Source organism: Sphingomonas sp. Leaf21, from assembly GCF_916858675.1.
GTDB lineage: Bacteria > Pseudomonadota > Alphaproteobacteria > Sphingomonadales > Sphingomonadaceae > Sphingomonas.
Window position 1 is genome coordinate 1 of sequence record NZ_CAKASM010000016.1, and the last position, 57,671, is coordinate 57,671.

Below are 57,671 nucleotides of genomic sequence, written 5' to 3' on the forward strand. Positions count from 1 at the left end.
CGAGGACGCGCCGATCTTCCAGGTCGCCGATATCGGCCTGGTCGGCGACCTGTTCACCGTCGTGCCGGAGCTGACCGGCAAGGTCTGAACCTGGGTTCCTCCCCGACACGGGGAGGGGCGTGTCAGGCGTACCGGCGATACGAACGTCCTAATCCATGTAAGTTATGCCACGGAAAATTCCGTGCCAGCTTGTCGGACATAGCCCGCTACGGTTAGCGTTACCGGATGACCGACAGGATTTTGGGAGATGGCGATCGTCGCATTCGGACGATCGCGGATCTGGCGCAGATGGCCGGGGTGTCGCCGGGCACGGTGTCGCGGGCGCTCGCGGGCAAGTCGCTCGTCAATGCCGAGACGCGCTCGCGGATCCAGGCGCTCGCCGATCTGCACGGTTTCCGACCCAACCAGATGGCCAGCCGCCTGCGGACGCGGCGTACCGGGGTGATCGGCATCGTCGTGCCGCTGGGGCATGACCGCCGCCAACATTTGTCCGACCCGTTCTTCATGACGATGCTGGGTCATCTCGCCGACGCGCTGACCGAGAATGGCTATGACGTGATGCTGTCGCGGGTCATTCCGGACGCCGCCGACTGGCTCGACCGGGTGGTCGACAGCGGCATGGTCGACGGCGTGCTGCTGATCGGCCAGTCCGACCAGTATGACGCGATCGAGCGGGTCGCTCGCCGCTATCGCCCGCTGGTGGCCTGGGGTGTCAATCTGCCCGATCAGGTTCATGCGGCGGTGGGCACCGACAATGCGCAGGGTGGCTATATCGCGGGGCAGCGGCTGATCGCGCGCGGATGCCGTCGAATCGCCTTTCTCGGTGATGTCGGCGCGCCGGAGATCCGCCAGCGCCACGACGGCGTCGCCCGCGCCATGGCGGAGGCCGGCCTGGACGGCGGTCCGGTCCAGCTGGCGACGCATCTGGCATCGGACGTCATGGAGCAGGAGATCGCGGCGCATATCGATGCGTTGATCGGGCAGGGGGGCGATGCTCTGCCGATCGACGGGATCGTCGCGGCGTCGGACATGATCGCGATGACGGCGGTGCGGGTGCTCGCGGACCGGGCGATCGCGGTCCCCGACACGTTGCCGGTCATCGGCTATGACGACCTGCCGCTCGCGGCGCAGGCGGTGCCGCGCATCACCACGATTCGACAGGATATCGCGGGCGGCGCGCAGGCGATGGTCGACGCTCTGTTCGCCCGGATCGCGGGCGAGGATGCGGGATCGGTGGTCCTGACCCCCGAACTGATCGCTCGCGAAACGGCGTAGGGGCGGGCGCCTCTTCCCTCTCCGCTCAGAAAGGGAAGAGGGGGCGGGAGAACCCAGCCCCTCAAATGATCGTCACGCTGTCGCCGTCAAAGGCCAGCCGGAACCAGGGCGCGGCGGTGCCGCCGAAACGCTCGCGGCGCAGCGCGGGATCGGCGCTCGCATCACGGCCGTCCAGCCCCCAATAGTCGACGAAGCTGATCACATCCCCCTCGCCGGTGACCCACCAGCAATAGGCCTGGGTCGGCTCGGCCACCGGATTGCCCGCGACCAGGCCGGTGCCGTTGACCGGACGCCAGGGTCCGGCGAACCGGTCCGCGACCATCGCATAGAGGCCCGTCGGTGCATCGATACCAGGGGCGAAGCGCTTTCCCTGCGTCGACCAGAAGCAATAATAGCGCCCGTCACGGACGATGACATGCGGACGCTCCAGTTCGCTGTTCACGCCCAGCGCCTCGATCAGCGGCGGCAGGATGGCCCAGCGCGCCCCGTCGCGTCGCGCGACACCGACGACGCCGTCGAACGGGACGTCCACCCAGCCCGCCGAGCCGACGAACAACAGATATTCCGCGCCGTCCGCCGGATCGCGGAAATAGCCCGGATCGCGGAAACCCTTGATGCCGCCATTTTCCGGCTCGGCCTGGTTCGCGACGATATAGTGATGCCCGTCCGCGACGACGTTCTCGACCGGCTCGCTCCAGCCCTCGGTTCGCGCTTCTTCGGCGAGGAAGCGGCCCCGTGTCTCGAACAGCCGCTGCTCGAACGTGCGGGGCTGGCCGCGCCGTCCCGAGGCGGTGAAATACATGGTCAGCGTGACGTCGTCCTCGCCGAGCACCGCGGAGCCCGACCATTCCCGGCTGCCCGGCGTAAAGCCATCGGCGAAGGTCACACCATGGTCGCGCCAGCCGTCCGCGCCGTGGCTCGTCAGCCGGATCCGCGCCGCGTCGTGCCGCATCTCTGGATCGTCGAAACGCGGCGTCGCCAGGAAGAACCACCAGCTTCGCCCGCCGAGAAGCGCGGTCCGGCCATCGGCATAGGCGATCTGCCACATGTCCCACAGGTCATGGTCGGGCAGTATCGGTACGACATCGGCGGCGGTGAAGACGGGCAGGCGTGCCCGATCCTGCGCCGCTATCCCGGCAAGGGCTTCGGCCGACCAATGGGCAGGGGCGGGGGTGTCGGTCATGATACCTCGGGAAGGGGAAAAGGGGATCAGGCTTGGGGCGCGGCGCCGAGCGGCAGCCCCTGGGGATTGCGTGCGCGCACCGAATAGACGGAGACGGCCGCCGCCAGCATCAGCACGCCGCACAAGGTCAGGACGTTGCGCGGATCGCCGCCCAGCCAGCTTTGGTAGAAGAGCGGCAGCGTCACGCCGAAGATCAGCATCGGGATGACGATCATCATGTTGAAGATGCCCATATAGACACCCGTCCGCTCGGGCGGGATCGAGCCCGCCAAGATGACGTAGGGGTTGCCCATCATGCTCGCCCAGCCGAGGCCGATGCCGATCGCGGGCAGGAACAGCATCGCCTTGCTGGTCATGTGCGGCATCACCATCATGCCGATGCCGGTGATGACCAGGCAGAGCGCGTGCAGCGGCGTGGCACCGATTCGCTTGGCCAGCGGCACCATCGCGAACGCCGCGACGAAGGCGACACCGTTGTAGAAGGCCGCGACCTCGCCATTGGTCAGCACCGCGGCATGAAAGCCCGAGGACGTCGCGTCGGCGGTGCCGTAGACCGACCGCCCGATCGCGTAGATGACATAGTTCCAATAGGCCATCATCGCGTACCACTGGAACAGGCTCATCAGCGCGAGCTTGCGCATCGGCAGCGGCATGGTGCGGATCGCATCGCCGATTTCCCTGAGCGTGGCGCCGATGCCCTTGGGGGCCGCGGCGATACGCGCGCGATCCTCGGGCGTCAGCGGCAGTTCGGGCACGCGCTTGATCGACCAGACGATGGTGGCGAAGGACAGCACCGCGCCGATCATGAAGACGATACGCGCCGTGTACGGGATATGGTGCCCGTCCACCCAGTCGGGGTTCATTCCCGCCCAGACCAGCAACGACGGCGTCAGAAAGGCGAGCATCTGCGCCAGTCCGGTAAAGGCGCTCTGCGTCAGGAAGCCGACATTATGCTGCGACCCGTCCAGCCGGTCGGACACATAGGCCCGGTAGGGCTCCATGGTGATGTTGTTGCCCGCGTCGAGGATCCACAGCAGCGACACCGCCATCAGCAGCGACGAACTGAGCGGCATGAAGAACAGGCCGAGCGCGCAAAGCACCGCGCCGACCAGGAAATAGGGCGTGCGCCGTCCCCAGCGGCTGTCCGTCCGGTCGCTCATCGCGCCGATCAGCGGCTGGATCAGCAGCCCGGTCATCGGTCCCGCCAATTGCAGCAACGGGATCTGCGCCTCGGACGCGCCGAGATAGCTGTAGATCGGCGCCATATTGCCCTGCTGCAACCCGAAGCTGAACTGCAGCCCCAGGAACCCCAGATTCATCTCCAGGATGCGCGGTAGCGACAGGCGCGGCTTGAACAGGGTCCTGGCTCCGGCGGCGGGGTTGGACGGGGTCATGCGGATCCTCTCGCGCGCGGGGTGTGGACCGTTTCTGGCGCCGGTTTACCGCGTCGGGGCCTATCATGGCGCGATCGGTAAGATATTGCAACAAACGATTGCAATGAATTTCCAAGAGCCATCGACCGCCCGGGTGTCCGCCAAACAGATTGTCATGGAGCGGCGGCGCGGCCGAAGCCGCGACCGTCACCGCCCGCCGGGCGGCAGGTTCGTCTCCAGATAGCGGGTCATCAGCGAATAGAGGTGGATGCTGGTGTTCTCACCCTCGTAGATGCCGTGGCTGCGGTCGGGATAGGCCATCATCGTGAACGGCTTGTTGAAGTGTATCAGCCGGTCGACCAGCTGGTCCTGGTTCTGATAGTGCACATTGTCGTCCAGCGTGCCGTGGATCAGCAGCAGGTTGCCCTTCAGCCGGTCGGCGAAGGTGATGGGCGAGCCGTTCCTGTACCCGTCCGCATTGTCCTGCGGCAGGCCCATATACCGCTCCTGATAGATGGTATCATAGAGCTTCATGTCGGTCGGCCCCGCGACCGCGATGCCGGTCTTGTAGAGGTCCGGATAGCGGAACATCGCATTCTGCGTCATCGCGCCGCCGCCGCTCCAGCCCCAGATGCCGATCCGGGCCGGGTCGATATAGGGGCGGGTGCTCAGCATCTTCCGCACGCCCGCCGCATAGTCGGCCGAGGCCAGGATGCCGACCTGGCGATAGATGCTCCTGCGCCAGTCGTGACCGCGCGGGGTGGCGGTGCCGCGCGGATCGAGGCTCGCGATCAGATAGCCCCTTTGCGCGAGCATCCGGTGCCACAGTCCCTGCGACCCTGCCCAGCGATCCGCGACCGTCTGGCCCCAGGGTTCGCCATACACGAAATAGAGGATGGGATAGCGCTTGGCCGGGTCGAAGCCCGGCGGCTTGATGAGCCAGCCGTCGAGTTGCGTGCCGCCGCCGATATCGACGCGGAAGAACTCGGTGGCGGGCAGGCCGGTATCCGTCACCACCTTGGCGAGCGGCGCATTCGCGGCAAGCGTGCGCAGCGACTGCTGGCGGGTCATGTCGAGCATGTCGGTCACCGGCGGCGCATCGAAGCGCGAGACGGTGTGCAGCGCCCAATGTTCGCCCGGCGCGATGTCGTAGCTGTGCGTGCCGGGCTGACCCGCCGGGGTCAGCCGCTCGACCCGGGGAGTGCCGGACAGGGTCGTCCGGTAGAGATAGCGCTGGGTCGGATTGTCGGGCGAGGCGGTGAACCAGGCATAGCCCGCCTTTTCGTCGACCTTGAGCAGATCGACCACGTCGAACTTGCCCGGCGTGCGCAGCGTCGCGCGGCCGGTCGCGCGGTCGATCGTGTAGAGATGGCGCCAGCCGTCCCGCTCGGACAGCCAGGTGAAGCTTCGCGCGCCCTTCAGCCATTCGGGCGCGGCATTGGCCTCGACCCAGGCGGCGTCCTTCTCGACCATGATCGGCTTGACCGCGCCGGTCGCCGGATCGCCGAGCAGGACGTTGTAGCTGTTCTGGAGCCGGTTCGATTGCTGGATGAACAGCGCGTCGGAGCCGCCGGCCCAGCTGATCTGCGGCACGTAGTTCTGGCGCGGGTCGCCCGTCAGCCCGAACCAGCGGGTCCGTCCGTCCGCCACGTCGATCGCGCCGACCGTCACCGCCGAGTTGGTCGTGCCCGCCTTGGGATATTGCAGCGGGATCACCTGCGAATATTGGCCGCCGGTATTCTTGACCATGTCGAAGGTGCCGACGCCCTTCGTATCGAAGCGGAGAAAGGCGATGCGCCGCGAGTCCGGGCTCCATTCGAACGCGCGGTGGACCGAGAATTCCTCTTCATAGACCCAGTCTGCCAGGCCGTTGACGACATAGTCGTCGCCGTCCCGGGTCAGCGCGACGGGGGTGCCACCCGCGATCGGCTCGACATAGATGTTGTTCGCCCGGACATAGGCGATGCGGCTGCTGTCGGGCGACACCGTGGCATAGAGCAGGGTAGAGGGCGCCGCATCCGGGCCGACCCTGTGCAACCGGCGACCCGCGACATCGTAGAGCCAATAGTCGGATAGCGCGTTGGTGCGACGGAACCGCTTGCCGTTGGTCTGGATCAGCAGCCATTGGCGGTCGGGGGACCATTCATAGCTGTCGATCTCCAGCGGGACGCTCGCTCCGGCGGGGATCAGGTCGGCGGCGGCGATCACCACCTGACGCTGTCCGTCGGCGATGCGGTAGCGGACGATGTCCTGTCCGCCCTTCGGCCCCGCCTCCAGCGCGAGATAGCTTTCGCCATCCGTATCCCAGCGGCTTTCCCGAACGGATTGCGTGCGGACCGCCGCCGGGCCGAAGATGCTTTCGACCGACAGGGGCGTGGCGGTGACGCCCGTCTGCGCCGCGAGCGGTGCGGCCATCGCGAGCGGGGAGAGGGAGACCAAAAGCCCGGAAATCCGCCTATAGGCTCGCATCGACGCAGTCACTCCATCGGGGTAGGTCGGTCAGCGTAACCGTGGCCGTCCAAATCGTATACCCAAATGTGCGTGTGGATCGTTGCCGATGCGACTAGGAGCTTGGGCGGGACGATGACGAAGGGATGCACGGACGGATGACGGCGGGGATCGATCATGTCGCGATCATCGGCGGCGGTTTTGCGGGGACGCTGCTGGCCATCAATCTGGTTCGCCACGGCGGGCCGCGCGCGACGCTGATCGAGCGGCGTGCGAACCAGCTCGCGAGGGGGGTGGCCTATAGCGCGGCACATGCCGAGCATCTGTTGAACGTGCGTGCGGGCAATATGAGCGCGCTGCGCGACGATCCCGACCATTTCGTCCGCTGGCTGGTCGCACGTGGCGCGGGGGATGCGAAGACCTTCGTACCGCGTCGCGTCTATGGCGATTATCTGCGCGACCTGTTGATGGAGACGATCGCGGCCGACCCCGCGCGACTGACGCTGGCGAGCGGCGAGGTGGTGGCGCTGGCGCGGGCAGGCCAGGGCTATCGGCTCGACCTGGGCGAAGGCGGCACGCTCGGTGCGGATGCGGTGGTGCTGGCGCTGGGCAATCTGCCGCCGCATACGCCGCCCGGCATCGATCCGACGGCATTGGCCGAAGGATGCTATCGCGAGGATCCCTGGGCGGGCGATATCGCCGAGGGGCTGGGCGAAGACGACCGGGTACTGCTGGTCGGCAGCGGGCTGACCGCGATCGACGCCGCGCTGCTGCTCGACGCCAGCGGTTTTGGTGGGCGGACGCTGGCATTGTCACGACGGGGGCTGATGCCCCGCCGACACGCCGACACGCCACCGGTCGCGCCGCTTCGCGAACGACCCGCGGCAAGCCTGTCGGCGCTGGTCCGGCATGTGCGCTGTACCGCCGGAGAGCAGGGCTGGCGCGGCGCGGTCGACAGCTTGCGTCCGGTGACACAGATGATGTGGGGCGCGGCGGACGGCACGACGCGTGCACGCTTCCTGCGCCATTTGCGGCCCTATTGGGACGTGCATCGCCACCGGCTGGCGCCATCGGTCGCGGACCGGGTGGACGCGCTGATCGACGCGGGGCGGCTGTCGATCGCGGGGGGCAAGCTGGTCAGGGTCGAGCCCGACGGGCAGGGGGCCGTGGTCCACTGGCGACCGCGCGGCTCCGATCGGGTCGAGGTCTTGCTGGTCGCGCGGATCGTCAATTGCACCGGGCCGCAAGGCGACCTGCTGCGTTCGCGCGAGCCGCTGATCCGGCAGTTGCTGGACGCGGGCATGATCCGGCCGGATGCGCTCCGCATCGGGCTGGAGGTCGATGCGCAGAGCCATGTCGTGGCCGCCGATGGCGGGACGGACGACCGGCTCTACTGCATCGGGCCGATGACGCGTGGCGGCCTGTGGGAGGTGGTGGCGGTGCCCGACCTGCGGCAGCAGAATTGGGAATTGGCGCGGCGCCTGGCACACGCGCAGTGGGTCGGGGGCGAAGGGCTGTAAATCCTCCCCGGCACGGGGAGGGGGACCGCCGCGAAGCGGAGGTGGAGGGGGCGTGCCGCGAAGGTTAACCCGCGTGAATCCCCCCTCTGTCAGTTCTGCGGCGTGCCATTTCCCCTTAATGGGGAGGAATTCAGGCAATCGCCCCGATCTTCCCCAACCAATCGGCATGGCTCGGCATCGATTGCGCCATCTGCCCGATCGCACCCGCCAGTCTGCCGATGAACGCGCGGCTCTGTGCTGGATCGCCATAAGCCAGAAGCGGGTCCAGCCCCTCGGGCATGTTGAACTGCCCGATGTGCACCGCCGCCCAGCTCGCCGGGCCGAACAGGTCCATATCGCGCGCCACCAGTCGCCCGGCGGCGCGAAAATGCGCGATCCTCATCGCCAGCGTGTCGGGGATCGGCATAGCCGCGCACTCGCGCCACAGCGGCGCATCGGTCCGCTCGGTCAGCTTGTAATGGAGGATCAGGAAGTCGCGGATCCGCTCATATTCGGTGATCGCAACCCGGTTATACTCATCGATCGCCTCCGGTTCGAAACGCCGCGTCGGGAAATAGGCAAGCAGCTTGGCGATCCCCGCCTGGATCAGGTGGATGCTGGTCGACTCCAGCGGCTCCATGAAGCCGCTCGACAGGCCGATGGCGATGACATTGCGGTTCCACATCAGCTTGCGCCGCCCGGTGGTGAAGCGGAGGAAACGCGGCTCGCCCAGCGCCTCGCCGTCCAGATTTGTCATGAGCGTCGCGGCGGCCTCGTCATCCGAGATGTGACGGCTGCAATAGACATAGCCGTTGCCGGTGCGATGCTGCAGCGGGATCCGCCATTGCCACCCCGCCGCGCGCGCGGTCGAGCGGGTATAGGGCGTCAGCCCGTCGCCGCCCGTCACGCACGGCGCCGCCACCGCCCGGTCGCATGGCAGCCAGTGGGTCCAGTCCTCATAGCCGGTCCCCAGCGCTTCCTCGATCAACAGCCCGCGAAACCCCGAGCAGTCGATGAACAGGTCGGCCTCCAGTATGTCGCCGCGCTCCAGCGTGACCGAGGCCACATGGCCGCGCGCGCCCTCCAGGTCATGCGCGGCGATCTTCCCTTCGACCCGCACCACCCCGCGCGCCTCGGCATAGCGGCGCAGGAACGCGGCATAGAGCCCGGCATCGAAATGATAGGCATAGTCGAAGGTGGAGGCGACGCTGCGTGGATCCGCCATCGGCGCGGCGAAGCGCCCGTGCCGCCCCGCGCCCCACGCCATCGACAGGTCGTCGAACGCGATGCCGCTGTCGTTCCCGCCCGCCGCCAGCCAATGCTGATGCACCGCGACCAGGTCGAAGGATTTGCCGTGCGTGCCGAAGGGGTGGAAATAGCGATGCCCCTCGCGCCCCCAGCCGACGAACTCGATCCCCAGTTTGAAGCTGCCCTTCGTCTCGCTCAGGAATTCCGCCTCGTCGATGCCCAGCGTCTGGTTGAACAGGCGGATCGGCGGAATGGTCGCCTCGCCGACCCCGACCGTGCCGATCGCATCCGACTCGACCAGCGTGATGGCGAGGCCGCGCGGCATCGCATGCGCCAGCGCGGCGGCGGTCATCCAACCGGCCGTGCCGCCGCCGACGATCAGCACGGAGCGGATGGCGTCGGGGCAGGGGGTGGTCATCGGCATCTCTCCTCATGGCGCACGACAGGGCCTGCCGGGTATCCGACCGGCCACGGCAATCCTATCCAAATGCCGGGGCGAGTGCCGCTGTGCTTTTTCGATCACAGAACCGTAAGTTTCTTTGCAAAGGTTTGCAATGCGCTGTTGCAAACGATTGCTGATGGGAATAGTCACATTTCATGACAGCCCGGAAACCGGGGCGAATCAGGAGAGGGTGTATGACGACGAGCGTTCTGCGGTCCTGCGGATCGATGGCAGCTTTGGCAGTGGCGATGGTGAGCGCTCCGGCGTTCGCGCAATCGGCGGCCACCCCGACCCCCGTCGCTCAGGAAGGCACCACGCCGGACGCGGGCGTGTCCAGCGACGACATCGTCGTCACCGCGAGCAGCGGCGAACGGTCGCGCTTCCGCAGCTCGATCTCGGTGTCGCAGGTCAGCCAGGAGGCGATCCAGAACTTCACCCCGCGTTCGACCGCCGAAATCCTGCGCAACATCCCCGGTCTGCAGCCCAGCGATACGGCGGGCCCCGGCGGTAACGCCAATATCGGCGTGCGCGGCATTCCCGTGTCGACCGGCGGTTCCGAATATGTCTCGCTGCAGGAAGATGGCCTGCCCGACGTGCTGTTCGGCGACATCAACTTCGGCAACAACGACTATTGGCTGCGCTTCGACCAGAACATCAAGACGGTCGAGGCGGTGCGCGGCGGGTCGGCCTCGACCTTCGCAAGCCAGGCGCCCGGCGCGGTCATCAACTTCATCAGCAAGACCGGCGAGACCAAGGGCGGCCAGATCGCCTATTCCAACGGCCTGGGCTTCCGCGAGCATCGCGTCGACTTCGACTATGGCGGGCCGATCGACGACACGACGCGCTTCCACATCGGCGGCTATGCGCGCGATGGCGGCGGCTACACCAACGAGAATTTCAACATCCTGCGCGGCTATCAGATCAAGGCGAACATCACCAAGGATCTGCCCGACAATCGCGGCTTCGTGCGGCTGTATTTCAAGCGGCTGGACGAACAGGCGCCGACCAACACCACCACGCCTTCGCTCGCCACGCTCGACGGCAACAAGGTGACGGGCTTCGCGCCGCTGCCGACCTTCGACGGGCGCTCGGGTTCGGCCTATACGATCTACAACCGCGCCTTCCAGTATCTGGACTATGACGGCGGCGGGGTGAAGTCGGCGGAGATGCAGGGCATCCACCCGCGCGTCACCGGGATCAGCGGCCAGATCCACTACGACTTCAACGACAATATCTCGCTGGACGACACCATGCGTTACCAGTGGATCAGCGGCAATTTCACCACCCAGTTCATCAACGTCCAGACGCTGAACGGCACCGGCGGTCTGATCGGTTCGACCGTCAACGGCCAGACGGTGGGTTCGGTCCGCTATGCCGCGGGCCCGAAGGCGGGCCAGTTGTTCACCGGTCCCTATGTGAACAACAATCCGAACATCAACACGCTGATGAAGAACATGGACAACTTCGCCAACAACCTGACGTTGAACGGCAAGTTCGACGTCGGGCCGGGCAAGGCGCGGTTGACCGCCGGTCTGTTCGTCATGCGGCAGAACATCGTCCAGGACTGGCACGTCAACCGCCAGTATAGCGAGCTGAACGGCGAGAATGCCGCGCCGCTCGACCTGTTCTCGACCACCGGCACGCAGCTCACGGCGGCGGGGCAGGCCGGGTTCAACGACAATTGGGGTAGCTGCTGCGCCCGCCGTGTCGACCTGACCTATACCGATGTCGCCCCCTTCCTGCAGGCGGGCTACGAAGTCGGTGGCCTGAACCTCGACGCTTCGGTGCGCTATGACAGCGTGCATGGCGAGGGCACCGCGCAGGGCGGCGTCGCGGGGCCGAACACCGTGGTCTCGGACGCCCTGGGCTCGGCCACGATCCCGTCGCTGGTGCTCAGCCAGTCGCCCGAGAAGATCAACTATACCGATGGCTATTTCAGCTGGTCGGTGGGCGCGCTCTATGCCTTCGACAACAGCACCAGCGTCTTCGCCCGCGCCAGCCGGGGTGGCCGCTTCAATGCCGACCGCCGCGTCCTGTCGGGCAATTTCAACGCGGACGGCTCGCTCAACGCGCAGGGCCAGGCGACTTCGGTCAACTATCTCAATCAGCAGGAAATCGGCTTGAAGCAGCGCGGCGGCATCTTCGGCGCCTCCTATTCGGTCGAGATCACCGGCTTCCATTCGACGCTGACCGAGAATAACTACGACTTCACCCGCATCAACCAGCCCGCGCCGAACAACAATCCGAACATCTCCAACGGCTATCGGTCCTATGGCGTCGAGTTCACCAGCCGCGTGACCTATGGCGACTTCCACCTGGCGGTCGATGCGACCTACGCCAATTCGAAGATCACCAGCAGCGCGACCCCGGCGCTGGTCGGCAACAAGCCCGGCGGCCTGCCCGACTTCCTGTTCGTCGTGTCGCCGTCCTACGATGCGGGACCGGTCGCCTTCGGCGTCAGCGTCAACGGCCAGACCAGCACCAAGTCGGACGACTTCAACCTCTACACGATCAAGGGTTCGACCTTCGTCAACGGCTTCGTCACGGTGCGCCCGATGGAGCATCTGGAGCTGGGCCTGAACGCCAACAACCTGTTCGACAAGCTGGGCTTCCGTGGCGGCGGCGGGCTGTTCCCGGTCCTGTCCTCGACCCAGGCCGTGTTCAACAACACCGCGCTCTACGGGCGCACGGTGACGGCCTCGATCCGCTACCGTTTCTGATCCTTCCTCCCCTTGGAGCGGGTGCCGCATGGCATCCGCTCCTTTTTTGGTTCAGAGGGCCGAGCATGACTGATCCGGCCGCACCCGCTCGTACCCTGAAGGACATCGCCCGGCTGGCGGGCGTGTCGCCCGGCACCGTCAGCCGCGCGCTGGCGGGGAAGAGCGTCGTCAATGCCGAGACGCGACAGCGGATCGAGGCGCTGGCCGCCCAGCATAATTTTCAGATCAACCAGATGGCGCGGCGGTTGCGCGCGCAACGGACCGGCGTGATCGGCGTCGCCATTCCGCTGGGCCATGAGCGGCGCCAGCGTCTGTCCGATCCCTTCTTCATGACCCTGCTCGGCCATCTCGCCGACGAACTGGCGGCGCGCGATCATGACGTGATGCTGTCGCGGATCATCCCCGACGACGACGAGTGGCTGTCGCGGATCACCCGCTCGGGCATGGTCGATGGCGTGCTGCTGATCGGCCAGTCGGACCAGTTGGCGGTGATCGAGGACGTGGCCGAAACCTATCTTCCGCTGGTCGTCTGGGGCAGCACGATCGCGGGTCAGCGGCACTGCGCGGTGGGCGTCGACAATCGGCGTGGCGGACAATTGGCTGGCGAGCATCTGATCGCCGCCGGGCGCCGTCGCATCGCCTTCATGGGCGAGATCCGGACGCTCGAACTGGCGCAGCGTCACGCCGGGCTGTGCGATTCGCTCCGGTCGGCGGGACTTCCGCCGCCGCACCAGCTCGACGTCGCCCTGGCGCCCGAGCTGATGCCCGATCAGATCGCTGACGCGCTCGGCCGATTGCGCGAGCGAGGGGAGGGGATCGACGGCATCGTCGCGGCGTCGGACATGATCGCGCTGGCGACGATGGCCGAACTGATGGCGCGCGGCGTGTCCGTACCGGGCGATGTCGCGGTCACCGGCTTCGACGACCTGCCGCTCGCCGAGCGGGCGATCCCGCGCCTGACCACGATCCGCCAGGATCTGGAGGCGGGAGCCAGGGCGATGGTCGAGGCGCTGTTCGCCCGTCTGGACGGACGGGCGGCCCCGGGGCTGGAAATGCCGCCGCACCTGATCGTGCGCGACTCCGCCTGACAAACATTCGGCGCGGTCTTAGAGAAGATCGACATTCAACTGTGCCTGTCCTTCCCTCGCCCCTCGTAGAAGGGAGAGGGGTGAAGCGCTCGCAGAGCGCGCGAGCCTTGAGGCTCGCTCAACCCCTCACCCAAGCTGCGCTAGCCAGCACGCTGGCAAGCTTCGCTAGCCCTCTCCCCTGTCCAGGGGAGAGGGGAGAATAAGCTGAATGTCGGTCGGCCCTAGTGACGATCGACCGCGCCGCAGATTTCAGGGAGTTGGTAGGGAAAGTCAGGCCAGCGTCAGGCCGACATCCACATTGCCGCGCGTGGCATTGGAGTACGGGCAGATCTGGTGTGCCGCCTCGACCAGCTTCTCCGCCTCGGCGCGAACAACTGCTCCGGATTGGTGCCGTCACCGCCCGCGCCGCCCAGCTCCTTGGGCGTGGCCAGCTTGACGTCGAGCGCGCCGTCCTGCGTCCGGGCATGGCCGTCGCGGCCGCCGGTCGCGCTGGCTTCGGTCTGGTACTTCACGTCGATCGTCAAAACTCGTCTCCGACAATGTTTATCGCGATATGTAAGTGGCGATCGTGGATGCCCTTGTCCAGCCCTGTTTTTATCGCGATATGATTTCCCGCGAAGATCGGGAGAATGCGGATGTCGGCGCCCTGGCCGCTGGACGATCAGTTATGTTTCGCGCTGTACGCCGCCAATATGGCGATGCAGCGCACCTATAAGCCGATGCTGGACCAGCTCGGCCTGACCTATCCCCAATATCTCGCGCTGCACGTGCTGTGGGAGGAGGATGGCCGGACGATCGGCGCCATCGCGCAGCGACTGGGCCTCGAGTCCAGCACGGTCACGCCGCTGATCAAGCGGCTCGAGGCGAGCGGGCAGGTGACCCGCGAACGCGATCCTCAGGATGAGCGGCAGGTGCGGGTTCGCCTGACCACCGCGGGCGCGGCGCTGCGTGAACAATGCGGGTGCATGGGCGAAGAGATCATCGCCCGGTCGGGCATGGCTATCGAAGAGCTGCAGGCACTGCGCGGGGAAGTCCGCGCGCTGCGCCAGGCGTTGGAGCAGAGTGAGGCCAAGGCCTAACGCTTTTCCGCCATCGAGAACACCACAGCCGGTGCATCGCGAAGCGCGAGATACCACATCCCGTCCTTCGGTTCGGGCACCGTCAGCCGCGCGCCGGTGAAGCCCGGCGGAACGCTGGTCGCGCCCGCCATGTCGGCGGTTGCGGCAACCCGGTCGATCAGGAACAGGTCGCGCCCGGTGATCGCGCAGCCGCCCGCCTCGCACTCGCCACCGTCGATGCGGGGCAGGCGGACCAGTGTCGCGAGCGGGGCCCAGTCGCCCTTGATCCCGCCCCGCACCAGCCGATAGCGCAGCGCGCCCGCCGCCGCCGGACCGAGGCTGGCGGGATCGAGCGTCGCGACCGCGATCTCCGGCGAGGACAGCCGCACGTCGCGCCCGCCGTCCAGCGTGACCGTGGCATTACCGTCCGCCGTCGCCACCTCGATCGCATCGTTGGGGGAAAGCCGTGTGCCCTCGGCGGCGCGGACCGAGAAGGTCAGGCGGTTATTGTCGGGCAGCACGGTCTCGTCCCGCGTCGCCAGCGCCACGCCGGTCGTGCCCGACTTGGGCGACAGGCTGCGCGCGATCAGCGTCGCCGAGGGGCGGGGCGGCGCGGCGGTGATCGGCACCGACAGGGTTCGCCCGTCGGTCAGGCGGATCTTCGCGCTGGTGCCATCGGGCGACCGGTCGTCGGCGGCGGTGGCGACCAGTCGATCGGTGTCGCCGTCGCGCGACAATGTACCGGGCGACAGGCGGACATCACCGATCTCGACGCTCGCGATCTCGTCCAGCCGCTGACCCGTCAGCGTGACGAAGCGGTCGCCCTTGGCCAGCGTCACCGTGTCGATGCGGCTCGCGGGCGAATAGGCGCGCAGCGTCGCGGTTCGCGGCGCGGCGTCGCCGATCTGCTGGATCTCCAGCGTGACATCGCCCGACCGCGCCGCCTTGAGCGGGAGGGTCGCGGTGATTCCGTCGGCGCCGCGGAGGGTGAAGGCGACCGGCTGCGGGGTGCCGTTGGCGGCGCGCATCGTCACATTGGTGACGCAGGCGGCGGCCGGGCCGGTCAGCGAGACGCTATTGTCCCGACCGACGACCAGGCTCTGTCCGGTATCGGTCGCGCGCCATTCGCCGCTGCCCGGGAATTGCAGGGTGAAGCTCGGCCCCTCGAAGCTGTCGAAGCCCCATTGCCCGTGCAGCTTCGCCGAGACATTGCCCGAAAACGCGCCGCCGGGCAGCGGTTCGGCCAGCACATAGCCGCCGCGATCGGCGCGGGCGCGCACTGGCAGGTCGATGCGCTTGCCGTCCTGCGTCGTGATCGACACCATCATGTTGCGCGCGAAAGCCGTCGAGTAGATCAGCGGCGCGCCCTCGACGGGCAGGACCAGCCCCGGCCGCGCCCCGCATAGCGGCGCGTCCGCCGTCACGCGCAGACGCGGCGGGCTGACCGCGTCGATCGCGGGCATCGCGGCGACCAGCACCGATTTGGGCTTGGCGAAGGATGGCGCGGCGTTGAGCAACAGCGACATGCGTTCGCCGTCGCGCGTCGCCAGGGTCGGCAGATAGCCGAATTGCGGATTGCCGAACGCGCCGAAGACGCGGGCGATGTCACGGATCACGCCGATATAGGGACTGTAATAGCCGAGCCCGGCCTCGCGCGTGTAGCTCAATTGCAGGGCCAGATCGGTCGGCGCGCCGATCAGCGTGTCGGTCATCGAGCTGCTATGGATATCCGCCAGCACCAGCGCGTCGCGATTTTCGAGCAGGCAGGCGGCCTGCAACTCGATCACGCGTGCCAGGCAATCGGGGTTGAGCTTGATCGCCAGGCTGTTCGACAGCGCGGGCGCCAGGGTGCGCAGGAATTCGGGATGGCTGTTCTCCTGCGCGCGGATCGCCGCGACGAAGGCGTTGAGCCGCGACCGGTCAAGCGAGGCCTGGTTCAGGTCCTGCACCGCGCGGACGAACTCGCCCGGCCGGTCGCGCACCGCATCGACGATGGTGCCCGACGCGCCGCCGGTCTCCGGCACCAGGAACAGCGCCATCTGGCGCGCGCCCTTGGGCACGGTCAGCGTCAGGCGGCGATCCTTGTCCTTGGCCTTCCACGTCTCCGCCGAGCGCACCCAGTCCTTGGGCGGCGGATTGGTCGCGCCGCTGAGAAACGCGGAAAAGAGGATGTAGCGCGCGCGCTGGTCGCTCGGCAGATCCGCCTCGATGGTCAGCTTGTCGCCGGTGGCGAGATTGGGAACCTCCGCGATCGGCAGCGTGCGATCCCCGCGCGTCACGGAGATGCGCAGCCCCGGCCCGGGCAGGTCGAACGGCGCGGGGTCGGCGGCGCATAGCGGGCTTTCGACCAGGGCGGCGGCGGCCAGTGCGAGCGCCAGCAACGGGCGCGGGTTACGACGGAGACGGGGGAAGGGGAGCATGGTGGGGGTTAAGGCCCAGCCAGCCGCAAGGATCAACCCTCTCGCGGCGAATGACATGCAGCCGTCACCTTGCATTCCTTCCCATCGACGATGGGGAGGGGGAGCAGCCAAGCTGGTGGAGGGGCAGGGCCGCGCCGTTGCCGCCCCTCCACCACCGCTTCGCGGCGGTCCCCCTCCCCAAGCGGCGCTTGGGGAGGAATGGGGTCGGCCCGTTTGTCGACGGTCATGCGATTGGCCGCCGACACGCGTCACCTTGCATTCCTCCCCATCGGAGATGGGGAGGGGGACCAGCGAAGCTGGTGGAGGGGCCGGGCCGCGCCGTTGCCGCCCCTCCACCACCGCTTCGCGGCGGTCCCCCTCCCCAAGCGGCGCTTGGGGAGGATTGGGGTCAGGCCAGCTTGTCGGCGGTGCGCAGGTCGAAATCGCTGGCGTCGTGGCGTTCGGGCAGTTGTTCGGACGGATCGCCCATCGTCCGGTTGACCATCCGGCCGCGCTTGACCGCCGGACGGGCCGCAAGCTCGCGCGCCCAACGGACGACATGGGTATAGTCCTGCACCTGCAGGAACTCGGCGGCGTTATAGAGGTCGCCCAGCACGAGTTGCCCGTACCACGACCAGATCGCCATGTCGGCGATGCTGTATTCGTCGCCCGCGACATAGGCATGGCGTTCCAGCTGGCGGTCGAGCACGTCGAGCTGGCGCTTCGCTTCCATCGCATAGCGGTTGATCGCATATTCGATCTTCACCGGCGCATAGGCATAGAAATGGCCGAAGCCACCGCCCAGGAACGGCGCGCTTCCCATCTGCCAGAACAACCAGGACATGACGCGCGCGCGGGCGGCCGGTTCGGTCGGCAGGAACGCGCCGAAGCTCTCCGCCAGATGCGTCATGATCGCGCCCGATTCGAAAATGGCGAGCGGCTCTGCCCCGCGACGGTCGACCAAAGCGGGGATCTTCGAATTGGGATTGATCTCCACGAAGCCGCTGCCGAACTGGTCGCCATCGCCGATCCGGATCAGCCATGCGTCATATTCGGCCTCGGCGTGACCCGCGGCGAGCAACTCCTCGAGCAGGATGGTGACCTTCACCCCATTGGGTGTACCCATCGAATAGAGCTGGAGCGGATGACGACCGACCGGCAGCGGCTTGTCATGGGTCGCGCCCGCGATCGGCCGATTGATCGCGGCGAAGCGGCCGCCGCTTTCCTTGTCCCAGGTCCAGATGGCGGGCGGGGTATAGGCGTCGTCACTCATGCGCTTGCGGCTCCATAAGGGGTTCGACGCGGCAAATGGGGCGGGGCGGGCACGAAAACAACCGCGCCCGTGCTTTTATTGCGGAGACGGAACGGGCAGGTCCCGCCGGACATAGAGCAGTTCGTGCCGCCCCTCTCGCGGGACCGCCATGACCAGGCGATAGTCGGTGGCCAGCCTATGGGCGATCAGCCCTTGCGTGGCGGCGTTCCAGGGCGAGAAGGGATCGTCGAGCGTCACGATCGCGGGCGGGCGATGCGCCACAATCCGCGCGACCTCCGCCCGTTCGTCGACCCCGATCGCTCCGCGCTCGGCCTCGTAGGATAGCGAGGAGGGAAAGGCGTAGGCGGTGGGAATGCACCCTTGCGACAGATGATAGAGGCTCGAGTCTCCTGCGAAGACATAGGGACATTGCTGGCCATCGACCGATGCCATGACGCGCGCCATGCGGCGAATGCCGTCCCCCTCGCTCGGGTCGTTGGTCGCGGCGTGGAAGACGAACAGGCCTGCCCCGATCAGGAAGACCGGCAGAATGATCCGGCGTCCCATGGCAAAGGCAGGCGCGGCGGCGAGGGCGAGCGGTGCGACCAGCGGCAGGGCATAATGGTCGAAGAAGGCCCCGATCATCGCGAAGGCAACGAGCGCGAAGGCGAGCCATAGGCGGGTCAACGTCATGGCGGGGCTCGACGGCCCCTTGCGCCACGCGATCCCGGCGCAGGCGATCAGCGGCAGCAACTGCCCGCCGATCCCAGCCAGCCGCCCGATGATCTTCGCCACCGGATAGCCCCGACGCAGCGTGATCGAGGTGAAGTTGGCGAACCAGAAGGCATCGAACGCCGCCGGTCCCTTCGACCAATATTGCAGCACGATCAACGCGGTCGGCAGCAGCCCCAGCGCCATCCAGAGCGATGCCGCCGCCGCCATGGCGACGATGCGGGCCCGCGCCCGCCACAAATACCACAGATGCGCGAGCCCAAAGAACGCCCCCTCGACCAGCGGGGTATATTTGATCTGGATCGCCACCCCCGCGAGCAGGCAGGCGACGGTGCCACTCGCCACGATCGCCCCGACCGCGCGCCGCTCGGCAAGGCGCGGCAATCGCAGCGTCAGCACCGCCGCCGCCGTCATCGCCAGATTGTAGAAGACCGGCGACTGGCCACTCCCCCCGCTGAGCAGAGGGAGCCAGAGGATATAGGCCGCGCCCGCCGCCAGTCCGGCTGGCCCGGCCAGTGCCATCCGCCGCGCCGCCCACCAGATGAGCCAGCCGGTTGCAGCCACAGACAGCGTCGCGACGAGCTGATAGGCGAGGAAACCGTCGCCGGGGAGCAGACGAAACCCGGCGAAGAGCAGGAAGAGCCCCGGCGGCTTGCGATCCCACAGGTCGATATAGAGCCGCGCGCCGTGGAGCAGCCGGTCGCCGACGAGCAGATAATATTGTTCGTCGACATGCGCGACCGGATTGCCATAGTCGCGCATTCGCACCAGCATCGCGAAGACCAGCAAGGCGAGCGCCGCACCGATCGGACGATCGAGGAAGGTTCGCGGGACGAATTGGCCGAAGCGTGGGCGGGGCGACGTCTGGTCCGTCATCTCGGTCCGTTCTGGAGGGGCGTGGCGGCCGGGTATGCCCGGTTTCGCGCCGCCCATGTCATTGCCGTGCGCTCGACCGCAAAGGAAATCGGCGCGGTTTGGCGCGTGTGAAAAATATTCTGGAAACCATGTCCGGTCGGGCCGCGATGGTGTCGTCAGCCTCATGAACATCATGTTTCGATGGGTGGGGTGGGTTAATGCTGCTCGATGCGGAAGGCGCGGCTTGGCGCAATGCCAGGGCCTGGGCCGATGCCGGCAAGACAGGATCGGCGTCGAGCTATGTCGCGCCGTGCTGGACGATCATCGTGCCGTTCTTCAACGAAGAAGCCGAATTGACCGCGACGCTGGAAAGCCTGGCGCGGCAGACGCGGCGCTTTCGACTGGTCCTGGTCGACAATGGCTCGCTCGACGCGAGTGTGCGGGTGGCGACCCGGGCGTGCGAACGGCTCGGGCTCGACCATCTCCTGCTGCATCAGGGGTTGCCGGGCAAGATCAACGCGTTGCAGCTTGGACTCGAGCATGTCCATACGCGCTTCGTCGCGACCTGCGACGCCGATACCCGCTATCCGATGACCTATCTTGCCGAAGCGCAGGCACTGCTCGAACAGCCGGGCTGCGTGGTCGCGGGTGCCTATTTCATCGCGCCGGGCGATGGCGAGGCGGAGCGTCGGCGCGAGTCCGCGGCCATCCGGCTGGCGGCACGACTGCTGCCCCGGCAATGCCATGCGGGCGGCGCGGGGCAGGCCTTCTGCACCAAGGCGTTGAAGGCGGCGGGCGGGTTCGATCCGCGCCGCTGGAACTACGTGCTGGAGGATCATGAGGTGATCCACCGCGTGCTCCGCCACGGGACGATGCGTTACGCCGATGGTTTCTGGTGCACGCCGTCGGATCGCGGGCGTGATCGGGAATCGATCCGTTGGACGCTCGCGGAACGCCTGTTGTACAGCGTGGCGGCGCCGTTCGCGGGCGACTGGTTCTTCTACCAATTTCTGGCGCGGCGGCTGAAGGCGCGGCGGCTGACCACCGAACGGATGCGCGAAAAGGCCTATCAGAATCTGGCGGGAGTGGTGCGTGAACCGGCTTATTCTGTGCGCTGACGATTTCGCCTTTTCCACCGACGACAGTCGGGTCATCGCCGAGCTGCTTCGGGCTGGCAAGTTGAACGCCACGAGTTGCATGACCTTGCGCCCCAATTGGGCGGAGGACAGCGCGATGCTGCGCGACCTGCCCGATACCGTGCAGATCGGGCTGCATCTCACCCTGACCGAGGAAGCGCCGATCCTGCCCAACGGTTTCACGCGCGACGGTGTGATGCCGGGGATCGATCCGCTGACCCGGCTCGCCGCGCGCGACCGGCTCGACGCGGCCGAGATCGTGCGCGAGGTGGAGGCGCAATTCGACCGGTTCGAAGCGGCGATGGGCCGTCCGCCCGCCTTTGTCGACGGGCATCAGCACGCGCATGCGCTGCCCGGCATTCGGTCGATCGTGCTGGCGATCACCCGCCACCGCGCCCCCGCCGCGTGGCTGCGGACCTGCGAGGATCGGGCGGTGGCGCTGCTCGCGCGCCCCTGGCGCGGCAAGGCGATCGGCAGCGCCTGGCACTCGCGTGGGCTCGCCGCATCGGCCAAGGCGTCGGGGCTTCGCTGCAATCGGGGATTCGCCGGGCATTATGGCTTCGACGGACGCTTCGCCCAGGCGCTGCCGCGCTTCCTCGATCGCGCGGGTCCCGATCATCTGGTGATGTGCCATCCCGGGGCGGGGACGCGAACCGGCGATGCGATCGCGGCGGCGCGGCGGGACGAGGCGGACGTCTTGCGCGCTGTTTCCATTTCCGACATGGCCGCGCGACGCGGGTTGGCCTTCGCCGCCTGACAAGAGGGCGGTGGTTTGGGCGATACGGGTCTGGAAGGCCAGTTCATGGAGGCGCGGCCGCTGCTGCGTCGCCTGTTGGCGGCCCGGCTCGGTTCGGCCGACGAGGCCGAAGATGCGCTGCAGGACCTTTGGCTCCGCGTATCGGGGATGCAGGGCGGCCATGTCGAGCAGCCGATCCCCTTCCTCTGTCGCATGGCGACCAATCTGGCGACCGACCGCCGTATCGCCGCCGCCCGGCGCGGCGCGCGCGAAGGGGCCTGGGAGGACGTGCAGCCGCAGTCGGAGGAATATGCCGATCCCGAACGCATCGTCGCTGGCCGCCACGAACTGGCACGGGCCCATGCCCGGATCGCCGAGATGCCCGAACGGATGCGCCGCGCCTTCACGCTGTTCCGCTTCGAGGAGATGCCGCAGCGGAGCATCGCGGAGGACATGGGCATCACGGTCAGCGCGGTCGAGAAGCTGCTGCGGCGGGCCTATCATTTTTTACAGGAAAATGATGGAGTAGGGGGTGCGGATCGAGCGGACCGGTATCGTCCTGGTCATGAAAGGAGCGCGGACAGGTGACGCGTGAGGAGCAGGCGATCGACTGGCACGTCCGGCAGCGCGAGATGAGCGCCGCCGAATGGGAGGCTTTTGCCAAGTGGCTGGAGGACAGCCCGGCCAATGCGCGCGCCTATGACGCGGTCGCAATGGCCGATGCGCTGCTGGTCGCCCCTCCCGTGATGGTCGAGCCCGTATCGGTCGCTGACGCCGCACCGGTGACCGAAGCACCGGTGACCGAGGCGGCCAACGACAACCGGGGGTGGGGGCGTTGGTGGCTGGTCGGCGGGGTCGCGGCGGCGGTGGCGGCGATATCGGCACCGACGCTGTTGCACCATGGCCCCGATATGCGGGTGGAGCAGACCCGTCCCGGCGAAACCCGCGAGATCGCGCTCGGCGACGGTACGCGGATCGATCTGGCGGGGGGCTCGCGGCTTCGTTACGACCGAAACGACCACCGCGTCGCCACGCTGGAAGACGGGCAGGCGCTGTTTCATGTCCGGCACGATGCGGCTGCGCCCTTCGAACTCCATTCGGGTTCGGTCGTCATCCGCGACATGGGCACCGTGTTCGACGTGCGTCGCTCCGGGGGGAATCTGGATGTCGCCGTGGCCGAGGGCGCGGTGACGCTGGTGTCTCCGGGGCAGGCGGTCGGCCTGACCGCCGGGCAGGGCGTCCGGCTGGACGAAGGGCAGCGCCGGCTGCGTCGCATCGCTGTCGATCCTGCCACGGTCGGCGGCTGGCGCGGCGGGCTGCTCGATTTCGAGAGCGAGACGGTCGGGGCGATTGCCGCACGATTGCAATCCGCCTATGGCGTGCGCGTCGCGGTGGAGGGGCCACTGGTCGACCGCAGCGTCACGGGTGTCGTGCGGTTGACGGGCGATGCCGGACAGGATGTGCCCCGCCTCGCGAAGCTGATCGGAGCGGAGTGGCGCCAGAGCGGTGGGGACTGGATTTTGCGGGCGTCGGACGGGGATCGTTGATCGCGGCCTTTTGGTCGCGCTCTGCCTCGTCATGCCTTTCGCGGCCCCGGCGCGCGCGGCGCCCGTCATGCCCGCACGCCGGATCATCCTCGCCCCGACGACGCTCGATTTCGCATTGCGGGAACTGGCGCGACAGGGCGGCATCACCGTCGTCGCGACCGACGATCGCCTGAGAACGGTCAAGACCCGCGCGCTGAGCACCGACCGTCCACCCGCTGAGGCGCTCAAGCGATTGCTGCGCGGCACCGGCTATAGCGCGGTCGCGATCGACGCCGACAGTTTCCGCGTCGTCGGGGCGCCGCTCCGCCGCAGATCGCCGCCACCCGCCCGGCCTGCCATGCCGCCGCCATCGGGCAATGCGCAGGACATCATCGTTACCGCCAGCAAGCAGGGCACCGAACTCGCCCGCTATCCGGGCAGCGTCTCCGTCATCGGGCGCGGCGTCACCATTCCCACGGGGTCTGTCGACCTGAGCGACGTCGCGAGCCAGACCCCGATCCTACAGACCACCGCGCTCGGCCCCGGCCGCAACAAGCTCTTCATTCGCGGCATCGCCGACAGCAGCTTCAACGGCGCGACCGAGTCCACCGCCAGCCTGTATCTGGACGAGGTGCAGATCGCCTTTGCCGGACCCGATCCGGGGTTGCGGCTCTATGATATCGGCGAAGTGGAGATCGCGGAGGGGCCGCAGGGGGCGCTCCACGGCTCGGGCGCGATCGGCGGCATCGTGCGGCTGACCTCCAATCCGGTGTCGCTCGACCGTGACGGCGGACGGCTGGAATGGGGCGGCGGGCTGACCGAGCATGGCGCGCCGAGCGGCGATGTCGCGGGTGTGGCCAACACGGTCCTGATCCCCGGCACGCTCGGCTTGCGCGTGGTCGGCTATCATGCGGTCGATGGCGGCTATATCGACAATGGCCGGACCGGGGCGACGGACATCAACCGCGTGCTGGCCAGCGGTGGTCGGGCCGCGCTGCGCTGGGAGGTGGGCGACGGATGGCGCGCCGAGCTGGGCGGCGGGATGCAGGCGATCGTCGCGCGCGACGCACAATATGTGCTGAGCGAGGACGTGCTGGTCACCCGCGCCGCGATCGCGCAGCCCTATTGGAGTGACATGACGTTCGGCCGCCTGGTGCTGACCCGGAACTGGGCGAGCGGCCTGGAATTCGTGTCGGCGACGGGACTGGTCCAGGGCGGATCGTTCGAGCAGTTCGATGCCAGCACCCTGGGCGGCAGCCAATCCTATCAGCTCGACGGATCGAAGACGCTGTTCACGCACGAAAGCCGATTGTCGCGACGCCTGGCCGGGGGCGGATCCTGGGTCGTCGGCATCAATCTGGTGTCGGACCAGTCGGTCATGGGGCGGTCGTTGACCGCGCGGGCGGGGGTTCGGCCGGTCATCGGCGTGACGAACCTGACGCGCAGCGGTGCCCTCTTCGCGGAGGCGACGCGTCCGCTGAGCGAGGCGCTGTCTGTGACGTTGGGCGGCCGGGTGACGGCCGCGCGGGTCGATGGCGAGCCGTCGATCACGCCGCGAAGCGGGCGCTACGTCCGGGGGCGGTCGACGACCCGTGTCGACCCGACCTTCGGCTTTTCCTGGCTGCTCGCGCCGGAATGGAGCCTGTTCGGACGCTATCAGTCGGGCTTCCGGACCGGCGGTCTCGCGGTCGCGGCAGGCGTGGGGCGGGTCGCCAATTTCGAGTCCGACTCGATCCAGATGGTCGAGCTTGGCCTGCGTCATCTGCGTCGCGGGACCACGGGCCTGTCCGCCTCGTTCAGCCTGTCGCATGCGCGCTGGACGGCGATCCAGGCCGATCTGCTCAATCGATCGGGGCAGCCGGTGACCGGCAACATCGGCGACGCGCGCGTCGACGCGCTGGAGGGATGGCTGGAATGGGTGCCGCAGCGGGACTGGCATCTGACGGCGGCCTTTTTCGTGACCGACAATGCGGTGACCGGCGCGACCGCAGCGCTCAGCCGCGCGCGCAACCGGCGCCTGCCCGAAACGCCCAGCGTCTCGGGTCGATTGGGCGTGGTCCGCGATTTTCGGGTGTCGCCCGAACTGACCGTGTCGGCGCGCGCCGACGCGTCCTTTGTCGGTCCATCGGTGCTGGGCGTGGGGGACATGCTCGACGCGCGACAGGGGGGATATGGCGTCGGCAATCTGTCGCTGACCGCGCGCAAGGGCCGCTATTCGCTGGCCGCGACGCTCGACAACGTGCTCGACGCGTATGGCAATCGCTTCGCCTATGGCAACCCGTTCCTGCTCGGACGGCGAAACGTCTCGACGCCGGTCAGGCCGAGGACGGTCGGCGTGCGGATGGGCGTCGACTTGTGATCGCCACGCGCGCATAGGCGACGAAGCCCGCCAGCACGTGACGCAGGCGAAAGGCGTGGAAATGGCGGATCGCCGGGACCGGCCCGGTGAAGCGCAGTCGCAGATTGCGGATGTCGTCGCGCAGCCACCGGCCGATCCGCCGGTCGCTCCACAGATGCTTGGCGTATAGCGCGCCGTCGCCAAAGCCATATCCCGCCAGCAGCGCGACGGCCTCCGGCTCATGGCGCCTGCCGTGATGATGATCGACGACGAAGCGGGGATCGTAGAGGACGGGAATGCCCGCCGCCTGCGCACGGAACAGGAAGTCGGTGTCCTCGGCGGCCCGAAACGGCGCGCCCGCGCCGAACCGTTCATCGAACGGCCCGACCATCGCGCGAACCTCGGCGCTGAAGGCGAGATTGGCGCCCATGACGAAGCCGCCGGGGAAGCCGTCCGGGTCCGCCGTCATCGGATGATCCTCCAGCTTGACGGTCACCGGCAGGTCCCCCGGATCGCCGAGCAGGATGCGGCCGCCGATGATGGCCGGGGCGGAGATCCCGGCAAAGGCCGCAGCCAGCGCCTGGAAATAGTCGGGATGCAGGACGCAGTCGTCGTCGGTCATCGCGATGATCCGACCACGCGCCGCCGCCAGCGCCATGTTGCGCGCCCGCGACAGGCCGGGATGCGGCTCGAACAGAAGACGGATGGTGAAGTTGCGATCGGTCGCCCAGCGGCGGATCATCCCGGCCGTACCGTCGGTCGATCCATTGTCGACCAGGATCAATTCCAGCCGATCGGCCCCGCCCCAGGCTACGCCCCGCGCGACCGACTCGAGCGTCGCGGAGAGGCTGTCGCGGCGGTTGCGCGTGCAGATCAGCAGGCTGATGTCGATCATCGCGCCATCATCGCCGCCGCCTCCGCCGGGCCATGCGCCTGCCGGACGAGCGGGCTGTCATGCGTCCAGCTCCCGATATAGGCGCCGACCTTGCCATAGTCATTGTCGAGCACGACGTGCGGCAGTCCCAGCAGCACCGACAGGATATGGCCGTGAAGCCTGTCGGTCACGACCCCCCGACCGCGCGACAGCAGGCGGAGGCCACGCTCGACGCGGATACGCGCCCGCGTCAGCGGATCGGTGGCGTTGACGGGCGGCTCGTCCAGCCAGTCGAGCTTCACGCTTCGCGGCAGGGTGGACAATGGCGCGTCGTCCCGCGCCACCCGCTCCGCATCGGTACGCATCAGCATCAGCCAGTCGCAATCGGGCTCGACCGGGCGCGTCAGCGGACCCAGGCCGAAGGCGGAGTCCGGCGCCAGCGCGACCGTACAGTCGAAATATCGGGTCGCGAGCGCCAGGCTCGGCGAGTCGCGGACATGGAGGTGGAAATCGGGATGCCCCGCCACGACCCGCGCGAAGCGGTCGCGCGCGCCTGGCTGGCGGAAGTGGATCGACTGGGGCAACTGGACGACGCGGCGATCGCGGAAGCGGGTCAGGATCGCCTCGCGAACATGCTGATGATGCGGCCAGATATCGCCCAGATTGCCGCCGCCGTGGATCAGGATCGGTCCGGTCGGACAGGCGCGGCGCAGCGCTTCGTCGTCGAAATCGTCCCAGCGGCAGACATAGGCCGGATCGCCCGCCCCCACGGCATGGAGGCAGGCCATCTCGCCCGCCCAGATCGCGCTGTCGCCGACATTGGGATGATCGGGAAAGTCGACCAGGGCATAGGGCTCGCCGGGTCGGACATGGCGGCGATACAGGTCGTGGAGGCGCGTTTGCTGGCGTTCGATGACGTCGTCGGTCATGCGGCGATGGCACTCGGCGTCGCGGCGCGGACCTGCGCGTAGAGCGCCTCGCATCGATCGAGCCACAGGTCGCGCGCGAAATGCGTCTCCACCCGCTGTCGCGCGACGCTGCGCGGGATTTCGATCGCCGCGCGGATCGCCTCTGCCAGCGCGACGCTGTCGCCCGCTGGCGCGATGCATCCGGCTTCGCCAACCACCTCGCGCGCCGCGCCCTGGTCGAAGGCGGCGATCGGCAGGCCGCACGCCATCGCCTCGATCGCGACCAGCCCGAACGGCTCGTCCCAGCACGGCGTGAACAGATAGACCGACGCGCGGCCCAATTCGGCCGCCAGGCCCGCGCCGTCGAGGTGTCCGCCATAGCGGATCGCGCCGCCCAGCCGGGGCTCCACCTCCGCCGCCCAATAGTCCGGATCCTCGATCGCGCCGAACAGGGTCAGCGGAACACCCGCGATCCGCGCCGCCTCGATCGCCAGATGCGTGCCCTTGTTGGGGGTCACGCGACCGCACCATATCGCCTCGCCATTGCCGGTCGGGGCGAAGGGCCAGGCGGCGGGGTCGATCGCATTGTGCAGCACCGACGCCTCGGGCGGCGCGCCCTCCGGCCACCAGGCGCGCATCTGGCTTTCGGACGTCACGGTCAGGCGATGGCGCGGCGCGGGACTCGTCCGAACGAAGTGATGCAGCGCGTCATAGGGCGGCACGTGCAGCGAGGTGACGGTCGGCGTCACGGCGGTGCGGCGCGGCTCCAGCGGAAAGCGGTGCAGGCTGTTGTTGTGCACCACATCGAATCCGCCGCGCGCGATACGGTCGCAGGCCTGGGCATAGCCCGCATCGACATGCGCGATCAGCTCGGGCTTGCCGCGATGCTCGGCCCAGGGGAACACCGCTTCGTAATGGACCGGCAGGACCGGATCGATGGTGAAGCGCGGATCGCTGTCGCCGCTGGCGAACAGCACCACCTCATGCCCGCGCGCCGCCAGCCCCTCGGCCAGATACCAGCCATGTGCCTCCATACCGCCCAGAAAGGGCTGGCGGATGGGCTGGCGGACATGCGCGAGCAGCGCGATTCTCATGCCGCGACCTGGGCGTTCGCGGTGCGCTCCTCCAGCAGGCGGATGACGCTGGCGGTATTGGCATAGGGTTGATGGCTCTGCTGTCCGGTCAGGGTCAGATCGTCGGCGTCGGGACGACGCAGGATGCGGATCGGGCGGCCGGGCGTGTCGTCGATGAGCCCCATCAGGCGAAAGGCGTGCAGCCAATGGCCCATGGTGCGATAGCCCCATTTCGCCTCGAACAGCTCGGCATTGCGCACCACGCTGTCGATATGATGGACCGGCGGCATGTGGTGCGGGTGATATTGGTGATAGGCGAGGCCGCCCTTGATCCAGGCGATCGGCACGCCCGCCCTGTCGACCAGCTTGCCGAAGTCGGTATCCTCGCCGCCATAGCCCGAATAGCGTTCGTCGAAGCCGCCCGTCGCCAGGAAGGTCGCGCGCCGCATCGCGAAGTTGAGCGACCAGAAGCAGCGATAGTCCGCGCACCGCTCGATCCCCTCGGGCGGTGGCCCGCGCCGATCGGAATGGCGCACGGCGCGCGCGGCGAAGTCGTCATAGCGCCATTCGCCCTCGGTCGCGCCGCCGGGCAGGTACATCACCTCGCCCATCAGCAGCCCGTCCATCTCGTCCAGACAGCGGTCGTAATCGGCGAGGAGCGTCGGCGTCGGGATACAGTCCATGTCGAGGAAGACCAGCTTGTCGCCGATCGCCGCCTTCGCCGCCGCATTGCGCGCCTGCGCCAGTGGCAGGCGTGGCCCCGAGATCCGCATCTGCCGGACCGGAAAGGGCGCGTCGGGCAGGTCGTAGGTCTCGTCCTGGATCACCGCGACGATCAGTTCGGCGGGGCGCAGCGTCTGACGGCTGAGCCCCAGCACGACGTTGCGCAGATGGTCGGGGCGGCCCCCGGCGAGAGTGACGACCGAGATCATGAATGCGCTCCGGCGGAATCGGGGGTGGGGGAACAATCGAGTTCGACCGGCCAGAGCCGCGCGGCCAGCGCCTCCAGCCAGTCGGCGGCGTCCTGTGCGGGACTGTCGGCGATCATCGCGCGCTGTGCGGCGGGGCGGTGCTGGTTGCGGGTTTCCGCCAGCGCGGCGGTCCAGCTCTGCGCCGAGGAGGGGAGGTGCGGCCGGACGCAGGCGACACCCGCCGCGGCCAGCGCCGCGGCCTTGCGATGCTGCTCGTCGAAATAGCGCCATTCGGGAATGGCGAGCCAGGGACGTGCGGCGGCCAGGATCTGCTGGCAGGTGGTGTTGCCGGTCGAGGCGATGACCAGGTCGGCGGCGGCGACATGATCGGCCGCATTGTCGACCCAGCCGCGATGCTCGATATTGGCGGGCTCGGTCGCGTGCCAGTCGCGCACCACCGGACCGATGGTGATCCACCGCGCGCCCGGACGGCTGCGCGCACCGACGCCGAGCGGTGCCTGGGCAAAGCCGCCGCCACCCCCGCCCGACAGCACGAGGATGACCTCTTCCTCTGCGCCGACGCCGATCCGCTGGCGCGCCAGTTCGCGCTCGGGCACGCGGGTATCGACGCCCAGGCCGCCCGCGAAGCAGGTCTTGGCGCGCATGGCACCATCCCATTCGGGTTGGGCCAATGCCGCGTCGAACGCGGCGAGCAGCCCGGCGGCGCCGTCATAGGCCGCGCGGTGTCCCGGATCGCTCCGGTCGCCATGTTGCAACACCTTCACATGCGGCACCGAACAGATGCGCGCGAGTTGCGCGATCTCCGCCGACACGTCGCAGATCATCAGCGCGGGATCGGCACGGTCGAACCACCCCGCGATCACCGCCATGGCATGGCGAATGCCCGGCCAGCCGAGCGGTGCGCAGTGCAGCGTGTCCGGCGTCGGTACGGCGTCAAGCCCGCGCGCCTCCAGTCCGGTCGGCTCGAACAGGGAGGGGATGACGACCAGTTCGACCTGCGGCGGCAGCGGCGGGAAGATATCGTCGCGTGCGCAGAATATCGTGACCGGCCGCTCGGGGGGCAGCGCGTTCAGGATCGCGGCGCAGCGTTCGGCATGGCCGCGCCCCTGATGATGGACGAAATAGCCGAAGGGCCGGATCATGCCGCGCTGGCCTGGATGGCGCTCCGCACCGGGATCGCGGGCCGGGCATCGGCCAGCCCAAGCCGCTCGAGCCCCTCCATCACGCCACGCGCATGACGGCCGGAAACCCGCATAAGCCCCTCTCGCGGGCCAAGCTCCGCCAGCTCGTCGCTGGCATTGCCGACGACGATGGCATGGCCACAGGCCTCCAGCATGTCGATGTCGTTGCCGCTGTCCCCGGCCGCGATGCACGCGCCGAGCGGCAGGTTGAGCCGCCGCGCATAGGCCGCCACCGCCGCCGCCTTGCCTCCCATCGGTGCCAGCACGTCGATCAGGCGGCCGTGCGAGAAGACGGTCTTGGCGGCCACGCCCTGTTCGGCCAGCGCGGCGCGCACCCGCATCGCGTCCTCGGCCGTCCCGAAAAAGCTGAGCTTGTGCGGCCCGGCGGTGTCACGCGGTTGCGGACGCAGGCGCAGCGGCTTCAGCGCGGCGACCACCGCCTTGCGATTCCATCCCTGATCCAGCCGTGCGGAAAAGTCGGGGCATTCGTGCCAGCCGCGCGGGCCCCTCAGCATGATGCGCGTGCCGACATCGGTGATGAAGGCGTCGGGCTCGGGCAGGCTCCACTGCGACAGGATCGCGCGCGCCATCGCAAAGGACCGGCCGGTCGCGACCACGAAGGGCAGGCCGCTCGCCCGTCGCCATTCGGCAAAGCCGTGCGCGCCGACCGCGCAACCGGTCAGCGTATGGTCGATATCGCTCGCCAGCAGTCCGGGCGCGCGTGGCAGCCGCGCGTAGAGCGCGACCGACTCCGCCGCGTACCGGCGCCAGTCATAGCGCGCCGCGCCCGACCGTCCGGCTTCGCTCATCCGGGCATGGCGTTCGGGGGTCGTCAGGATGGCCAGGCACGCCTCGGCGATCTCGCTTTCGTCGGTCGGTTCGACCAGCAGGCCATGGCCGAGCGCCGCGACGATCTCGCTGGGGCCGCCATGTCGCGTCGCGACGACCGGCACGCCCGCCGCCGCCGCCTCGATGAGCGTCAGGCCGAAGGGCTCGTGGAGCGCGGCGTTGACGAAGACGCCACCGTTCGCCGCGCGGTCGTAGAGCGCCGAGACGTCATGCCCGTCATGCTCGGGCGGCAGGGCGAAGCGGCCGCGAAGCGCGGGGCTTTCCGCCAGGGCCATGAGCTCGGCGAGAACCGTGCGTTCCTCGGGCGATCCGGGGCCGTCATGCTGCCCCGCCAGGATCACCAGATTGGCGGCCTCGCGCAGCGCCGAGGACGCGGCATAGGCGCGGGCGAGCGCACCGAGATTCTTCTTGGCGACGGGGCGGGCGATCGCCAGTACGATCGGCTTGGTCGGGTCTGCCAGCGTGGCATCGAGCCGTTCGGACAGTGACGGGCGGCTGACCGGGGTGGCGTCACGGCTCGGCACGCCCGGCGGAATGCAATGGATGCGGCCCGTCACCGGCGCGGCATAGGCATGGACCTGTCGCTCCGCCTCGTCACGGGTCGAGACGATGATCGCATCGGCACCCGCGATCGCGCTGCGCTCGGCGGCGATCCGGCCGTCCAGCGCGGGACAGTCGCCCTGATGCTTGCGCTTGTCGATACCCAGCGCATGCGGGGTGTAGACGAAGGGGACGGCAAAGCGCCGCCGCGCCTCGGCGGCGACGGCGGCGGCGTCGGAAAAATGGGCATGGATCACGTCGGGCAGGCGCGGCAGCCGTTCCAGATGCGCGCAAAAGGCCTCCGTGAAGGCCGAGAGGTCGTCCGCCAGCGCTTCCTTTTCGAGATAGCGCCGATCGCGCGTCGCGATCCGGTCGATCGTCAGCCTGGGCGACAATCGCTCGCTGATCAGGCCGTGTTCGGGGGCAAGGCCGTCGTCCTCGAACAGGCGGGTGACGACGGATACTTGATCGGTATCAATATTGGCGGCCTGGGCGAATGCTGCATCGAGAATATAGGCGATATGGCCGCCCGTATCGGCGGTAATGCCATAATGGACAGGCGGCGATTTGAGGCAGCCACCCAGTGCCAGATGCAGAATGAACAATCTCGCCCCTTTCGTTGTGGAGCAAGAACGTTAGTAATATTGATTAGCTCCCAAGGCTTTGGGCGAATTGTCGGGATATGCCCACAGACACGATTTTCGCGCTCGACTCTTGATCTTTGTCAAGATTTGGACGGGCCCAATCGGGCGGCGAACGTTACGCGGGTCCATCCCTCCCTCTCCCCTGCCGGGGGGAGAGGGATAAAGGGAAATGCGCCCGTCCTATCGCTTGGTGAACCCGCCAATCCCCGCGATGGCCAGCTTGGCGGCGGGCTTGGACATTTCCGCGAAGGTCAGCCGCAGATAGCGGACCGGGCGAACGCTGGTGAAGGGCAGGCGCTGGGTCGACAGCGCATAGGCGATGTTGGAGAACTCGCCCGCGCCCGCCGGGGTCCAGCTCTTTCCGTCGACGCTGGTCTCCGCGACATATCCGCGCGGCGGGGCGGCATCGATCATCACCTGGCGCGACGGCGTCAGGCTGAAGCCAGCCACGTCCTGGACCTGGCCCATGTCGACCGTGACGCTGGCGGGCTTGCCGGGCGTCGGCGCGGGCTGGACCCAGATGGTCTTGGCGTCGTTGTCGAGCAGCTTCTCGGCATCCGGTGCGCTGGCCGACACGATATGCCAGCCGCGCGTGTCCATGACCGTCGGGTCGCTCGACACGATGGCGGGGACGGGGACCGGGGCGACGCTGCGGAAGAGCGAGACCTCGCTGATCGCCGGACAGACGGGTGCGTCGACGATGCGCAGGCGGATGCGCCGCGCGGTGACGGGGGCCGGCAGGCGGATGATCCGCTGCGCGCTGATGCATTCATGCTCGGCGAGCTGCTGCCACTGGCCGTTCACCTCGGCATCGACCGCGAAGCGCGTGACCCGGACGCCGAGCGGCAGATATTCGCGGATGCGGATCAGGTCGAAGGCGCGCCCCGGCGGCAGGTCGAGCGTCAGGCTGGGCGTGGTCACACCGTCGGGCGCGGACCAGTAGGTGTCGCGCTGGCCGTCCAGCACCTTGGCAGGCTCGAACCCCTTGCCGCGCACATGGCTGGCGCTGGCGACCGATCCTTGCGCCAGGTCGGTCGCGAAGCTGGCGCGGATCGCGTCGCCGAAGCTCTTCAGGATCTTCACGTCCTGATCGGGAATGCGCCCGCGCCGGTCCGGCGGCAGGTTGAGGTTCATGTTGGTGCCGCGCGCGACCGAGGTGTCGAAATAGCCGACCAGATTTTCCGGGCTGCGGACCTTGGAGTCCTCGTCGGCATGATAGAACCAGCCGGGCCGGATCGACGTGTTGGTCTCGGCAGGCCACCACAGCGCCGCGCCACGCACGCCCGAATTGCCCTCCGACTGGACGTAAGGGTGGTCGGGCATGGTCGGCCAGCAGGGATCGCCCGCGATACCGTCCTCATTGCCCACCCAGCGGATATCCGCGCCGAGCGGATCGAAGGTGCAGGCCATGGGCTGATGCTGGTGGACCAGTGCGATGATCGAGGGCCAGTTATAGTATTTGGGCGCATCGATCTGCCGCGTCTCGCGCGCCCCGCCATAATAGCCGTCACCACCATTGGCGCCGTCGAACCAGAATTCGAATAGCTCGCCATAGCCGGTGCCCAGCTCGACCACCTGCTTGCGGAAATAGTCGACATAGGCGGGCCGCCCATATTGCGGGTGGTTGCGGTCCCAGGGCGAAAGATAGATGCCGAACGCCATACCGGCGCGCTTGCATGCGTCCGACATCTCCCGGACGATATCGCCCTGGCCGTCCTTGTACGGCGAGTTGCGGATGCAATGCTCGGTCAGCCTGGTTGGCCAGAGGCAAAAGCCGTCATGATGCTTCGCCGTCAGGATGATGCCCTTGAGGTTCCCCGCCTTGGCCGCCGCGACGATCTGGTCGGCGCTGAAGTCGGTGGGGTTGAACATCTTGGGGTCTTCGTCGCCATAGCCCCATTCCTTGTCGGTGAAGGTGTTCATCGCGAAGTGGATGAAGGCATATTGCTCGCGCTGGTGCCAGCGCCACTGACGCGCCGACGGCACCGCGCCATATGGGGCGGGCGCACCGCTCCCGGCTTTCGCGAAGGCAGGCGTGGCGGACGCGGCAAGACCGGTGGCGAGGACGGCGCGGCGGGAGAAATCGATCATCTTCAGGGCGGCTCCGGGTGGGATCAGGCGGGCTGGCGGTCGAAGGAGGGCGGGCGGTCCTTCGGATCGCGGCCAAAGGCGGGATTGGGCTGCGCACCCATGGTGAAGGAGAGGGTGCCGCCCTTCGACAGGGTGGCATGGTCGATCCAGCTCTTCGTCCAGGGACGACCGTTCCAGCGCACCGCCTGGATATAGGGCGTCGCCGGGCCATTGCCGCTGGCCTCGACGGTCAGCGTCCGGTTGCCACCGACCGTCACCTGCGCCCGCTCGAACAGCGGGCCGCCGAAGACATAGGCGCCGCTGACCGGGTCGACCGGATAGAAGCCGAGCGAGGAGAACAGGAACCATGCGCTCATCTGGCCGCAATCGTCATTGCCGATGATGCCGTCGGGTGCGTTCTTGTACATCTCGGTCAGCAGGCGGCGGACCATCCGCTGGGTTTTCCAAGGCGCGCCGACATAGGCATAGAGATAGGCCGCATGTTGGTCCGGCTCGTTCCCATGCGCATATTGGCCGACCAGCCCCGAAATGTCGGGCGGTGCGTTCTTGGGAAGCGTCGACGGCGCGCTGAACAACTCGTCCAGCTTCGCCTCGAACTTTGCGTCGCCGCCCATGTGGCGGATCAGGCCATAGACGTCATGCTGGTTGAGGAAGGTCGCCTGCCAGCCATTGGCCTCGGTATAGTCGCGCCACCACGGCTTGGGCATGTGCCCGAGCTGGATCGGATCGTAATCCTTCCACCAGCTGCCGTCGTTGAAGCGCGGACGCGCGAAGCCGATCGAGGCATCGATGACGTTGCGCCAGTTGCCCGAACGCTTGAGCAGCCGGTCGGCCTCCGCGCTCTTCCCCACCTTGCGCGCGATGTGCGACGCGGCCCAATCGTCATAGGCATATTCCTGGGTCCGGCTGACGCTTTCGAACCAGATGTCGGCGGGGACATAGCCCTTGGCGTCGTACAGGTCGCGGCCCTTGCTGTTATCGAGGTCGGGCGCGGAAAAGTCGAAGCTGCGCCTGGCGATGCCGGGCCAGGCGGCGGCATAGTCGGCGGGAATGCCCTTCACCATCGCCTCGGCCATGATCGGCGTGCCGTGCCAGCCGATCATCACGCCGGTTTCCTTGCCCTGGAGCGTCCAGACCGGCGGGCCGTACAGGCTCTGCCGGGTCTGACGGATCACGTCGTCGATCAGCTTCTTGGCCTGGGCGGGCTGCGTCAGGATCAGCCAGGGATGGAAGGCCCGGTAGGTATCCCAGGTGGAATAGGTGCTATAGGCGAACTGACCGGCGGGCAGGGTATGGACCTGTCCGTCCATGCCGACATAGCGCCCGTCCACATCCGAGAAGAGCGTCGGGGCGATCAGCGTGTGATAATTGGCGGAGGCCATGATGACCTGCTGGTCGGGGGTGCCCCCCTCGACCCGAACGCCGCCCAGCGCGCTTGCCCAGCGCCGCTGCGCCGTCTCCAGCACGCGGCCAAAGTCCCAGTGCGACGCCTCGGCGGCCAGATTGGCCTTCGCCCCAGCCACATCGACCGCCGAGATGCCGCAGCGGACGAGGAGGGGTGCATCGCCCAGTTCGTCGAAGAACAGCGCGGCCTTCAGGCGGTTGCCCTTTATCGCGTTGCCATTCGCCGGTGTGTCGTTGTCGCCGTAAAGCTGGATCCGGCTCGGCTTCTTCGACAATTGCATCGCGAAGAAGATCCGCCGCCCCTTGGCCCAGCGAAAGACGCGGCGCGTGCCGGTGATCGTGCCGTCGGGCTCGACGGTCATCTCGGCATCGGTAATCAGGGGTTTTTCGTCGGTCTTGTCGAGGACCAGATGCGACAGGTCGATCAGGACATGGCCCGGCCCCCTGGGAAAGGTATAGCGGTGCCAGCCGGTCCGCTCGGTCGCGGTCAGTTCGGCGAGAACGCCGGACTCCAGCTTCACCCGGTAATAGCCGGGCTGGGCCATCTCGTCCGAATAACGCTGGCGATAGCCCGCATCCGGGTCGGACAGCGGCCCCGGAACCAGCTTCAGCTTGCCGCGCGTCGGCACCACCAGCACGTCGAGCATGTCGCCGATGCCCGTGCCCGACAGATGCGTATGGCTGAACCCCATGATCGAGCCATCGCCATGATGATAGCCCGAACAGGTGTCCCAGCGCTCGACATCGGTATCGGGGCTCAACTGCACCATGCCGAAGGGCAGGACCGCACCGGGATAGGTATGCCCGTCGCCGCCCGTGCCGACGAACAGATTCGGTCGGGTCGGCAGGGCGGGCAGGCTGGCCATCACGCCGCGAATGGGAAGCGCGGCGAGCGCCGTTCCGGCGAGGAGCGAGCGGCGGCTCAGGATCATGCAAACGTCTCCCGCAGGACTTCCGGCCGGGTGGCCGCGACATGGACGACCAGCTCGCCGAACAGGCCGTTGGCCCAGGCGAACCAGTCGCGTGTGAACTTGGTGGGATCGTCGATATCGACCCCTTCGTGAATGAAGCCGGTATCGCCGTGCGAGCGACGGATCATCGCCAGACTGTCGCGCAGCAGGGGGGGATCGGTGGAGGTCAGCGCGCGGGTGATGACCGACATCGGCCAGACCTGTCCCGGGCCGGTATGCGGGCCGCCGATGCCGCTGATCGCCTTGCCCTCGAAATACCAGGGGTTGTTGCGGCTCCAGCAGGCCGCGACGGTACTCCGCCAGAGCGGATCGGCCGGATCGACGCAGCCCAGATAGGCGAGGCCGGAGAGCGAGGGGACGTTGGCGTCGTCCATGAAGACGGCATTGCCATAACCGTCGACCTCATAGGCCCAGACCCGTTCTCCATTCGGCAGCGTCATGGTGCCGAACTGCTTGAGCGCGGCCTCCACCTCGGCGGCCAGCATGGTCGCGTCCTGCGCGAGCGCGGCGTCCCCGACCGCGTTCGACAGCGCGGCGAGTTCGCGAAGCGTCGTCATCGCGAACAGGTTGGCGGGCACGAACTGCTCGTAGAGGCAGGCGTCGTCGGAGGGGCGGAAGCCCGAATGGATCATGCCGTTCGGCCGCGTCGGCAGGCCGGTGCCGCGATAGAGCGTCTCGGTCGGCTCGGGCGCGGAGCGGCGGAAGCGATAGGGGCCGATGCCGTCCTTGCGCTGCTGTTCGCGGAAGGTCTTCACGATCAGCGCGGCGGACGCCTTCCACTCGGCGTCGAACGGGGTGGTGTCGCCCGTCTCGCGCCAATAGCCATAGGCCAGGCGGATCGCGTAGCAGAGCGAGTCGATCTCCCATTTCCGCTCGGCGACGCCGGGCTTCATCTCGGTATCGTCTTTCAGCGCCCAGCCGAGATTGGTCTTGGCCTGGGGATCCTGCATGAAGGCATTGGCGTAGGGGTCGATCAGGATCGATCGCGCCTGCCGCCCGATCAGCCCGCGGAACAGCCGTCCCAGCGCCGGGTCCTTCTTCACCAGATGCAGATAGGGCCGCAGCTGCGCCGCCGAATCCCGCAGCCAGAGGCAGGGAATGTCACCCGTGATGACGAAGGCATCGGGCTTTCCGTCCACTGCGCCTAGCGACAGCACCGTGGTGTCGAGCGTGTTGGGATAGCAGTTGGTGAACATCCAGCGCAGTTCGGGATCGGCGATCAGCTTCGAGACGCGGGTGATCTCCACCTCGACCGCCTTCGATACGAAACGACGCTCGGCGACGGGCGGCCGCTTGCTGACGAAGCCCGGCGTAGCGGCGAAGGCGGGCGTGGCGGCCAGCGCCGCGCCCCCGACGATCAGTTGACGGCGGTTGGGTGTCACTTGGGCAGGTCCTGCGCGTTGCCGGTCACAGTGAACTGCGTCCACTGGCCGGCACCATCGCCCGGCTGGCCGCCGCCGATATAGAGTTTGTAGGTGCCCGGCAGGATGCGGCGAGTGCCGTCGCGCCACACCTGGCTCATCAGGCGCGGATCGATGGTGAAGCGCGCCGTCCCCGTCTGGCCGGGCTTCAGCGCGACACGGGTGAAGCCGACCAGCTCGCGTTGCAGAACGGGATCGGTCAGGATCGGCTTCTCGTCGGTGGCGGGCGGGACGAGATAGGCCTGCGCCACCTCCTCGCCGCTGCGCTGGCCGATGTTGCGAAGCTGAACCGCGACGTCGACCGGCTGCCCCGCGGCGACGCTGGCGGTCACGGTCGGCTGGCCATAATCGAATTTGGTGTAGCTGAGGCCGTGGCCGAAGCCCCAGGCGGGCTTGCCGGTGAAGTAGCGATAGGTCCGCTCCTTCATCCCGTAATCGGCAAAGGCGGGCAGATCGGCGGTCGATTGATAGATGGTGACGGGCAGGCGTCCCGACGGGTTGACGTCACCGGCCAGGATCTCGGCCAGCGCGGTGCCGCCCTCGGCACCGGGATAGAAGGCCGCCAGCGTCGCGGCGGGCTTGATCTCGCCCAGCGACACCGCCGATCCCGATACCACGACCGCGACCACCGGCTTGCCGGTCGCCTGCAGCGCGGCGAGCAGCTTGCGCTGCATCTCGGGCAGTACGATGTCGGTGCGGTCGCCGCCCGCGAAGCCGGGGACCGAGACGCCCAGCGCCTCGCCCTCCAGATCGGGCGACAGGCCGACCACCGCGACCAGCACATCGGCATCGCCCGCCACCTTCAACGCCTCGGCCTGGAGCGCTTCGGCGGGGGGCAGCCATTGCAGGCGGAAGCCTTCGTCGCCGCCCTTGTGATCGATCTCGACGCGGATACGGCGCGGCGCGCTGCCGTCGATCGTGGTTTCCAGCTTCTTGCCGCCGATCACGTCGTCGATGACGAGCTGGTCGTCGACATACAGCTTGACCGCGTCATGCGCCGGGCAAGCGTGCCAGCAGGCGGGACCGTCGAGCCGCAGGCGATATTCGCCCGGGCCCGGCGGGGTCAGCGTGCCGGTCCAGCGACGCTGGAAGGGCGCGACCTTGGTGTAGTTGAAGTCGATCCGGCGGTCCTGCCCGGCGACCGACCACTGGCCGTTCGAGCCCATCGTCTCGACGGTCAGGCCGGTCTTGCCGTTGCTCGACAGCGCGGTTTCGGGAACCCCCACGAACGCGCCCTCGGCCAGCACCGACCCCTGCGCATAGCGGATATCACGCCCGAACTTGGCGCGGATACCCTCCAGCGGCGTGACCGGGTTGATCGCCGTGCCGTGGTAATTGCCCTCCAGTACGCCGAGATCGTCGGCATTGGCACCGAACACCGCGATCTTCTTGCCCTTGAGCGGCAACAGGTCGCCCGGATTGTCGAGCAGGATGATGCCCTTGCGCGCCGTCTCCAGCGCCAGCGCGCGGTTGGCGGGCGTGCCGAGCTGGTCGGGCTTGATCCGGTTCCAGGGACTGTCGACGGTCAGCATCCGCCGTGCCGCCAACGCGCGGGCGAGCGCGGTGTCGATCTCACCCTCGGTCACCAGCCCACGCTTCACGCCCTCGGGCAGCGAGAGATAGGCCTTGCCGCAATTCAGATCGGTGCCCGCCCGCAGCGCCGCCGCCGCCGCTGCGGGCGCGTCGGGCTGGGCGTGGTGGAACATCCAGATATTGCCGACCGCATCGCAGTCCGACACGACCAGCCCCCTGAACCCCCAGTCGGTACGCAGCCGCTGGGTCAGCAGCATCGGGCTGGCGCAGACCGGCGTGCCATGGATCGCATTGTACGCGCACATCAGCGACAGCGCCTTGCCCTCGGTCACGGTCGCGCGGAAGGCGGGGAGGTAGGTCGCCTCCAGATCGCGCGGGGACACCATCACGTCGAAGCTGTCGCGGCCGCCCTCGGGCCCCGAATGGACCGCCATGTGCTTGACCGTGGCGATGACCTTGGGGTGCTTGAGGTCGGGGCCCTGGAGGCCGCGCACGAAGGCGATGCCGATGCGGCTGGTGAGGAACGGATCCTCGCCATAGGTCTCCTGGCCCCGGCCCCAGCGCGGATCGCGGAAGATATTGATGTTGGGCGACCAGATGGTCAGGCCCTGATACAGCCCGCGATCGGCGTTCAGCGGCTGGCTGTTGAACTTCGCGCGAGCCTCGACCGCGACGACATCGCCGACCTTCTGGATCAGCGCGGTGTCCCAGGTCGCGGCCATGCCCATCGCCTGCGGAAAGACGGTCGACGGCCCGTTGCGCGCGATGCCGTGCAGCCCTTCGCTCCACCAGTCATAGGCGGGCAGGTCGAGCGCGGGCTCGGCGGGGGCTTCGTTGACGAGCTGCGCGGCCTTCTGCTCGACGGTCAGCTTCCGGGCGGCTTCGGGAAGGGCGGGGGCGGGAGCGGCGGCCTGACCGGCGGCGGCGAGGAGGAGGAAGGGGATCACTGGGCGTCCTTCGGACCGAGGGTGTAGATTTTCAGCTCGCGCGCCAGGGTGGCGGCGTCCGCGTCGCTCTGGATGGTGAGCGTGATGCTCTCGCCTGGCAACAGGTCGAAGCCGTCGTCCGACGGCTCGGCGGGGGTGGTGCCGAAATTGACCTGCACCTGCCGCGCGAGATTGCGCGCGGTCAGGGTCAACCGCTTGTCCGCCCACCGCGCGGTGATGCCCGGCGCGGGGTAGGCCATGTCGCGCGGCACCTTTCGCTCGACGATCTGGCGGGCGACCACCGTGTCGCCGTCGAACAGTTCGGCGACGGCGTAGCTGCCTTCGGGGGCGGCACCCGTGAAGAGCGTCGCGTCGGGGATCATCGCCACGTCGCTCGCCGATGCGGCGGCCATGGTCACGCTGCCCGATTGCGAGCCGAGCTTGCGCCCGTCCATGCCATAGCCGGTGACGCGCCAGCCCAGCGGCTTCGGCGTCGTCGCATCGGAAACCAGCGCGACGCGGGTCGCGCCGGGCTTGGTTTCGGTGACGATCGTCTGGGGCGCGAAGAAGCGGCGGACCTCGTGCTGGAGCATCTTGTCATGCCCGGTCCAGTCGATGCTCGACCAGCTGATCGCGGGCCAGCTATCGTTGAGCTGCCAGTAGAGCGAACCGAGCGTCACCGGGCGGCAGGCGCGATGATGGCGCGCGGCAAGGCCGATGGCGCGTGCCTGCATCGCCTGGCTCAGATAGACCAGATCGGCGAAGTCGCGCGGGTCGCGCATATTCTGCTTCAGGTAGAAGGTGATGCGCTCATTGCCCTCTCCGCTGAGGAACTTCTGGTGCGCCTTCATCACCGGGCTGTCGATCCGGAAGTCGGCCGGATCGGCAAAGGTCGCGATGGTCGACAGGTCGGGGAATGCCTGGAAGCCGTATTCGGACATGAAGCGCGGGCAGCTATCGGTATAGCGCTCGACCGGCTTTGACCCCGACCAGACGTCCCAGAAATGGCGGTCGCCATCCTTGTCGGTGTCGGTCGGCCCTTCATAATCGGTCGAGGGCGAGCCCGGCCAATAGGGGATGCCGGGCGCGTTCCTCACCACCGCCTCGCGCAGGACGCGGTCGAACAGCACGGCCATGCCGGTGCCGATCCGCTCTTGCTCGTCGGGTCCGACCGCCTTCTTGAACGCCTTGCGATCCGACCAGTTCTCCCAGCCCGACAGCACCTCGTTATTCCCCGCCCAGATGACGAGCGAGGGGTGCGACTGAAGCCGGGCGACCTGTTCCTCGGCCTCGATGCGGACATTCTCGCGGAACCTGGCGTCGGGGGGCGTGACCGAGCCGCCGAACATGAAGTCCTGCCAGACCATCAGGCCCAGCTCGTCGGCGGCGTCGTAGAAGCTGTGTTCGGGATAATAGCCGCCGCCCCAGACGCGGACGATGTTCATATTCGCCGCCGCCGCCTTCTCCAGCAACGTGCGCTCGGTGGCGGCGGTGACGCGCGCCGGGAAGGCGTCGAAGGGGATGATGTTGGTCCCCTTGGCGAAGATCACGTTGCCGTTGATCTTCAGCCCGAAGCTGCCGTCCTTCCGGAACAGCTCGACGGTGCGCAGGCCGGTCCGCTTCTCCACCGTATCGGTGCCCGCCAGCGACGCGTTGACCGTGTAGAGCGGATGCGCGCCGAAGCCGATCGGCTGCCAGCGCTGCGGCCTGGCGATCGAAACGGGGACGACCACGTCGTTCTCGCCCGCCTGCAGGCCGATGTCGCGGCGGACGCGGATGCGGCGGCCATCGGGGCCGGTGACGGTCACGTCCATCCGCGCCGTCTGGGCACGATCGGCGACGACCGAGGCGCGAGCCAGGATGCGCGCCTCGGCATCGGTCAGCGCCTCCTGCTCGATACGCAGATTGTCGATCCGCGCGGCATCCCATGCCTCCAGCCGGGCCGGACGCCAGATGCCGATATCGACGATGCGCGGCGCCCAGTCCCAGCCATATTGGTATTTGGGCTTGCGGATATAGGGCGAGGTCTGGACGCCCTTGGGCTCGTCGCCATAGGGCGAGTCATATTCGCCGGGCAGCGGGTGCTTCTCGGCCAGCACCATCGGCTGGAGCGTCCTGATCGGCGAGGCGAAGGTGACCACCACCTCGTTCGCGCCTTCCTTCAGCAGCGGCTTGGCGTCGGCACGCCAACGTCGGTGCGCATTGTCGGCGGACAGCAGCGGCTGGCCGTTCACGCTGACGGTCGCGAAGGTGTCCAGCCCCTCGAACACCAGGTCCAGATGATCGCGGCGCAGCATCTCGGGCGTGACGTTCAGCGCGGTGCGATACTGCCAGCCGGTCAGGCCCGCCCATTGGATCGGCGCCTCGTTGGCGCCCTTATAGGGGTCGGGGACAATCTTCGCGGCGATCAGGTCCTGCTGCACGCTGCCCGGCACGGTCGCGGCCATCCAGTCCGCCGCCTGGCGGTGCGCCCGCGCGGCGGCGGCATCCCTGGGATCGATCCGAACCTGCCAGCGGTCGAGCGTCGCCACCGTCTTGGGCGCGGCGAGAGCGGGGAAGGGAAGTGCGAGCGCGGCCAGGATCAGGCCGAGACGATGTTTCAAGACGATTTCCCCGAAGGCTGACGGCTTCGCAGGCGCTGGTGGGACGCGGCGAGAACCTTGGACGACGCACGCCGGTTCGATCCGGCGACGGGAGCGGGGCGCGTCGAGCCGATGGGTAAATTCCCCCACGAAGTCAGGCTCTTCCTCGCCACCCGCATCCCCTTAACAGCACCGGCTTATAAAACGCCGGTATTCTCATGGTATGTTTTGGTATCATGACAAGGCGGGCCGGGGGCGTCCACCCTTTTATCGGGATCGGGCAACGCCTCGGCCGATGCAACCGATTGGCGACCTCAGTGCGCCAGCCCGAGCGCCAGCAGCCCGATGATCCAGAGCGACAGCACGGTCGCCGCCATCACGCAGAGCACGACCGTCATGAGCAGGCCGGAGAGCCAGCCAAGGCCATAGGCGCCGCGCGTCTGGCAGAAGAGATGGACCGGGAAGGCGAGCATGAGCAGCGCCTCGCCCGGAAAGTGCAGCAGCTTCACCCAGAGGATGAGCAGCACGGTCAACAGGCTGACGAAGCTGAGCGAATAGGTGACGAAGACGGCATGGTCGAACATCGCGACCCCGCGCTTCCAGATGAAGAACAGCCCCATGAACGGCATCGACAGCAGGATCAGCGCCCAGGAGAATTTATAGCCGTTGGCCTCCATCTTGAAGAGCAGGAACTCGGGATCGCGGATGGCGTGCGTCAGCTTGGCGTCGAGCGATGCCCAGCCGGTGATGACGGGGTTGTCGTGCTCGCCATGCGCCTTCGCGCCCGTCTCCGCCGCACCGCCGCCCAGCGCGGTGCTGGTGAGTTCGAGCTGGCGATAACGTTCGGCGAGCCTCGCGCGCTCGGCATCGACCGCCGCGACATCGCCCTTGTTCGCGACGATGGTCGCGCGTTGTCGATCGAGCGCGGCGATCTCGCCTTTCGTCTCCTGCGCCTGTGCGTGGATCTCTGTGGCGGCCTCCCGGGCGTCGGGCGCCTTCATCGCCCCGAACCCGCCGAGGATCGAATAGGTCACGTAGAGCAGGAAGACGGTAAACAGATACAGCGCCAGCGGCGACAGGAAACGCCGCCGCTCCCCCGCGATATAGCGGCGGGTCAGCTCGCCGGGGCGGGTAATCAGGAAGGCGATGGTGCGCCAGACCTGCCCCTCGATATGCAGCACGCCGTGGCTGAAATCATGCCACCACGCGCCCAGCGTACGATGGATATGCGACGACTGGCCGCACTCATGGCAATAATGCCCGACCAGCGCCGCGCCGCAATTGCGGCAAATTTCCCCGATCCCTGTGTGCATCCCACCCCCTGATGCGAAACCCCGCTGGGAAGACACGATAATTCGCCCGGACGCGCAAGCGCAAAGATCGCTCGGTGCGTCAGCTTTGCGCGGAGAGGCGCGTGTCGGCCAGATCCAGTTCGCGACCCAGCCGCTGTGCCGTGGCCGAGCCGATCATCCGCGTGTTGAGCAATTCGAACACCACCCGCCGCTCGGCACGGATCGCGGCGAGCCGCATACGGCGTTCGACCTCCTCGAAGCGGCGCGCGTCGGGGTCGACGTCACCCTCCAGCGTGTCGATCCGGCTGCGATAGCCGTCCATCAGCCGCGAGGCGATTTCGACATATTGGTCGGCATCGTCACGCCCTTCGGCCATTTCGTGCTGGAGCCGCTCCAACTCGGCGATCGCGGCCTTTGCCGCGGCGACGCGGGTATGGTCGAGTTCGTTCATCCCGTCCTCGATCGGCAGCGCCAGGCCACGCAGGAGCAGCGGGAGGGTCAGGCTGGCGATGACCAACGATGAAAGAATTACCCCACATGCCAGGAAGATGACCAGATCGCGCGCCGGAAACGGCGTCCCGTCGCCCAGCGTCAGCGGCAGGGTCAGCGCACCCGCCAGCGTGATCGCCCCGCGCGCCCCCGCCACCGACATGGCGGTGATGACGCGGCGCGGCGGACTGGTGCGGCCCGGCATGTTGCGCTGGCGGAACAGGGTCAGGCGCAACGCGACCCAGGTCCAGGCGAAACGCAGGCCGCCCAGTCCCGCGACGATCGCCAGGACGTACAGGCCGAGCCACCAGACATTGTGATGCCCGGTCAGCATCACCGTATCGCGCGCGCCCGCGAACACCTGCGGCAACTGCTCGCCCAGCAACACGAAGATGATGCCGTTCAGCGTGAATTGCAGCATGTCCCAAACCGCCTGCCGCCGGATGCGGGTCGCGGCCTTGGCGCCCGACGAGACGTTGGTGAAGGACATGGCGATGCCCGCCGCCGCCGCCGCCAGCACGCCCGAACTCTCGATATGCTCGGCGACCAGATAGGCGGCGAAGGGGATCAGCAGGCTGACCAGGATATTCGATCCGCTGTCGTCGCCGAACCGCCGCGCGAACAGCCCCTTGGCGGTGATCGTGCCCCAGGCGATCGCGACGCCGAGCCCGACGCCCGACACCGCCATCCACAGGAAGGTCAGCCCCGCGCCGGTCAGCGAAAACGCCCCCGTCAACGCCGCCGCCACCGCAAAGCGAAGGCAGACCAGGCCCGACGCGTCGTTGAGCAGCGATTCCCCCTCGAGGATGTGCATCATTCGCTTCGGGATCGGTGCCTTCTGCGCGATGGCGGACACCGCGATCGGGTCGGTCGGCGACACCACGGCGGCAAGCGCGAAGGCGACCGCATAGGGCACCGCCGGGATCATCCAGTGGATGAACAGCCCCATGCCCAGCACCGTCAGGAACACCAGGCCCAGCGCCAGCCCCAGCACCGCGCCCGCGTCGCGAAACAGTTCGTCCTTGGGAATACGCCAGCCATCGAGGAACAGGAGCGGGGGCACGAACAGCAGGAAGAAGATCTCGGGATCGAGCTCGACCCGGATCTGCGCGATCCCGCCGATCACCGCGCCGAGCGCGATCTGGACGAGCGGCCGGGGCAGCGCGGCGGGGAGCAGGCGGGAGATGACCCCGCTCAACACCACCGCGAGGAGAAGGAACAGGCTAAGCGTGACGACGTCCAATCGGGGACCTTTCGGGTGCAGCGGTTGGAGCGGCCATGGCGACGAGCGGCACGACCGAAGATCAGCGATCGCCGGACCAGGCCCGTGGCGAATCGCGCGAAGCCCATGAATGACATGCGCGGCAAGGGTGGTTCAACCCGTTAAACGGGATATGCCGGCAATCGGCCCTGCGCGATCCCCCCGGTACGAGGAAGGGGGAGGAACCAGCCGCAGTCTGGCGGACGGAGCGTGCGGCAAGCGATGACCTCCGTGAAGACCCTTCCGTCAGGATTTCGGCCCGCCACCTCCCCGTGGCTGGGAAGAGCGCTACGCCGCCGTGCGGAGGTTCCGGTCGATCGGCGCGAGTGCGGCCAGGAACTGCTCGGCGCTGGCCCGCCAGGTGAAGCCCTGCCCATATCGCGCACAGCCTTCCCGATCGAGCGTCAGGGCCTTGGCGATGGCGACGTCCAGCGCATCGTCCATCACGCCGACGTCGGGGATCAGCACGTCGACCGGCCCCTGCACCGGCAATGCGGCGACCGGGGTGCCGCAGGCGAGCGCCTCGATCATCACCAGTCCGAACGTGTCGGTACGGCTGGGGAAGACGAAGACATCCGCCGCACGGTAGATCGCGGCCAGATCCTCGCCGAATTTCGCGCCGAGGAAGTGGACATCGGGATATTGCGCCGTCAACGCAGCCCGCGCCGGGCCGTCGCCGACCACCACCTTCGTCCCCGGCACGTCGGTGGCCAGGAAGGCGGCGATATTCTTCTCGACCGCGACCCGGCCCGCATAGAGCTGGATCGGACCGGGCAGCGCGCGGACCCCCGCGTCGCGCGTGCCATCCGCGTGGAACAGCGCGGTATCCACCCCGCGTCCCCAGGGTCGACTTTGCGCCAGGCCATGCGCGGCCAGCGCCGCCGCCACGCTGGGCGTCGAGGCGAGGATCGCGGCGGAGGGGGCGTGGAACCAGCGGACATAGCGCCACACCCATTCGGGGCTGACCGCCCTGATCCGCGCGGCGACATATTCGGGGAATTGCGTGTGATAGGCGGTGGTGAAGGGTAGTCCCTGCGTCAGGCACCAGCGCCGCGCGCGCAGGCCCAACGGGCCCTCGGTCGCGATGTGGACCGCATCGGGCAGGAACCCGCCGAGCGTCCGCCCGACCGCGCCCGGCCTCGGCAGCGCCAGCCGGATCTCGGGATAGGTGGGGCAGGGGACCGAGGCATAGCAGTCGGGCGAGACGATCAGCAGCTCGTGCCCCATCGCGCGGAGTTCGGCCGCCACCGATTGCAGCGTGCGGACCACGCCGTTGACCTGCGGCGACCAGGCGTCGGTGACGATCGCGATGCGCATGATCCGTCCTTCTCCAGTCCTCAGGCGGCGATGGCGGCGACCGTCGGCGGGTTGCGCCGTGCCTCCATCTCGTCACCCCAGTGCAGGATCTCCATCGTGCCGTCGAAATGCTCGACCAGCGCGGTGCAGCCCTCCACCCAGTCGCCGTCATTATAATAGGTAACGCCGCCGATCTCCCGAATTTCCGCGGTGTGGATATGGCCGCACACCACTCCGTCGACGCCGCGCGCACCCGCCGCATGTGCGACCACTTCCTCGAAATGCGAGATGAAGGCGACGGCGTTCTTGACCTTGGCCTTGGCATGTTTGGACAGCGACCAATAGGGGCGCTTCATCCACCGCCGCACGATGTTCACCCAGCGGTTGACCTCCATCAGCGCGGTATAGGCGAAGTCGCCGACATGGGCGAGCCAGCGATGCGCGAGCGTGATCGCGTCGAATTCGTCGCCGTGCAGGATCAGCAGACGGCGACCATCCGCCGTCTCGTGGATCGCCTTGCGGCAGATGGCGATGCCGCCGAAGTCCATGCCGGTGAACTGGCGGAAGATCTCGTCGTGGTTGCCGGGGATGTAGACGACGCGGGTGCCGCGCTTGGCGCGCTTGAGCAGCCGCCAGACCACGTCGTTATGCGCGGCGGGCCAGTAGAATTTCTTCTTCAGCCGCCAGCCGTCGATCATGTCGCCGACCAGATACATGGTGTCGCTGTCGACATGGTCGAGAAAGTCGATCAGCATCTCGGCATTGCAGCCGCGCGTGCCGAGATGGACGTCGGAAATCCAGATGGTGCGATAGCGGCGGCGCGCATTCCCCTCCGGCTCGGGCGTCGCGGGCGCGCGCTTGATGAAGTCGAGAATGGCGGCGTCTTCGTTCAGTGCGCCATCGATCGGAATGCTGGTCATCGGCATCGGCGTTCCCCCACGCTTGGGCGTCGATGCTGTCATGCGCGTCATCTGTTACGCCCGCATCGCAGATCGGTGACAGGTGCGCAGCATTTCGGTGACTCCTTGAAGTCATCGGACAAGGAAAATCCCGCCGATCAAAAGACCGGCGGGATTTTCAAAGGACAAGATTTTTAAAGGACAAGACCTTGTGAGTCTCACGCCCCTCCCGCAGGCGGGAGGGGGTGGGGGAGGGCTTGGCCGCAGGCGTTGGTCTCGGTGAGACCCCTTGCCCTCCCCTCGGTCCCCTCCCGCAAGCGGGAGGGGATGCAGAAGAATTAGAACCGCACCGCCACCGACGCGGCATAGGTCCGGCCATTCTTGTAGAAGGCGGTCGGACGGTCGGGCGTCGCATTATACTGGTAATAGGTCTCGTCGAGCAGGTTCTGCGCGTTGACGGACAGGGTGATCTCCTTGGTCAGGTTCAGCCCCGCCGAGAAGTCGAGCTGGCTATACGGCGCCACCATCTCGCGCGAGCCCAGGCGACCGATCGTGCGGAAATAGCTCGAGCGGTAGTTGTAGCTCAGGCGCGCCTGGAAGATGCCCTTTTCGAAATAGGGGATCACGTTGACGGTGTGGCGCGACAGATAGGGCAGGTTGAGCGCCGCGCCGGTCGTGTCGACCGACGAGGTCGAGCTGTCCTGGTACGAATAGTTCGCCTGGATGCCGAAGCCGCCCCAGATTTCCGCCTGACCCGACACCAGCGCGCCGTTGACGGTCGCCTTGCCGCCGTTGATCGGCTGGTTGACGTTATAGGTCGTCAGCGCGCCCGCCAGCGTGTTGAAATAGACCGCGTTGGTGCGGGTGTTGATGATGTAGTTCGAGATGTCGCGACGGAACAGCTCGACCGCCAGCAACGTGCCCGCACGCGGATAGAATTCCGCGGTCAGCTCATAGTTGGTCGACTCGTAGGGCTTCAGGTTCGGGTTGCCGCCGCCGCCGTCGAGGGTGACGTTGTTGAGCGACAGCGATGCCGCCAGATCCTCGTAACGCGGCCGCGAGATCACCCGTGCCACCGCACCGCGCACGATCACCTTGGGCGTGATCGAATAGGCGATGTTCACGCTCGGCAGGAACTTGAGATAATCGGTCGTCGTCGTGGTCGGCACCGGCACCGGGTTGACCAGATTGCTCTGCGTCACCGCATATTGCGACTGGTCGCGGGTATAGACCAGACGCCCGCCGATATTGCCGCGCAGACCACCCTGGTCGAAATTCGCCTGGATGTACGAGGCGATGACCGTCTCGCGAACGCGGGTCGATGCGCCGACCTTGTTGACCAGCGGGCTGTTGATCGCCTTCGCCAGGATGTCGATCACCGCCTGGTCGGGCAGGTTGAGATACTGGGTCGCGTTGCCCGACCCGCCGGTGCCGTCGAACACGCCGCCCGGCGTGACCAGCGTGGGCACGCCAAGCTGGTTGGCGGTCATCGAGGTGGTCATGTAGGTATTGATGCCGCGCGCATCGAGGCGGTTGACGTGGTCGGTCACGCGGCTGCCCAGCAGAACCTGCGTGAAGGGCCCGAACTCGACCGGGATGGTCGCGTCATAGCCGCCATAGATGTCGCGGTCGGTCGTGACGCTATAGTCCAGGCCGCCGATCTGCGCCGCGAACAGGTTCTGACCGTTGATGACGACCGGACGGCCCTCGATCGTGGCGTTGTTGTTGTTCGGGTTGGTGAAGTAGTTGGCGGGGTTGGTCGGATCGCCGACATAGTTCACCGTCGCCGACTTCGGCCCGAAGGCATAGCTGAACGGCAGCTTGGTCTGGACGTTGAAAAGATATTCCGGGTTCCGGCCGCCGGTCGCGCGCGACCAGCCGCCCGCGAAGCTGATCTTCGCGCCGTCATCGCCCACCCAGTCGGCGAAGAAGTTGAGGTTGTCGGTCTTCAGCTTGGTCTTGCGGACCAGCGTATCGAGCTGCGACGACTGGCTGTTGGCCGCGCCGAAGCTGGCGGCGTTGACCGTGCCGTTGCTGACATTGGCGGTCTGGAGCACGTCGCCGGTCCAGGCGCCGGGAATGGTGTACATCGACTGGCTGTAATTGTTGTAGTTGCCGTCGATATGCAGACCATTCAGGGTCAGCGTCAGATTGTCGGCCGGGCGATACTGCACGGTGCCCGACACGCTGGCGCGCTCGCGGGTCTGCTGGAAATAGGCATAGTTGATGCCGAAGGGCAGATAGGCATTGGCCAGATCCTGCCGCGTGCCGCCGGTCACGGTGGCGTTCGGGTTCTTCAAGATCGGCTGGCCGCTGGCGTCGTTGACGAGCAGCGGACGGCCATCGGCCCCGCGCAGCGTGTTGCCCTTGGCATCCTGCTGCGTCTGGAAGAAGCGCTCGTCGCCGCGCTCATAGCCGAAGAATTCGACGCCCGCGCGGGTCAGGCTCTGGCGGTCATAGGTCGCCGCCACCAGGAAGCCGAAATTGTCGGCCTGATTGTGCCAGCTATAGAGGCCCGAGCCGCGGACATTGCCCTTTTCCGAACGGTCGTTGTACGAATAGCCACCCGAGGCGAAGATCGAATTGGGGTCGAGATCGAGCGGCCGACGCGTGCGCACGATGACCGTGCCGCCCAGGCTGCCTTCCTCGATACGCGGTTCGGGCGACTTGTAGACTTCGAGCCGGTCGACCAGTTCGGGCGCGAGCAGCGAATAGTTGAAGGTACGGCTGGAGGGGTCGTTGTCGTTGCCGCCCCAGTCGGCCGAGGCCAGCGCATGGCCGTCCAGCAACATGCGGTTGAGCGCCGGATCGGTGCCCAGGATCGCGACCTTCTCGCCCTCGCCGAAGCGGCGGTCGATGCTGACGCCCGGAATGTGCGACAGCGATTCCGCGACGTTGCGGTCGGGGAACTTGCCCACGTCCTCGGCGGTGATCACGTCGACGACGGCGTTCGCCTCGCGCTTGACGTTGATCGCGTTGCGAAGGCTGCTGCGGATGCCCGTGACGACGACGTCACCGGTTTCGCCACCCTGATCGCTGCCTGGCGCGGTCTGAGTCGGCGCGTCGGTCTGGCCGGTGGTCTGTGCGAAGGCGGTGCCCTGAATGCCGGCGAGTGCGGTCGCGGTCAGGATGATGCTACGAAAGCTCAACACGCTGAAATCCCCCCAATTTCTGTCGCGCCACCCCCGCGAATACAACGTCTGGATGCAACGGAAGGTGAGTGGTGCCCCCCGATAGTTACGGGCATCTTATATCGTATGCCTCGTAACCATTCTGTAACCAGTTTAACCTTGGTATGTAAGGGGCAAATTTGAACCTGTCGGTTAATGATACCATTGTGCTGGTACATTGCGTCGGGTGCTGCTTAAATGCCGCATTCCTGCGCTTTGCCGCGTCGCGGGCGGACCGGCGGCCAGGAAGAATTTTGGGGGATGTTGACGATGGTGATACCACCGTCCCGAACTAGGCAAACGCTGCTCGAGATATGCGTCGACGATGCCGAAGGCGTCGCGGCCGTGGCGGCAGCGGGGGGTGATCGGATCGAGCTGTGCGGCGCCCTCGCGCTGGGCGGACTGACCCCGTCGGCGGCGCTGGTCGCTCGCGCCGTCGGATCGGGCGTGCCGGTTCATGCGATGGTCCGTCCCCGCGACGGCGATTTTCGGTATGACGCAAGTGACATAGCCTTGGCGACGGACGAGATCGGCAGGTTGGTGGCGCAGGGCGTGGCGGGCGTGGTCGTCGGCGCTATGGCGGATGAACACCGGCTGGACCTCGACATACTGGCGCGCTGGCGGGACGTGGCGAAAGACGTCGCGATCATACTCCACCGCGCCATCGATCTGGTCGACGATCCCGTCGCGGCGGTCGAGGCGGTGGCGGCCTTGGGCTATGACCATATCCTCACCTCGGGCGGCGCGCCGACGGCGGAGGAGGGGGCGACGGTGATCGCGGAGATGGTCCGGGCGGCGGATGGTCGCCTTGCGATCATCGCGGGCTCGGGCGTTTCGGCGGACAATGTCGGGCGACTGATCGCGGCGACCGGCGTCAACGCGGTCCATGCTTCGGCGAGCGCGCGGAGCCCCTGGGGGGATTCGCGGATCGAGGCGATGGGCTTTGCAGGTGGCCCGAGGCGCCGGACCGACCCCGCGCGGATCAGCGCCCTGCGGCAGGCGATCGAGAGGAATTAAAATCCAATGTATGCCAAATATAATACCTATTGCCCGGTTGATAGGGCTGCGATAGACCAGTCGGCGAAGCGGGGCGCGGCATGAGCGACGCCCGGGCAAAGGGGGATGGCGCAGCCATGACATTCTCGGCGCAGGTCGGCTCCTTCCGAAAGGGAAACCCCGCGCCTTTGTACCTGCAGCTTCAGCAACTTCTGCGTGACGCGATCACCAGCAACGTGCTGGCCGAGGACGATGCGATCCCCGCCGAGCGTGATCTTGCGATCGAATATGACGTGTCGCGGATCACGGTGCGCAAGGCGATCGGCGGCCTGGTCGAAGAGGGGTTGCTGACCCGCCGCCGCGGTGCGGGCACCTTCGTCGCCGGGCGTGTCGAGAAGAGCTTCTCCAAATTGTCCTCCTTCTCCGAGGATATGATCGCACGTGGCCGCACGCCGAGCAGCCAGTGGGTCAGCCGCGCGCCGGGAACGGTCACGCCCGAGGAGGCGCTGTCGCTGGGGCTGTCGCCGGGTGCCCCCGTCTATCGCTTCCAGCGCGTTCGCTTCGCCGACGAGGTGCCGATGGCGATCGAGATTTCGACCATCGCCGGTTTCGCGCTTCCCGCGATCGAGGCGGTGGATCGCTCGCTCTACGCCGCGCTCGAACGATCGGGGCATCGGCCGGTGCGCGCGCTCCAACGGCTGCGCGCGGTGCCGTTCGGGGCGGACCATGCCAAGATGCTGAACGTCGATCCGGGCCATGCGGGCCTGTTGATCGAGCGGCGCGGATTTCTGCGCGATGGACGGGCGGTGGAATATACCCAGTCCTTCTATCGCGGTGATGCCTATGATTTCGTCGCGGAGTTAACCGATGTCTGATGTGATGACCGCCGGTAGTGCGGGAACCGGCACCCTGATGGGAGCGGAAGCGGGGGAGGCGCCGGAGGCGATCGCCCGGCTGCTCGCGCGCAACGCGCCGACCGTCAGGGCGCTGGCCGAGCGGCTGCGTGCCGCCCCGCCGCCGGTGATCATCACCATCGCGCGTGGCTCGTCGGACCACGCGGCGACCTACGGCAAATATATCCTGGAAACCAAGACCGGCGTGCCGGTGTCCTCGGCGGCCCCCTCGGTCGCGTCGATCTTCGAGACGACGATGAAGGTGCAGGGCGCGCTGGTCATCGCCATTTCGCAGTCGGGGCGCAGCCCGGACCTGCTCGCCACCGTCGAGGCCTACCGCGCGGGCGGCGCGCATATCGTCGCGCTGGTCAATGACGAGGAGTCGCCGCTGGCGACGGGTGCAGACACCTTCCTGCCCCTGTCGGCCGGGCCGGAAAAGGCGGTCGCCGCGACCAAGTCCTGCCTGACCGCGCTGGCCGGGCTGGCGCAGCTCGCCGCCGCCTGGGCGGGTGACACGGCGCTGGAAACCGCGCTCGACGATCTGCCGGGGCAGGTCGAGCAGGCGCTGGGCCTCGACTGGTCGTCGGCGGTCGAAGGCTTGCGGGATGTCAGCCAGATGTTCGTGCTGGGCCGTGGCTATGGTTACGGCGTGGCACAGGAAGCCGCGCTCAAGCTCAAGGAAACCTGCTCGATCCAGGCCGAGCCGTTCAGCGCCGCCGAAGTGCGCCACGGCCCGATGCGCATCGTCGAGCCCGGCTATTCGGTGCTGGGCTTCGCCACCTCGGACGTGGCGGGCGAGGACGTGAAGGCGGTCGCCGACCAGTTTGCCGAGCGCGGTGCCAAGCCGTTCGTCGCGGGGCAGGGCGGTCGGCTGCCGATGGTCGTCGGCCACCCCGCGCTCGAGCCGATCGCGATGCTCGCCAGCTTCTACCGCATGGTCGAGGCGCTGGCGCTCGCCCGTGGCATGGACCCGGATTCGCCGCCGCATCTTCAGAAAGTGACCCGCACGCTATGAGCCGTTTCCGCTTCATCAATGGTCATGTCGCGACGGCCGACGGGGTCCTGCCGGGTGCGGAGATCACGGTAGAGGGCGACCGGATCGCTGCGATCGGCGCGGTGTCGGGTTCGACCGACGCTATCGACCTGAATGGCGGCTGGGTCGTGCCGGGCTATATCGACACCCAGGTCAATGGCGGTGGCGGCGTGCTGTTCAACGACCGGCTGGACGTGGACGGGATCGCGACGATGGCGGCGGCACATGCCGTCTATGGCACCACCGCGATGCTGCCGACCCTGGTCAGCGAGACGCCCGACAAGATCGCCCGCGCCCTCGACGCGATCGACGAGGCGATCGCGGCCCAGGTGCCCGGCATCGTCGGCATCCATGTCGAGGGACCGGTCCTGAACCCGGCGCGCAAGGGCATCCACGATCCGGCGCGCTTCCGCGATCTGGACGAAGAGATGATCGCGGTGCTGACGCGGCCCCGGCGCGGCAGGGTCATGCTGACCGTCGCCCCGGAGCGCGTGCCGCTGGCGACGATCAAGCGACTGGTCGCGGCGGGCGTGCTGGTCAGCGGCGGCCATAGCGAGGCGAGCTACGAACAGGCGATCGCGGCATTCGATGCGGGCCTTTCGGGGATCACGCATCTCTACAACGCGATGCCCGCGATGCAGCAACGGGTGCCCGGCCTGGCGGGCGCCACGCTCGACGATCCGCGCCCCTATAGCGGGCTGATCATCGACGGTTTCCATGTCGCGGCGCCGATGCTGCGGCTGGCGTTGAAGGCGCGGCCGTTCGAAAAGCTCATGCTGGTCACCGACGCGATGTCGTCGGTTGGCGCGGTCGAAAAGGACTTCGTGCTGCACGGGCGGCATATCGACGTGGCGGGTGGCAAGTGCACCTATGCCGACGGGACGCTCGCGGGCTCCGACCTCGACATGGGCGCGGCGGTCGCCAATGCGGTCGACCAGCTTCGCATCAGCGTCGACCGGGCTGCGGCGATGGCCGCGACGCATCCCGCCGCTTTCCTGGGTCTGTCGCACGAGCGCGGTTCGCTCGCCACCGGCCTGCGCGCCGACTGGGTCGTGCTCGATGCCGCGCTCAAGCCGGTCGAGACCCGTATCGCCAGCGCCGAGAGGGTTGCCGCATGACCATTGCCCGCCGCGAACTGTTGCTGAGCAGCGCCGTCGTCGGTCTTGTCGGCGGCGTCGCCCCGGTGCCGGTCTTCGCGGCGGCGCGCCGTCCCGCCGATGGCGCGGGCGCGTTGCCCATGCCCGCGCCGGTCGACGCGCTCCCCCCGGCGTTGCCGGTGCAGGACCCCGCACGGGTGCTGATGGATCGCGGCTGGCTGTTCCACGAGGGCGATATCGCGCCCGCGCCGCTGGAGACCCACGACGCGACCTATGCTTCGGTCAAGGCTGGCAACGCACGTGGCGCGGCGGCGGTCGATTATGACGACAGCGACTGGCAGTCGGTCGATCTGCCGCACGACTGGGCATCGTTCCAGCCGTTCGAGAAGACCGCCAATGTCGCGCAGGGCTATCGTGCGCGCGGCATCGGCTGGTATCGCCGCACCTTCCGGCTCGACCCCGCGCTTCGCGGTCGCCGGATCGAACTGGAGTTCGGTGGTGTCGCGACGAACGCCACGGTCTGGGTCAATGGCAGCGTCGTCTCGCACAATTTCTCCGGATACAGCGCGATCCGCATCGACCTGACGCCCTTCGCGCGGTTCGGGGACGAGGCCAATGTCGTCGCGGTCCGCGTCGATGCCAACGCCATGGAGGGCTGGTGGTACGAGGGCGCGGGGCTCTACCGCCATGTCTGGCTGGGCGATTATGCTCCCGTCTCGATCGCCACCGACGGCGTGCACTGCGATCCCCGCCGCCGCGCCGATGGCGGCTGGCATATCCCCGTCACCACGACGCTGACCAGCATCGCGCCCGCCGAAACGCCCGTGACGGTCGAGGCTCGGCTGCTCGATCCGCAGGGGCGCGTGATCGCGACGGGGCAAGCGCAGGCCAATGTCCCCTCGCTCGACGAGGGGACCGCGACGCTCGACCTGCCGGTCAGCGATCCGATGCTCTGGTCGATCGAGCGGCCGACGCTCTACACGCTGCACGTCCGTCTGGTGCGCGACGGGCAGATGGCCGATGAGCGCCGCGTGCCGATCGGCTTCCGCGCCATCCGGTTCGACCCCGACAAGGGCTTTTTCCTCAACGACAAGCCGGTCAAGCTGAAGGGCGTCTGCCTGCATCAGGATCATGCGGGCGTCGGCACCGCGATCCCCGACGCGCTGATCGGCTGGCGGCTCGAGCGGTTGAAGGCGATGGGCTGCAACGCGGTGCGGTCGAGCCATAACGCGCCGACGCCCGAGTTGCTCGACTGGTGCGACCGGCTGGGGCTGGTCGTCATGGACGAGAACCGCCAATTCAACCCCGCGCCCGAATATCGCGCGCAGCTCGAATGGCTGGTCCGCCGCGACCGCAATCATCCCAGCGTCATCCTGTGGTCGGTCTTCAACGAGGAGCCGATGCAGGGCACGCCCTCGGGCGTCGAGATGGTCAAGCGCATGTCGCACTGGGTCCATGCGCTGGACGACAGCCGCCCGGTGACCGCCGCGATGAACGGCGCCTTCTTCAACCCGATCAACGTCGCGCAGGTCGTCGATGTGATGGGGTTCAACTATTATCAGGGCGATTACGACCGCTATCATCAGCTCAATCCGACCAAGCCGATGACCAGCTCGGAGGACACCAGCGCGTTCATGACGCGCGGCGAGTTTCAGAGCGATCCCGCGCGGCATATCGCGTCGAGCTATGACGACGAGGCGGCGAGCTGGGGCGCGACGCACCGGGTCGCGTGGAAGAAGATCGCCGACCGCCCCTATGTCGCGGGTGGCTTCGTCTGGACGGGCTTCGACTATCATGGCGAGCCGACGCCCTATGAATGGCCGACCATCGCCAGCTTCTTCGGCATCCTGGATCTGTGCGGTTTCCCCAAGACCGCGTTCGACATCCACCGCGCCGCCTGGGTCGACGATCAGCCGGTGGTGGCGCTCGCGCCGCACTGGACCTGGCCGGGGCGCGAGGGCCGGCCGACCAAGATCATGGTCCTGTCCAATGCCGAACGTGTCGTCCT

The 57,671-nt window shown here is 67.7% G+C and carries 38 protein-coding genes and 1 pseudogene (1 of these 39 running past the window's edge); 15 read left to right on the forward strand and 24 right to left on the reverse strand.

The features are described 5' to 3' along the window. Positions 1–225: 225 nt before the first annotated feature. The gene (locus LRP66_RS12520; protein WP_230482937.1) at positions 226–1,275 is read left to right on the forward strand and encodes a LacI family DNA-binding transcriptional regulator; all 1,050 of its coding nucleotides are present in this window, start codon (positions 226–228) and stop codon (positions 1,273–1,275) included. A 61-nt stretch (positions 1,276–1,336) separates the two neighbouring features. On the opposite strand, the gene LRP66_RS12525 is transcribed toward LRP66_RS12520, so the two are convergent. The 3 genes from LRP66_RS12525 to LRP66_RS12535 form a co-directional block, all read right to left on the reverse strand. Beyond that, on the reverse strand, positions 1,337–2,458 hold the full coding sequence (locus tag LRP66_RS12525; protein WP_230482938.1) for a glycoside hydrolase family 68 protein: 1,122 nt from the start codon (positions 2,456–2,458) through the stop codon (positions 1,337–1,339). 26 nt (positions 2,459–2,484) lie between these two features. Beyond that, positions 2,485–3,852: an MFS transporter gene (locus LRP66_RS12530; RefSeq protein WP_230482939.1), complete on the reverse strand. Its 1,368-nt coding sequence runs from the start codon at positions 3,850–3,852 to the stop codon at positions 2,485–2,487. Between the two features lie 186 nt (positions 3,853–4,038). Beyond that, complete coding sequence (locus tag LRP66_RS12535; RefSeq protein ID WP_230482940.1) at positions 4,039–6,270, reverse strand: S9 family peptidase; 2,232 nt, start codon at positions 6,268–6,270, stop codon at positions 4,039–4,041. Between the two features lie 167 nt (positions 6,271–6,437). Between LRP66_RS12535 and LRP66_RS12540 the strand changes: the two genes are divergently transcribed. Further along, a complete protein-coding gene (locus LRP66_RS12540; RefSeq protein WP_230482941.1) occupies positions 6,438–7,799 on the forward strand; it encodes an FAD/NAD(P)-binding protein in 1,362 nt (453 codons plus the stop codon). 130 nt (positions 7,800–7,929) lie between these two features. On the opposite strand, the gene LRP66_RS12545 is transcribed toward LRP66_RS12540, so the two are convergent. After that, entirely contained in the window at positions 7,930–9,444 is a 1,515-nt protein-coding gene (locus LRP66_RS12545; protein WP_230482942.1) for a tryptophan halogenase family protein, read from the reverse strand. Between the two features lie 218 nt (positions 9,445–9,662). On the opposite strand from LRP66_RS12545, the gene LRP66_RS12550 reads away from it, so the two are divergent. Both LRP66_RS12550 and LRP66_RS12555 read left to right on the forward strand, forming a co-directional pair. Next, positions 9,663–12,188 carry a TonB-dependent receptor domain-containing protein gene (locus LRP66_RS12550; RefSeq protein ID WP_230482943.1) on the forward strand — a complete coding sequence of 842 codons (2,526 nt, stop codon included), beginning with the start codon at positions 9,663–9,665 and terminating at the stop codon, positions 12,186–12,188. A gap of 65 nt (positions 12,189–12,253) precedes the next feature. After that, complete coding sequence (locus tag LRP66_RS12555; RefSeq protein WP_230482944.1) at positions 12,254–13,276, forward strand: LacI family DNA-binding transcriptional regulator; 1,023 nt, start codon at positions 12,254–12,256, stop codon at positions 13,274–13,276. Positions 13,277–13,546: 270 nt separating this feature from the next. On the opposite strand, the pseudogene LRP66_RS12560 reads toward LRP66_RS12555, so the two are convergent. Next, positions 13,547–13,800, reverse strand: a pseudogene (locus LRP66_RS12560) (hypothetical protein). 111 nt (positions 13,801–13,911) lie between these two features. Between LRP66_RS12560 and LRP66_RS12565 the strand changes: the two are divergent. Beyond that, the gene (locus LRP66_RS12565; RefSeq protein ID WP_230482945.1) at positions 13,912–14,355 is read left to right on the forward strand and encodes a MarR family winged helix-turn-helix transcriptional regulator; all 444 of its coding nucleotides are present in this window, start codon (positions 13,912–13,914) and stop codon (positions 14,353–14,355) included. On the opposite strand, the gene LRP66_RS12570 is transcribed toward LRP66_RS12565, so the two are convergent. From LRP66_RS12570 to LRP66_RS12580, 3 genes are all read right to left on the reverse strand, one after another. Then, entirely contained in the window at positions 14,352–16,754 is a 2,403-nt protein-coding gene (locus LRP66_RS12570; RefSeq protein ID WP_230482946.1) for a hypothetical protein, read from the reverse strand. The genes LRP66_RS12565 and LRP66_RS12570 overlap by 4 nt on opposite strands. Before the next feature lie 388 nt (positions 16,755–17,142). Continuing rightward, positions 17,143–18,006: a glutathione-dependent disulfide-bond oxidoreductase gene (gene yghU / locus LRP66_RS12575; protein WP_230482947.1), complete on the reverse strand. Its 864-nt coding sequence runs from the start codon at positions 18,004–18,006 to the stop codon at positions 17,143–17,145. A gap of 75 nt (positions 18,007–18,081) precedes the next feature. Next, a complete protein-coding gene (locus tag LRP66_RS12580) occupies positions 18,082–19,593 on the reverse strand; it encodes an ArnT family glycosyltransferase (RefSeq protein ID WP_230482948.1) in 1,512 nt (503 codons plus the stop codon). A gap of 197 nt (positions 19,594–19,790) precedes the next feature. On the opposite strand from LRP66_RS12580, the gene LRP66_RS12585 reads away from it, so the two are divergent. From LRP66_RS12585 to LRP66_RS12605, 5 genes are read left to right on the forward strand one after another with little or no spacing between them, the layout of a single operon-like run. Then, the gene (locus LRP66_RS12585) at positions 19,791–20,690 is read left to right on the forward strand and encodes a glycosyltransferase family 2 protein (RefSeq protein ID WP_230482949.1); all 900 of its coding nucleotides are present in this window, start codon (positions 19,791–19,793) and stop codon (positions 20,688–20,690) included. Further along, positions 20,665–21,465, forward strand: a complete 801-nt coding sequence (locus tag LRP66_RS12590; protein ID WP_230482950.1) for a ChbG/HpnK family deacetylase — start codon at positions 20,665–20,667, stop codon at positions 21,463–21,465. Before LRP66_RS12585 ends, LRP66_RS12590 begins: the two co-directional genes overlap by 26 nt. A 15-nt stretch (positions 21,466–21,480) precedes the next feature. After that, entirely contained in the window at positions 21,481–22,032 is a 552-nt protein-coding gene (locus LRP66_RS12595; RefSeq protein WP_230482951.1) for an RNA polymerase sigma factor, read from the forward strand. Beyond that, the gene (locus LRP66_RS12600) at positions 22,029–22,991 is read left to right on the forward strand and encodes a FecR family protein (RefSeq protein ID WP_230482952.1); all 963 of its coding nucleotides are present in this window, start codon (positions 22,029–22,031) and stop codon (positions 22,989–22,991) included. Before LRP66_RS12595 ends, LRP66_RS12600 begins: the two co-directional genes overlap by 4 nt. 31 nt (positions 22,992–23,022) lie before the next feature. After that, complete coding sequence (locus LRP66_RS12605) at positions 23,023–25,329, forward strand: TonB-dependent receptor domain-containing protein (RefSeq protein WP_230482953.1); 2,307 nt, start codon at positions 23,023–23,025, stop codon at positions 25,327–25,329. On the opposite strand, the gene LRP66_RS12610 is transcribed toward LRP66_RS12605, so the two are convergent. From LRP66_RS12610 to LRP66_RS12685, 16 genes are all read right to left on the reverse strand, one after another. Continuing rightward, a complete protein-coding gene (locus LRP66_RS12610; protein ID WP_230482954.1) occupies positions 25,286–26,203 on the reverse strand; it encodes a glycosyltransferase family 2 protein in 918 nt (305 codons plus the stop codon). The two genes, LRP66_RS12605 and LRP66_RS12610, sit on opposite strands and share 44 nt — an antisense overlap. Next, entirely contained in the window at positions 26,200–27,111 is a 912-nt protein-coding gene (locus tag LRP66_RS12615) for a polysaccharide pyruvyl transferase family protein (RefSeq protein WP_230482955.1), read from the reverse strand. The genes LRP66_RS12610 and LRP66_RS12615 overlap by 4 nt, the downstream gene beginning before the upstream one ends. Then, on the reverse strand, positions 27,108–28,184 hold the full coding sequence (locus tag LRP66_RS12620) for a glycosyltransferase (protein WP_230482956.1): 1,077 nt from the start codon (positions 28,182–28,184) through the stop codon (positions 27,108–27,110). The genes LRP66_RS12615 and LRP66_RS12620 overlap by 4 nt, the downstream gene beginning before the upstream one ends. Further along, a complete protein-coding gene (locus LRP66_RS12625; RefSeq protein ID WP_230482957.1) occupies positions 28,181–29,095 on the reverse strand; it encodes a galactosyltransferase-related protein in 915 nt (304 codons plus the stop codon). The genes LRP66_RS12620 and LRP66_RS12625 overlap by 4 nt, the downstream gene beginning before the upstream one ends. Then, positions 29,092–30,237: a glycosyltransferase gene (locus tag LRP66_RS12630; protein ID WP_230482958.1), complete on the reverse strand. Its 1,146-nt coding sequence runs from the start codon at positions 30,235–30,237 to the stop codon at positions 29,092–29,094. The genes LRP66_RS12625 and LRP66_RS12630 overlap by 4 nt, the downstream gene beginning before the upstream one ends. Further along, the gene (locus LRP66_RS12635) at positions 30,234–32,270 is read right to left on the reverse strand and encodes an HAD-IIB family hydrolase (protein ID WP_230482959.1); all 2,037 of its coding nucleotides are present in this window, start codon (positions 32,268–32,270) and stop codon (positions 30,234–30,236) included. Before LRP66_RS12635 ends, LRP66_RS12630 begins: the two co-directional genes overlap by 4 nt. A gap of 219 nt (positions 32,271–32,489) precedes the next feature. Next, on the reverse strand, positions 32,490–34,400 hold the full coding sequence (locus LRP66_RS12640; RefSeq protein ID WP_230482960.1) for an alpha-L-fucosidase: 1,911 nt from the start codon (positions 34,398–34,400) through the stop codon (positions 32,490–32,492). Between the two features lie 23 nt (positions 34,401–34,423). Further along, entirely contained in the window at positions 34,424–36,736 is a 2,313-nt protein-coding gene (locus LRP66_RS12645) for a GH92 family glycosyl hydrolase (RefSeq protein ID WP_230482961.1), read from the reverse strand. Further along, positions 36,733–38,157 (reverse strand): glycoside hydrolase family 125 protein, encoded by a 1,425-nt coding sequence (locus LRP66_RS12650; RefSeq protein WP_230482962.1) that lies wholly within the window; start codon positions 38,155–38,157, stop codon positions 36,733–36,735. Before LRP66_RS12650 ends, LRP66_RS12645 begins: the two co-directional genes overlap by 4 nt. Continuing rightward, positions 38,154–40,676 (reverse strand): glycoside hydrolase family 3 C-terminal domain-containing protein, encoded by a 2,523-nt coding sequence (locus LRP66_RS12655; RefSeq protein ID WP_230482963.1) that lies wholly within the window; start codon positions 40,674–40,676, stop codon positions 38,154–38,156. Before LRP66_RS12655 ends, LRP66_RS12650 begins: the two co-directional genes overlap by 4 nt. Continuing rightward, positions 40,673–43,258, reverse strand: coding sequence for a beta-mannosidase (locus LRP66_RS12660; protein WP_230482964.1), 2,586 nt, complete (start codon positions 43,256–43,258; stop codon positions 40,673–40,675). The genes LRP66_RS12655 and LRP66_RS12660 overlap by 4 nt, the downstream gene beginning before the upstream one ends. Before the next feature lie 293 nt (positions 43,259–43,551). Continuing rightward, entirely contained in the window at positions 43,552–44,550 is a 999-nt protein-coding gene (locus LRP66_RS12665; protein WP_230482965.1) for a DUF3667 domain-containing protein, read from the reverse strand. Positions 44,551–44,629: 79 nt separating this feature from the next. Continuing rightward, entirely contained in the window at positions 44,630–46,261 is a 1,632-nt protein-coding gene (locus LRP66_RS12670) for a Na+/H+ antiporter (protein WP_230482966.1), read from the reverse strand. Positions 46,262–46,567: 306 nt separating this feature from the next. Further along, on the reverse strand, positions 46,568–47,596 hold the full coding sequence (locus tag LRP66_RS12675) for a glycosyltransferase family 4 protein (RefSeq protein ID WP_230482967.1): 1,029 nt from the start codon (positions 47,594–47,596) through the stop codon (positions 46,568–46,570). Between the two features lie 20 nt (positions 47,597–47,616). Beyond that, positions 47,617–48,501 (reverse strand): UDP-2,3-diacylglucosamine diphosphatase, encoded by an 885-nt coding sequence (locus LRP66_RS12680; protein WP_230482988.1) that lies wholly within the window; start codon positions 48,499–48,501, stop codon positions 47,617–47,619. A gap of 311 nt (positions 48,502–48,812) precedes the next feature. Next, complete coding sequence (locus tag LRP66_RS12685) at positions 48,813–51,626, reverse strand: TonB-dependent receptor (protein WP_230482968.1); 2,814 nt, start codon at positions 51,624–51,626, stop codon at positions 48,813–48,815. 288 nt (positions 51,627–51,914) lie between these two features. On the opposite strand from LRP66_RS12685, the gene LRP66_RS12690 reads away from it, so the two are divergent. From LRP66_RS12690 to galA, 5 genes are all read left to right on the forward strand, one after another. Beyond that, positions 51,915–52,661 (forward strand): copper homeostasis protein CutC, encoded by a 747-nt coding sequence (locus LRP66_RS12690; protein WP_230482969.1) that lies wholly within the window; start codon positions 51,915–51,917, stop codon positions 52,659–52,661. A 116-nt stretch (positions 52,662–52,777) separates the two neighbouring features. Then, entirely contained in the window at positions 52,778–53,515 is a 738-nt protein-coding gene (locus LRP66_RS12695; protein ID WP_230482970.1) for a GntR family transcriptional regulator, read from the forward strand. Then, the gene (locus LRP66_RS12700; RefSeq protein WP_230482971.1) at positions 53,508–54,548 is read left to right on the forward strand and encodes an SIS domain-containing protein; all 1,041 of its coding nucleotides are present in this window, start codon (positions 53,508–53,510) and stop codon (positions 54,546–54,548) included. Before LRP66_RS12695 ends, LRP66_RS12700 begins: the two co-directional genes overlap by 8 nt. Continuing rightward, on the forward strand, positions 54,545–55,684 hold the full coding sequence (gene nagA, locus LRP66_RS12705) for an N-acetylglucosamine-6-phosphate deacetylase (protein WP_230482972.1): 1,140 nt from the start codon (positions 54,545–54,547) through the stop codon (positions 55,682–55,684). Before LRP66_RS12700 ends, nagA begins: the two co-directional genes overlap by 4 nt. After that, positions 55,681–57,671 carry the 5' portion of a beta-galactosidase GalA gene (galA, locus tag LRP66_RS12710; RefSeq protein ID WP_230482973.1) on the forward strand. The gene runs 916 nt beyond the window's last position, so only the first 1,991 of its 2,907 coding nucleotides appear in the window; it begins with the start codon at positions 55,681–55,683; its stop codon lies off the right edge, out of view. The genes nagA and galA overlap by 4 nt, the downstream gene beginning before the upstream one ends.

What these genes read in the sequence shown, in the direction of transcription:
- LRP66_RS12520 (WP_230482937.1), top strand. Translation starts at nt 226, where the DNA reads ATGACCGACAGGATTTTGGGAGATGGCGATCGTCGCATTCGGACGATC.
- LRP66_RS12525 (WP_230482938.1), bottom strand. Translation starts at nt 2,458, where the DNA reads ATGACCGACACCCCCGCCCCTGCCCATTGGTCGGCCGAAGCCCTTGCC.
- LRP66_RS12530 (WP_230482939.1), bottom strand. Translation starts at nt 3,852, where the DNA reads ATGACCCCGTCCAACCCCGCCGCCGGAGCCAGGACCCTGTTCAAGCCG.
- LRP66_RS12540 (WP_230482941.1), top strand. Translation starts at nt 6,438, where the DNA reads ATGACGGCGGGGATCGATCATGTCGCGATCATCGGCGGCGGTTTTGCG.
- LRP66_RS12545 (WP_230482942.1), bottom strand. Translation starts at nt 9,444, where the DNA reads ATGACCACCCCCTGCCCCGACGCCATCCGCTCCGTGCTGATCGTCGGC.
- LRP66_RS12550 (WP_230482943.1), top strand. Translation starts at nt 9,663, where the DNA reads ATGACGACGAGCGTTCTGCGGTCCTGCGGATCGATGGCAGCTTTGGCA.
- LRP66_RS12555 (WP_230482944.1), top strand. Translation starts at nt 12,254, where the DNA reads ATGACTGATCCGGCCGCACCCGCTCGTACCCTGAAGGACATCGCCCGG.
- LRP66_RS12565 (WP_230482945.1), top strand. Translation starts at nt 13,912, where the DNA reads ATGTCGGCGCCCTGGCCGCTGGACGATCAGTTATGTTTCGCGCTGTAC.
- LRP66_RS12570 (WP_230482946.1), bottom strand. Translation starts at nt 16,754, where the DNA reads ATGCTCCCCTTCCCCCGTCTCCGTCGTAACCCGCGCCCGTTGCTGGCG.
- yghU (WP_230482947.1), bottom strand. Translation starts at nt 18,006, where the DNA reads ATGAGTGACGACGCCTATACCCCGCCCGCCATCTGGACCTGGGACAAG.
- LRP66_RS12580 (WP_230482948.1), bottom strand. Translation starts at nt 19,593, where the DNA reads ATGACGGACCAGACGTCGCCCCGCCCACGCTTCGGCCAATTCGTCCCG.
- LRP66_RS12585 (WP_230482949.1), top strand. Translation starts at nt 19,791, where the DNA reads ATGCTGCTCGATGCGGAAGGCGCGGCTTGGCGCAATGCCAGGGCCTGG.
- LRP66_RS12605 (WP_230482953.1), top strand. Translation starts at nt 23,023, where the DNA reads ATGCCTTTCGCGGCCCCGGCGCGCGCGGCGCCCGTCATGCCCGCACGC.
- LRP66_RS12610 (WP_230482954.1), bottom strand. Translation starts at nt 26,203, where the DNA reads ATGATCGACATCAGCCTGCTGATCTGCACGCGCAACCGCCGCGACAGC.
- LRP66_RS12615 (WP_230482955.1), bottom strand. Translation starts at nt 27,111, where the DNA reads ATGACCGACGACGTCATCGAACGCCAGCAAACGCGCCTCCACGACCTG.
- LRP66_RS12620 (WP_230482956.1), bottom strand. Translation starts at nt 28,184, where the DNA reads ATGAGAATCGCGCTGCTCGCGCATGTCCGCCAGCCCATCCGCCAGCCC.
- LRP66_RS12625 (WP_230482957.1), bottom strand. Translation starts at nt 29,095, where the DNA reads ATGATCTCGGTCGTCACTCTCGCCGGGGGCCGCCCCGACCATCTGCGC.
- LRP66_RS12630 (WP_230482958.1), bottom strand. Translation starts at nt 30,237, where the DNA reads ATGATCCGGCCCTTCGGCTATTTCGTCCATCATCAGGGGCGCGGCCAT.
- LRP66_RS12640 (WP_230482960.1), bottom strand. Translation starts at nt 34,400, where the DNA reads ATGATCGATTTCTCCCGCCGCGCCGTCCTCGCCACCGGTCTTGCCGCG.
- LRP66_RS12645 (WP_230482961.1), bottom strand. Translation starts at nt 36,736, where the DNA reads ATGATCCTGAGCCGCCGCTCGCTCCTCGCCGGAACGGCGCTCGCCGCG.
- LRP66_RS12665 (WP_230482965.1), bottom strand. Translation starts at nt 44,550, where the DNA reads ATGCACACAGGGATCGGGGAAATTTGCCGCAATTGCGGCGCGGCGCTG.
- LRP66_RS12675 (WP_230482967.1), bottom strand. Translation starts at nt 47,596, where the DNA reads ATGCGCATCGCGATCGTCACCGACGCCTGGTCGCCGCAGGTCAACGGC.
- LRP66_RS12680 (WP_230482988.1), bottom strand. Translation starts at nt 48,501, where the DNA reads ATGCCGATGACCAGCATTCCGATCGATGGCGCACTGAACGAAGACGCC.
- LRP66_RS12690 (WP_230482969.1), top strand. Translation starts at nt 51,915, where the DNA reads ATGGTGATACCACCGTCCCGAACTAGGCAAACGCTGCTCGAGATATGC.
- LRP66_RS12695 (WP_230482970.1), top strand. Translation starts at nt 52,778, where the DNA reads ATGACATTCTCGGCGCAGGTCGGCTCCTTCCGAAAGGGAAACCCCGCG.
- LRP66_RS12700 (WP_230482971.1), top strand. Translation starts at nt 53,508, where the DNA reads ATGTCTGATGTGATGACCGCCGGTAGTGCGGGAACCGGCACCCTGATG.
- nagA (WP_230482972.1), top strand. Translation starts at nt 54,545, where the DNA reads ATGAGCCGTTTCCGCTTCATCAATGGTCATGTCGCGACGGCCGACGGG.